Annotated in this window: 50 protein-coding genes (2 of these 50 cut by a window edge); 32 read left to right on the plus strand and 18 right to left on the minus strand. The window is 45.2% G+C overall.

The features are described 5' to 3' along the window. The 3 genes in view from tilS to E4N66_RS04850 are tightly spaced (at most 14 nt apart) and all read left to right on the plus strand, a layout consistent with a single transcriptional unit that may run on beyond the window. A protein-coding gene (gene tilS, locus E4N66_RS04840; RefSeq protein ID WP_253729172.1) for a tRNA lysidine(34) synthetase TilS crosses the window boundary here: on the plus strand, positions 1–1,482 show its 3' portion. It extends 84 nt beyond the left edge of the window; 1,482 of the gene's 1,566 nt are visible here — the last part of the coding sequence; the start codon falls outside the window, past its left edge; it ends in the stop codon at positions 1,480–1,482. A gap of 1 nt (position 1,483) precedes the next feature. Further along, positions 1,484–3,568, plus strand: coding sequence for a tetratricopeptide repeat protein (locus E4N66_RS04845; RefSeq protein ID WP_253729173.1), 2,085 nt, complete (start codon positions 1,484–1,486; stop codon positions 3,566–3,568). Between the two features lie 14 nt (positions 3,569–3,582). Further along, positions 3,583–5,415, plus strand: coding sequence for a S1C family serine protease (locus E4N66_RS04850; RefSeq protein WP_253729174.1), 1,833 nt, complete (start codon positions 3,583–3,585; stop codon positions 5,413–5,415). A gap of 241 nt (positions 5,416–5,656) precedes the next feature. On the opposite strand, the gene msrB is transcribed toward E4N66_RS04850, so the two are convergent. The 3 genes from msrB to E4N66_RS04865 form a co-directional block, all read right to left on the minus strand. Then, a complete protein-coding gene (msrB, locus tag E4N66_RS04855; protein ID WP_253729428.1) occupies positions 5,657–6,754 on the minus strand; it encodes a peptide-methionine (R)-S-oxide reductase MsrB in 1,098 nt (365 codons plus the stop codon). A 137-nt stretch (positions 6,755–6,891) separates the two neighbouring features. Next, on the minus strand, positions 6,892–7,749 hold the full coding sequence (locus E4N66_RS04860; RefSeq protein WP_253729175.1) for an SPFH domain-containing protein: 858 nt from the start codon (positions 7,747–7,749) through the stop codon (positions 6,892–6,894). Between the two features lie 22 nt (positions 7,750–7,771). Further along, positions 7,772–9,874, minus strand: coding sequence for a methyl-accepting chemotaxis protein (locus tag E4N66_RS04865; protein WP_253729176.1), 2,103 nt, complete (start codon positions 9,872–9,874; stop codon positions 7,772–7,774). A 417-nt stretch (positions 9,875–10,291) separates the two neighbouring features. On the opposite strand from E4N66_RS04865, the gene E4N66_RS04870 reads away from it, so the two are divergent. The 16 genes from E4N66_RS04870 to E4N66_RS04945 all read left to right on the plus strand — a co-directional run bounded on the left by E4N66_RS04870 (position 10,292) and on the right by E4N66_RS04945 (position 26,344). Next, positions 10,292–11,287: a 2-hydroxyacid dehydrogenase gene (locus E4N66_RS04870; protein WP_253729177.1), complete on the plus strand. Its 996-nt coding sequence runs from the start codon at positions 10,292–10,294 to the stop codon at positions 11,285–11,287. Positions 11,288–11,341: 54 nt separating this feature from the next. Further along, entirely contained in the window at positions 11,342–12,550 is a 1,209-nt protein-coding gene (gene gltS, locus E4N66_RS04875) for a sodium/glutamate symporter (RefSeq protein ID WP_044015821.1), read from the plus strand. A gap of 179 nt (positions 12,551–12,729) precedes the next feature. Then, a complete protein-coding gene (locus E4N66_RS04880) occupies positions 12,730–13,041 on the plus strand; it encodes an OadG family transporter subunit (protein WP_253729178.1) in 312 nt (103 codons plus the stop codon). A 22-nt stretch (positions 13,042–13,063) separates the two neighbouring features. After that, the gene (locus E4N66_RS04885; protein ID WP_253729179.1) at positions 13,064–13,471 is read left to right on the plus strand and encodes a biotin/lipoyl-containing protein; all 408 of its coding nucleotides are present in this window, start codon (positions 13,064–13,066) and stop codon (positions 13,469–13,471) included. Between the two features lie 10 nt (positions 13,472–13,481). Then, positions 13,482–14,624 carry a sodium ion-translocating decarboxylase subunit beta gene (locus tag E4N66_RS04890; protein WP_253729180.1) on the plus strand — a complete coding sequence of 381 codons (1,143 nt, stop codon included), beginning with the start codon at positions 13,482–13,484 and terminating at the stop codon, positions 14,622–14,624. Between the two features lie 125 nt (positions 14,625–14,749). Continuing rightward, complete coding sequence (gene gctA / locus E4N66_RS04895; RefSeq protein WP_253729181.1) at positions 14,750–15,715, plus strand: glutaconate CoA-transferase subunit A; 966 nt, start codon at positions 14,750–14,752, stop codon at positions 15,713–15,715. A gap of 1 nt (position 15,716) precedes the next feature. Continuing rightward, positions 15,717–16,514 (plus strand): glutaconate CoA-transferase subunit B, encoded by a 798-nt coding sequence (gene gctB, locus E4N66_RS04900; RefSeq protein WP_253729182.1) that lies wholly within the window; start codon positions 15,717–15,719, stop codon positions 16,512–16,514. Between the two features lie 108 nt (positions 16,515–16,622). Further along, positions 16,623–18,380 (plus strand): acyl-CoA carboxylase subunit beta, encoded by a 1,758-nt coding sequence (locus E4N66_RS04905; protein WP_253729183.1) that lies wholly within the window; start codon positions 16,623–16,625, stop codon positions 18,378–18,380. Between the two features lie 169 nt (positions 18,381–18,549). Continuing rightward, entirely contained in the window at positions 18,550–19,800 is a 1,251-nt protein-coding gene (locus E4N66_RS04910) for a sodium/glutamate symporter (protein WP_253729184.1), read from the plus strand. A gap of 120 nt (positions 19,801–19,920) precedes the next feature. Continuing rightward, positions 19,921–20,715, plus strand: coding sequence for an acyl-CoA dehydratase activase (locus tag E4N66_RS04915; protein ID WP_044015835.1), 795 nt, complete (start codon positions 19,921–19,923; stop codon positions 20,713–20,715). 108 nt (positions 20,716–20,823) lie between these two features. Beyond that, a complete protein-coding gene (locus tag E4N66_RS04920; RefSeq protein WP_253729185.1) occupies positions 20,824–22,149 on the plus strand; it encodes a 2-hydroxyacyl-CoA dehydratase subunit D in 1,326 nt (441 codons plus the stop codon). An 11-nt stretch (positions 22,150–22,160) separates the two neighbouring features. Next, a complete protein-coding gene (locus E4N66_RS04925) occupies positions 22,161–23,309 on the plus strand; it encodes a 2-hydroxyacyl-CoA dehydratase subunit D (protein ID WP_253729186.1) in 1,149 nt (382 codons plus the stop codon). Between the two features lie 12 nt (positions 23,310–23,321). Beyond that, on the plus strand, positions 23,322–23,915 hold the full coding sequence (locus E4N66_RS04930) for a leucine-rich repeat domain-containing protein (protein WP_253729187.1): 594 nt from the start codon (positions 23,322–23,324) through the stop codon (positions 23,913–23,915). A gap of 235 nt (positions 23,916–24,150) precedes the next feature. Next, positions 24,151–24,555, plus strand: coding sequence for a Fur family transcriptional regulator (locus tag E4N66_RS04935; protein WP_044015842.1), 405 nt, complete (start codon positions 24,151–24,153; stop codon positions 24,553–24,555). A gap of 109 nt (positions 24,556–24,664) precedes the next feature. Continuing rightward, on the plus strand, positions 24,665–25,624 hold the full coding sequence (locus tag E4N66_RS04940; protein ID WP_253729188.1) for a hypothetical protein: 960 nt from the start codon (positions 24,665–24,667) through the stop codon (positions 25,622–25,624). A 3-nt stretch (positions 25,625–25,627) separates the two neighbouring features. Then, entirely contained in the window at positions 25,628–26,344 is a 717-nt protein-coding gene (locus E4N66_RS04945) for a LysM peptidoglycan-binding domain-containing protein (protein WP_044015847.1), read from the plus strand. A gap of 64 nt (positions 26,345–26,408) precedes the next feature. On the opposite strand, the gene E4N66_RS04950 is transcribed toward E4N66_RS04945, so the two are convergent. Beyond that, entirely contained in the window at positions 26,409–26,975 is a 567-nt protein-coding gene (locus E4N66_RS04950) for an NUDIX hydrolase (protein ID WP_253729189.1), read from the minus strand. 63 nt (positions 26,976–27,038) lie between these two features. Here E4N66_RS04950 and E4N66_RS04955 point away from each other — a divergent pair, with 63 nt between their 5' ends. The 8 genes from E4N66_RS04955 to radC all read left to right on the plus strand — a co-directional run bounded on the left by E4N66_RS04955 (position 27,039) and on the right by radC (position 36,286). Next, the gene (locus E4N66_RS04955; protein ID WP_253672550.1) at positions 27,039–27,860 is read left to right on the plus strand and encodes a cytidylate kinase-like family protein; all 822 of its coding nucleotides are present in this window, start codon (positions 27,039–27,041) and stop codon (positions 27,858–27,860) included. Positions 27,861–27,982: 122 nt separating this feature from the next. After that, a complete protein-coding gene (locus E4N66_RS04960; RefSeq protein WP_144389683.1) occupies positions 27,983–28,471 on the plus strand; it encodes a ferritin in 489 nt (162 codons plus the stop codon). 53 nt (positions 28,472–28,524) lie between these two features. After that, positions 28,525–29,463 carry a PhoH family protein gene (locus tag E4N66_RS04965; RefSeq protein WP_044015852.1) on the plus strand — a complete coding sequence of 313 codons (939 nt, stop codon included), beginning with the start codon at positions 28,525–28,527 and terminating at the stop codon, positions 29,461–29,463. Between the two features lie 54 nt (positions 29,464–29,517). Further along, positions 29,518–32,040 (plus strand): HD family phosphohydrolase, encoded by a 2,523-nt coding sequence (locus E4N66_RS04970; protein ID WP_253729190.1) that lies wholly within the window; start codon positions 29,518–29,520, stop codon positions 32,038–32,040. A gap of 1 nt (position 32,041) precedes the next feature. Beyond that, the gene (ybeY, locus tag E4N66_RS04975) at positions 32,042–32,503 is read left to right on the plus strand and encodes an rRNA maturation RNase YbeY (protein ID WP_253729191.1); all 462 of its coding nucleotides are present in this window, start codon (positions 32,042–32,044) and stop codon (positions 32,501–32,503) included. 2 nt (positions 32,504–32,505) lie between these two features. Continuing rightward, complete coding sequence (locus E4N66_RS04980; RefSeq protein WP_253729192.1) at positions 32,506–33,276, plus strand: hemolysin family protein; 771 nt, start codon at positions 32,506–32,508, stop codon at positions 33,274–33,276. A 10-nt stretch (positions 33,277–33,286) separates the two neighbouring features. Beyond that, positions 33,287–35,281 (plus strand): tetratricopeptide repeat protein, encoded by a 1,995-nt coding sequence (locus tag E4N66_RS04985; RefSeq protein WP_044015861.1) that lies wholly within the window; start codon positions 33,287–33,289, stop codon positions 35,279–35,281. A 336-nt stretch (positions 35,282–35,617) separates the two neighbouring features. Beyond that, entirely contained in the window at positions 35,618–36,286 is a 669-nt protein-coding gene (gene radC, locus E4N66_RS04990; protein ID WP_253729193.1) for a RadC family protein, read from the plus strand. A 15-nt stretch (positions 36,287–36,301) separates the two neighbouring features. Here the strand turns inward: radC and E4N66_RS04995 are convergent, their stop codons facing one another. From E4N66_RS04995 to metG, 4 genes are read right to left on the minus strand one after another with little or no spacing between them, the layout of a single operon-like run. Next, the gene (locus E4N66_RS04995) at positions 36,302–37,330 is read right to left on the minus strand and encodes an alpha/beta hydrolase family protein (protein WP_253729194.1); all 1,029 of its coding nucleotides are present in this window, start codon (positions 37,328–37,330) and stop codon (positions 36,302–36,304) included. Continuing rightward, complete coding sequence (locus E4N66_RS05000) at positions 37,327–37,920, minus strand: CYTH domain-containing protein (protein WP_253729195.1); 594 nt, start codon at positions 37,918–37,920, stop codon at positions 37,327–37,329. The genes E4N66_RS04995 and E4N66_RS05000 overlap by 4 nt, the downstream gene beginning before the upstream one ends. Before the next feature lie 36 nt (positions 37,921–37,956). Next, positions 37,957–39,186 (minus strand): FprA family A-type flavoprotein, encoded by a 1,230-nt coding sequence (locus E4N66_RS05005; protein WP_253729196.1) that lies wholly within the window; start codon positions 39,184–39,186, stop codon positions 37,957–37,959. Between the two features lie 57 nt (positions 39,187–39,243). Next, positions 39,244–39,594: a methionine--tRNA ligase subunit beta gene (gene metG, locus E4N66_RS05010; protein ID WP_253729197.1), complete on the minus strand. Its 351-nt coding sequence runs from the start codon at positions 39,592–39,594 to the stop codon at positions 39,244–39,246. A gap of 211 nt (positions 39,595–39,805) precedes the next feature. Here metG and E4N66_RS05015 point away from each other — a divergent pair, with 211 nt between their 5' ends. After that, positions 39,806–40,186 (plus strand): hypothetical protein, encoded by a 381-nt coding sequence (locus E4N66_RS05015; protein ID WP_253729198.1) that lies wholly within the window; start codon positions 39,806–39,808, stop codon positions 40,184–40,186. A 124-nt stretch (positions 40,187–40,310) separates the two neighbouring features. Here E4N66_RS05015 and E4N66_RS05020 read toward each other — a convergent pair whose 3' ends face one another. Together E4N66_RS05020 and E4N66_RS05025 are read right to left on the minus strand one after the other, a co-directional pair. Then, positions 40,311–41,735 carry an AMP-binding protein gene (locus tag E4N66_RS05020; protein WP_253729199.1) on the minus strand — a complete coding sequence of 475 codons (1,425 nt, stop codon included), beginning with the start codon at positions 41,733–41,735 and terminating at the stop codon, positions 40,311–40,313. A 55-nt stretch (positions 41,736–41,790) separates the two neighbouring features. Further along, positions 41,791–43,455: a Na/Pi cotransporter family protein gene (locus tag E4N66_RS05025; protein ID WP_253672542.1), complete on the minus strand. Its 1,665-nt coding sequence runs from the start codon at positions 43,453–43,455 to the stop codon at positions 41,791–41,793. A 204-nt stretch (positions 43,456–43,659) separates the two neighbouring features. Here E4N66_RS05025 and ppdK point away from each other — a divergent pair, with 204 nt between their 5' ends. From ppdK to E4N66_RS05040, 3 genes are all read left to right on the plus strand, one after another. Then, positions 43,660–46,422: a pyruvate, phosphate dikinase gene (ppdK, locus tag E4N66_RS05030; RefSeq protein ID WP_253729200.1), complete on the plus strand. Its 2,763-nt coding sequence runs from the start codon at positions 43,660–43,662 to the stop codon at positions 46,420–46,422. A gap of 148 nt (positions 46,423–46,570) precedes the next feature. Further along, the gene (locus E4N66_RS05035) at positions 46,571–48,361 is read left to right on the plus strand and encodes a DUF262 domain-containing protein (RefSeq protein ID WP_253729201.1); all 1,791 of its coding nucleotides are present in this window, start codon (positions 46,571–46,573) and stop codon (positions 48,359–48,361) included. Next, on the plus strand, positions 48,351–50,573 hold the full coding sequence (locus E4N66_RS05040) for a DUF262 domain-containing protein (RefSeq protein ID WP_253729202.1): 2,223 nt from the start codon (positions 48,351–48,353) through the stop codon (positions 50,571–50,573). Before E4N66_RS05035 ends, E4N66_RS05040 begins: the two co-directional genes overlap by 11 nt. Before the next feature lie 127 nt (positions 50,574–50,700). Here E4N66_RS05040 and E4N66_RS05045 read toward each other — a convergent pair whose 3' ends face one another. The 8 genes from E4N66_RS05045 to E4N66_RS05080 form a co-directional block, all read right to left on the minus strand. Beyond that, on the minus strand, positions 50,701–51,735 hold the full coding sequence (locus E4N66_RS05045) for a S66 family peptidase (protein WP_253729203.1): 1,035 nt from the start codon (positions 51,733–51,735) through the stop codon (positions 50,701–50,703). Between the two features lie 292 nt (positions 51,736–52,027). Beyond that, complete coding sequence (locus tag E4N66_RS05050; RefSeq protein WP_253672533.1) at positions 52,028–52,603, minus strand: histidine phosphatase family protein; 576 nt, start codon at positions 52,601–52,603, stop codon at positions 52,028–52,030. A 14-nt stretch (positions 52,604–52,617) separates the two neighbouring features. Next, the gene (locus E4N66_RS05055; protein WP_253729204.1) at positions 52,618–53,652 is read right to left on the minus strand and encodes a S66 family peptidase; all 1,035 of its coding nucleotides are present in this window, start codon (positions 53,650–53,652) and stop codon (positions 52,618–52,620) included. A gap of 32 nt (positions 53,653–53,684) precedes the next feature. Then, a complete protein-coding gene (locus E4N66_RS05060) occupies positions 53,685–54,149 on the minus strand; it encodes a hypothetical protein (RefSeq protein ID WP_253729205.1) in 465 nt (154 codons plus the stop codon). After that, entirely contained in the window at positions 54,133–54,783 is a 651-nt protein-coding gene (locus E4N66_RS05065) for a sister chromatid cohesion protein PDS5 (RefSeq protein ID WP_253729206.1), read from the minus strand. Before E4N66_RS05065 ends, E4N66_RS05060 begins: the two co-directional genes overlap by 17 nt. Continuing rightward, on the minus strand, positions 54,773–55,066 hold the full coding sequence (locus tag E4N66_RS05070; RefSeq protein ID WP_253729207.1) for an antitoxin: 294 nt from the start codon (positions 55,064–55,066) through the stop codon (positions 54,773–54,775). The genes E4N66_RS05065 and E4N66_RS05070 overlap by 11 nt, the downstream gene beginning before the upstream one ends. Positions 55,067–55,113: 47 nt before the next feature. Beyond that, the gene (locus E4N66_RS05075; RefSeq protein WP_253729208.1) at positions 55,114–56,028 is read right to left on the minus strand and encodes a DUF4349 domain-containing protein; all 915 of its coding nucleotides are present in this window, start codon (positions 56,026–56,028) and stop codon (positions 55,114–55,116) included. 91 nt (positions 56,029–56,119) lie between these two features. Further along, a complete protein-coding gene (locus E4N66_RS05080; RefSeq protein ID WP_253729209.1) occupies positions 56,120–57,163 on the minus strand; it encodes a threonine aldolase family protein in 1,044 nt (347 codons plus the stop codon). 143 nt (positions 57,164–57,306) lie between these two features. Here E4N66_RS05080 and thrS point away from each other — a divergent pair, with 143 nt between their 5' ends. Then, positions 57,307–57,671, plus strand: partial view of a threonine--tRNA ligase gene (thrS, locus tag E4N66_RS05085; RefSeq protein WP_253729210.1) — the 5' portion only. It continues 1,396 nt past the right edge of the window; 365 of the gene's 1,761 nt are visible here — the first part of the coding sequence; the start codon lies at positions 57,307–57,309; its stop codon lies beyond the right edge, outside the window.

Consider the following 57,671-nt stretch of genomic DNA (forward strand, 5'->3'; position numbering starts at 1 on the left):
TGTTCGGGCGGTGCTGATTCTACGGCATTACTGTTAGCCTTTCATCGATTACAGACGCGGCTTCGCTGCCGATTAACCGTAGTTACGGTTAACCATAATATCCGCGGTGCGGAAGAAAGCGCCGCCGATTCAGCCTTTGTCGCCGAGCTATGCAGCCGTCTGGATCCGCCGGTATCCTGTGTAGTCGCGGAAATCCCCGCTGGAGAAGTTGCGCGTTATGCAAAGGAACGAAACAGGGGAACCGAAGATGCCGCACGTACGCTGAGATACCGGCTTTTTGAAGAAACCGCCGCTTCCGTTGGTGCCGACTATATTGTAACGGCGCATAACCGTAGTGATGTATATGAAACGGCGCTGATGCGGCTCTTCCAAGGCGGCAGTACGGCAAGTTTATCCATGATGCCGGTACGGCGCGGACGGTATTTACGCCCGCTTATCACGGTAGAACGGAGCGATATAGAAGCCTTTTTACGGCAGCAGGGTATCAAATGGCGCGAGGATTCCACCAATGCGGAAGATACGTATCTGCGCAACCGAATCCGGCACCATCTAGTACCGGCATTGGCTGCGGCCTTCGGCGGGTGGCGCACCGGGCTGGATAAAACGTTGCAGCGGATTAGTCTGGATCGTTCGTTCTGTGAAGAAGCATTGATAACTGCGCGCAAAACCTTTATCGGCATAGCCGGTGCAACCAACGCGGGCGCCACGGCTGATTGGGAGCAATGCAAACACGGTGCGCTTGCAATCGCGGCGGATTTCTTCGATTCGCTCCATTCTGCGCTGCGGCTTAGGGTACTTGAACAAGGGTGCCGCCGGCTCGGTATCGGGACACGGGTTCCGCTGGGCATACTCCTTAGGCTTTCGTCCGAACATACGGAAGCGCCGGAAATATTGAAGGGAGCGAGGCAAGAAACAGCGGCAGCTTTGGATGTATCAGACTCACCGGCAGTATCGGAGGAATCTACGTCTGAAGCATCGACACTGCCGGATGCATTGATTGTTCAGGAAAAGCAACCGGATACTCGCTCAAAGATTGCTGCTGCCGGCGCTCTTCGGGTGGAACGCCGCGGTGATCGTATCCTTCTTTTTGACAGTACTGCCTATCTTACGCTGTATAGTCAAAAGTCATATAGTTTGACCATTCCGCAATGCGGCATATATGCGTATCCTCTGGGGCAGTTGGAGGTTTATCAAGCTGACAACGGTATCTTTGTGCGGGATAGTACGGAGAAAAGCAGCGGAATAGGCCCTTTTACGCTCCCCATTTTCGTCAGATCTAGGCGTGGCGGCGATCGGATTCAAATGAAATCCGGAAATGTAAAAGAAGTAAAAAAAATTTTAAATGAATGGCAGGTTGATTCACTTGCCCGCGAACTTTTGCCGATTATCATAGAAGATACTTGTATTCGGAGGCGTACTCGTATACGCGCCTTGTATGGCAGCTTCCTTGGATATAAAAACTGGTTTGTGGAGGAACAATAGAATGCTCAAGCATATAAAACGGATGATTCCGCTTACAGAAGCGTTGTTTATGCTATTACTACCTGTTACTGCGGCTTATTCGCAAACAGTAAACCGTGAACTGCAGCAGATTAATACCTCGTATGCACTGCAATATTTACAAAAAGCCGCGGCGCTCTATACCGATGCAAACTATGCGGAAGCTCTTGAATACACCGAAAAAGGCATGACTTTTGACGATTCCTTTGCGGACTTTTTTTATTTAAAGGCTCAATGTCTTCTTCAGTTGAACGGTACTCGTGCACAATGCCTTGATGCCGCGGAAACGGCATTGACTTCGGGATTAAAGTTGCGTATCTATAACCGTGATAATCTCGTTCTCCTGCTTGCCCGCCTTTATACTGAAACGGGACGCTACAACGAAGCAATTCAAGTGTTGGATTCGCTTTCCTTTGATTCCGCCGACCGTGACTTTTACCGCGCTTCTGCGCTCTATGGGGTAGGACGTGACGGGCAGGCGCGGGATGTAATCGAAACTGCGTTAAACCGTTGGAGTTTTGATGTTCGGTTCCCTCGGCTGTTCTTTTTACAAGAGCGGGATAAAGTGATGACCCGCGCGGGGAAAAAACTTGCCGACTCTCTTTTGCAGCAACTTTATGTCTGGATTGAACAGGAGCCGTCTCTGGCAGTGTATGCCGCTCCCTTTGATCCTAACCCGCAAGAAAACAGCCGCCGTTTAAAAGTGTATCGTAATATGCACGCAGTAGTCAATCAAAACCTTGATGCACGGACGCAGCTTGCCGCGGTGCTTGCGGAGCTTCGGTATGGCGTTATCGAAGAAAAGACCGCTGTCGAAGAATTTTTTGCCGTAACCGTTGCCGCTCATTTGCCGCAAAGGGAAAATGGTAAAGCGCCCGTGTCCGCCTTGTATTCCGATCAGCTGATTGAGTTGTGCCGGCTGACCGGTACGGACGCTATGCGGAAAGAGATTGGCAACCGCCTTAAAAGTTTTAGCGGCGTGCTCTTAGAGGACGATAACCGTGACGGCATCTCCAACGCGGCTGTTTTTTTTGAACAGGGACGCCCCGTATCGGCTTTTTTCGATCTCAATCAGGATGAGGTGTATGAATATCAGATACAGTGCAATTTCGGCGCCCCTGATCGTATCGTTACGCCGAAGAACGGTTATGCCGTTCAATATGACAGCTATCCGGCAGTGCATTCGATTGTGCAAAAGACGGAAAAGCGGGAATATATCATGCGTCCGCTTGCACTTCGATGGGAGCCGGTTGTTCAGACCGAACTTGATTTAAGACTGCGCGATACCGATGCAGAGGCTCCGGCTTTCTTTACGCTGCGGTTACGCAACAATGCCCGCCTCCTGCAAGAACATGATTTTATCTTTTCGGTATTATATAGCGAAGAACCTTCACCGTTGGATACAAATGCAGTTATGCGGATGCACTTTGAAGACGGCCGGATTATTTCGGCTGAAATCAAGACGGGAACACAAACGCTTGCTCTTGCTCGGTATCGGAACGGCGTACTTGCACAAAAAGAGTATGACTATGACGGCGACGGATTTTTTGAGGTGCTGGAACAATACGGCAAACAGGGAAAGCTCGATAAAATTTCGGTTGATATCAATAAAAATAAGTTGTTTGAATATTATGAACTTTACAAGACGGACGGAACGGTCATAAAAAATTGGGATGAAAATGAAGACGGAACACCGGAAATTCAGTATACGCAGTTTCCGTCGGGAAATGCTCAGACGGTGTGGAAGCACCGGTATTCGGGGTTACCGGTTTCGGTATACTATAAAAAAGGAACACCGGAACGCTTGACTATCGGCAAAACAAGTATGCCGCTGATAAAAGATCCTTCATATAATGTATACTGGCTCGAAATGCGCCCCGCTTTTTCCGATAAGGTAGCCGAAAAACTGATAGAGTTGTTTAAGAATACCGATTCCAATGTAGAAGGGCGGACGGTGATAATCGGAAGTTATGAGCTTTATGCCGTCCGCTCCGAAGGCGTCGTGTTCGTTCAAATGTTGCGCGTTCCCGTTCGGGCCGCTCCTGTGAAAGCTGAGGGGCAAAAGTGAGATTGAGCCGGTTTTTGTATAACATATCCGCGCTGATTGTACTTTTGGTTACTTTCGGCGCCTGTACCTCCGTTACTCCCTCTTTTTCTCAAAGCGTCAATTACACGGACGGCCGCAGTGTGATACGGGAGATTGAAGCTGTCCGCGGTCTTATTGCAGAAAAACCGCTCGATGCCCTATTGCGGGCAAAGCGTTTAACACTGTATACCGAACGTACCGATGAAATAAACACATTGTATCAAGACTCCAAGAGTGCTGTTGAAGAATTGTTTTTTAGGGCTGTCGAAAACGGTACATGGGATGAAGCGCTCAAAATATTCCGATCACTCACTGCATTAGGACATACGCCTGCACAGTGGAGTGAGGAAAAACTTGTGTCAGCGCAGCGGAATAAATGGAAAGAAAAGAAATTTGATGCGCTGATTCAGGATAGTGCCCGATTATCAGACGGAGTACATGATGCGCCGTCGTTGGAAACGGTTCGAAAGATGATGAAAGGAACCGTAACGGTGTGGGTAGACCGCGGTATGACGATCGAAAAAGGGTTGGGGAGAGCCGACCGGATGATCGGTTCGGGCTTTTTTATCGACGCTAACGGCTATCTCATTACAAACTATCATGTTATTCAAAGCGAAGTTGATCCCGAATACGAAGGATTTTCCCGTGTGTACATCAAGCGTGCGGAAAATCCTACGGTGCGGATACCGGCAAAGGTAGTCGGCTGGGATACGACATTCGACCTTGCGCTTCTTAAAACGGAGATTAATCCCGAAGTGTATTTTCAGCTCGGCTCTTCGGAAGACTTAAACATCGGCAGTAGAATCTATGCGATCGGCTCGCCCGCCGGATTGGAGCAGACGCTTACTTCCGGTATCGTGTCGGCGCAAAACCGGCGTCTTCTGTCTTTAGGCAGCGTATTGCAGATTGATGCGCCTGTTAATCACGGCAGCTCAGGCGGGCCGATTATCGACGAGGCGGGCAGGGTACAGGCAATTGTGTTTGCCGGTCTTGAACGCAACGAGGGCTTAAACTTTGCGATACCGGTGGAACTGCTGCGGCTTATCCTCCCACAGCTCTATGCGGGCGGTGAAATCGTCCATGCTTGGATGTCTTGCTATGGCGTTTCCGTGAAGGAATCGCCGCAGCAGGCGGCAGGAACGGAACTGGTCTATGCAGTGCCGGGTTCCTCCGCGTCTGTTATTCCCGCCGGCGCCGTTATTACTCATCTGAATGGGCGGGCGGTTCCCAGCTTGGAAGCACTGCAGGCCGAGCTGATGCGGTTGAGCGCCGGTACTATCATTAAGGTTTCAGGCTATGCGCCCCTGCATACTCCTGCCGCGAATGCCGCTCGTACTACCGGCTCAGATATCGCTGCAAACGTCAGTATCGCCCCCGATGCAATCGCCAGCTCAACAGGCAATACCGAAAATGCAAATGCCAGCACTATGCCTGATGCAATCGGCAATATGGGCGGGGCGGAACAAGGCGAGCACCGTTGGGAAAAAACGCGGCAGGATTGGTACGTACAGCTGGAAGCCCGTCCCAAACAGCCTGCCGAGCTGGTGTATCGTAAGGATAGCCGTGCGCGGGCTATGCTGCCGGTGTATGGTATGTATCTTGAAAGTGCCGGCGGAAGAAAGGCTTTCCGGATAACGGAAGTTATTCCCGGCAGCTACGCCGATGAAACAGGCTTTTCCGCCGGAGATTATCTTGAAATCCGTGATATGGAAGTACAAAAAGCCGAGGATGCGCTGTTCACCCGGATTTATACCAAACGCCGGAAATCCGCTTATCTCGATACCTTTATGAACATCTGGGCATACCTAGACAATCCGTCATATTTTTAGAAATAAAAGCAACCGCATGAGAAATATTTAAAGCGATTGCTTTCTTCTTATGCCTTATGCGAAATTTTATCCAAAATTTCGCATTTTTTTCAACAGATGGGAAAACACATCAGGCAGAGTAAATCGGAATCGCAGAAGAATTGAGGCTGTGAGACCATTTGAACCGCGAAGAGGTTCAACTCTGGTTGAACAGCCTCAATTCTTCTGCGGGGTTGCTAAAAAACAGCCTGATGTGTTTTCCTTAGTCGGTTACGTATTGTTTATAGTCTCCGTAGCCGGCGGCATCCATTTCTTCGTAGGGAACAAATCGTAACGAAGCTCCGTTGATACAATAGCGCAAGCCTGTTTTATCCTGCGGGCCGTCGTCAAAAACGTGGCCTAAATGTGCGCCGCCGGTTTTTGAGGTAACTTCAATCCGTTCCATACCGTGGCTACTGTCGTGCGTAAAATCAACCGCCTGCGAGGTAATCGGTTTGGTAAAGCTCGGCCATCCGCAGCCTGCATCGTATTTATCGCTCGAAGAAAAAAGCGGTTTTCCCGTAACAACATCAACGTAAATTCCCTTTCCTTCAAACTTATCATACTCGCTGGTAAAGGGACGTTCGGTTGCTTTCTCCTGTGTTACACTGTATTGCAGCGGTGTCAGCCGTTCCTTAATCTGTTTGACATCCGGCATTTTGAACTTCGTTTCGTCATGCAGGGGTAGGGATGCAAGGCTTAAATTGATATGACAGTACCCGTTGGGATTTTTTTCAAGATAATCTTGATGATAGTCTTCCGCCAATACGAAATTCCTCAGCGGTTGCGTTTCTACTGCAAGCGGGCGTGCATATTGTGTCTGCATCCGTTTTAAAAAAGCGTGAATAACCGGCACATCTTTCTTATCGGTGTAGTAAATGCCGGTACGGTATTGCCTGCCGACATCATTTCCCTGCTTATTTACGGAAAGCGGGTCAATGATGCGGAAATAGTGTTCCAATAGTTCTTCGAGTGCGATAACGCCGGTATTATAGGTTATCTTGACGGTTTCGGCATGATCGGTCCCATGTATGTGCTGATAATCGGTTGTATCGGTTGTGCCGTTCGCATATCCCGTATCGGTTTCAACGACACCGGCAATCCGGCGGAAGTATCCTTCAACACCCCAAAAGCAGCCTCCCGCCAAATAAATCTCTTTTATATTCCCCGCTGTTACCATAGGTGTTCCTCCGTTTTTGTTTTCATTCTGCGGTCTATGTCTTTCCCCTGCTTGTGCTTTCATACAGCTGCAGAGAGTTAGAGCAATGCAGAGCGGCACCGCTAAATGAATACGTTTATAAATTATCATCTTGCTTTTCAGCTCCTTGTTATACCCAAGAGGGGGTATCCGATCGAAGAATGGTATGCCTTGGGGATGTCTTAAAAGTTGGTTACTTTTTCGATATCCCCAAAAGACAAACTAATTTTTTATAGTAGATAAAAAGCTGTAATACCGGGTTATTCTTGTTTTTTCTCCAGCGACTTTAAAGCATTGAGCGCCGCTTTGGAATCCTGCTGTGCAACAGCAATCAGTTCAATGATGTGCGGGTATTTTGCCAAAAAGTCTCCCCATTTTGTCAGCCGGTCTATCTGGAATTGTTCCGAAGCTGCGTATTGTGCTTCTTTTGCCGCAGTTTCTGCCAAAAGCATTTCGCGCTTCTGTTCATACGTGTTATAAGCCTGTTCTGCAATCTTATAAGTATGAATATCGGGGATGGTGAGTTTGGTTAAGGTAACGGCTTCGGTAGAAAAGTCTTCACCGGTTGTTTTTATGAGTTCGTTTTTGAGCTTTTCCGAAAGTGTATGATAATCGGTTTTTACTTGCTGATATTCGTAGGGATTGTCGATCAGTTCCGAAACATACCGGTACATAATTGTCTGCAACGCCGCGCGTATATGCGAATCGATATACGAGTCAAGGGCTTCTTGCGTCTGTATGGTGTTTTTTTCGATAATTGATACCAACTTTTCAGGTTTCAGCGTAACGAGGGCATCGATACCGAATGCCCACGAAAAATTATCTTTTGTATTCAATATTTTAGCGTATCGGTCTGCCGACGGGAGCGAACCGTCCGCCGCGTAATTTACTTGCCGGGGCGTTAGGTCAAATACCAGTATCCGTGCATTCGTAGGAACAATCCGCTCCCATCGCCAGGTAAAATTTCCGGGCATAATCGCTTGGGGGTAATAGCCTCCCGACTTTGACAGCATGACACCGTATTTTCCTGCAGGAACTGAGAATTGCGTCCATCCGAAAAAGAACACTGCTCCTGCACACGCGAGTACAATTACTGTAATAATACTTACCTTTTTCATAGTCATCATCCTCTACAGCCGGCTAGACTTTAAACTTGCCGACTTCATCCGTTAAGTTTTCGATACTTCGTTTATTCTTCTGCGTTATGTTATTGACTTCTTGAACGGCGTTATTGATCTGCGCCGCTCCTATCGCCATTTCGTTCATGCCGTCGGTAATGATGCGGGTAAGATCATCCAGTTTTCGCATTTCTTCAGCAACGCTTTCTCCGCCTGTTAGCATCTCCTCGGAGCCTGCCTGTACCTCTATCGTTACCGTATTGATATTCTTGATAGCGGTTAATACTTCTTTGCTGCCGTTTTCCTGTTCGCGCATTGCCTGGGTCAGGCTATCGCTCATGTCCTTCACTTGTCCCGCTAGGTTAAATATGGCATTGAATTTCCCTTCTACGGTCTTGGAAGATGCTGAAAGTGTTTCGATTTCTCCGCTGAGCATTTTAAGGGTCTTTGTAATATTTTTGCCTTGAGCCGCGGAATCTTCTGCCAATTTGCGGATTTCATCTGCGACGACGGCAAATCCTTTTCCTGCTTCTCCTGCATGAGCGGCTTCGATGGCGGCATTCATTGCGAGCAAGTTCGTTTGGGATGCAATATGCTGAATAACGCTCGATGCTTCCATCAGCGAGCCGGATTCTTCGGCTATTTTTTGTGTTACGGTATTCGAGGTTACAAGCGTTGCTTTACCGTCGTCGGTTGCGGTTGTCAGGCTTTTTACTGCACCGTTTGCCTTTTCGAGCGTACCGGTAATGGAGGCGATGTTGGCCACCATCTGCTCAATCGAAGATGAAGACTGTGCAACGCTTGCCGCTTGCGTTTGGATACTGGTGTTCAGCTGCTTAATAGTACGGACAATTTCCTCGACGGTTGCTGCCGTTTCGTTCACACTTGCCGCTTGGGTTAAAGTCTGCCGCTTTACACCTTCGATATTGGCACTGATTTGATTCACTGCACTTGCGGTTTCTACCATATTATCTGCAAGTTCATTGCCGATAGTTTGCATCTCAGCGCTATTTGTCCCGATCGATTTTATTGCATGAGCGATCTTTTCAATGGTTTGGTTAAAAAATTCGGATAAATCGGTAATTTCATCATTCCCCGTAACCGGCAGCCTAACTGTCAAATTACCTTCGCCTTGTGAAATATCCTTTAATGCATATACCGCTGTTTGAATAGGTTTGACCAGCTTCGCAGCCACGAGATACACGATAAGCAGCGCCCCGATCAGTATGAAGAATCCGATAGTGAGCATAGAACCGGTGAGTGAATCGACCGTTCCCATAAATTCGTGATAGGGTGCATTAACAACGATCGTCCAGCCTGAGATATTGCTTTTTGCGTATGCAGCTATTTTTGAAATGCCTGCATATTTATAGTACCCGACAGCGGGCTTTTGTGCTTTTAAGGCGATTTGTTCGAATGCCCCAAGGCTTACTAAGTCCGGATCGGTTTTAGCCAATTCGGAGGCATTAAAAAGCGCTTCTACTAAGGGAAAGTCCCTGTCGGCAATGGTAGTCCCCGTTAAGCCCATTATGTAGCAGAAGCCGCTTTCACCGACAACGATATCTGCGATATTTTGTGCAAGCAATAATCCCTTGACATCGGCTGAAAGGACACTATGAATATGGTGATTTTCATCGAATATCGGTACAGCGAGGGTGATGACGAGTGTTTCCTTTATTCGCTCTCTATACGGTTCCGAAATAAAAGGAGTGCCTGAAAGGGCTGCCTGAAACCATGCTCTGTCACCTACTTGGGTTGTATTTCCGGGATAATAGAATGTACCGTTCGGATCGGTTACATGCAGTTCAATAATTTTACTGTTTGTCTGGGTTTCTGCTTGTAAGAGTACAGCCCGTTCTTGATATGAATATGCAGGATCGGTTAAAAAAGGCATACGTGCAATACCGTTAAGGAATTGATAGAGTGCGCTTATTCTTCCGTCGATGATGTTTGCAACATCTACTGCTTTGTCCGTTAAATGCGTTTCGACTTTTTCGGTTACCGCTTTGCGTGCAATCAAGTTTGCCAGCACTGCTTCGGTAATGCCGGCAAACAGCACAAGAAGGCCGAAAACAAGGATGAGTTTATAGCGGATTGAAAACCGTTTCGGTGTTGTTTTTGCCATAGTGCTAAGACTCCTTTCCAAACATGGATTTTATTTTTTAACCGATTACAAATTAACGGGGTCTTACGGTAAAATTATTATCCGCCCGGCTCTATAATAGTAGATGTATTCTATTCCTTTTGCGTATCACTGTCTATGCTCAGAATGGTAATGTTCCGCGTAAAGGCCTAAAATATGCATGATTTATGTACCCGTTGTCCTGTAAAAATAAAAATAAATTTATTTATTTATTTTCTTGACAACACGGTAGAGGCATTGTAGGATTAAATAATACTGGAATGAGTATGAGCGTTATAGGCCAATATATCAATTATACAAGCAGTTATTATGTATACTTAGATAAGTGCTTGTATTGTTGGTTTGGTGCTGTTTTCGACTCTATTTTCAGGTTTATGTAATTTAAGGAGGCACTGTAGAATGAAAATTATTTTTTACGGCGTGCGCGATGTCGAAGTTCCTATCTTTGAAGCGGTAAATAAGAAATTCGGGTACGAAATGACCTTAATCCCCGAATATCTGACCGATGAGGCGACCGCAAAGAAGGCGGCAGGGCATGACGTAGTCGTATTGCGCGGAAACTGCTTTGCGACAAAAGAGCGGCTGGATATTTATAAGGAACTCGGTGTTAAATATGTATTAACCCGAACGGTAGGGGTTAATCACATCGATATCCCGTATGCAAAAGAATTAGGATTTAAAATGGCATATGTGCCGTTTTATTCTCCGAATGCGATTGCGGAATTGGCGCTGACGTTAGCGATGACTTTGTTGCGCAATGTTACGTATACCGGCAACAAAACAAAAGATAAGAATTTTATCGTTGATAAGCAAATGTTCTCGCGTGAAGTACGGAATTGTACGGTCGGCGTACTCGGTCTGGGACGAATCGGTATGACAGCCGCTAAACTGTTTAAAGGTTTAGGCGCGAATGTTATCGGATTTGATATTTTCCCGAAAACCGGTGTAGAAGACATCGTTACGCAGGTGCCGATGGATGAGGTGCTTGCAAAATCAGATATTATCACGCTCCATGCTCCGTATATCAAAGAAAACGGTAAGATTATCACCAAAGAGGCAATTGCAAAGATGAAGGATAATGTTATCCTCATCAATACGGGACGAGGTGAATTGGTCGATACCGATGCGTTGGTTGAAGGGCTGGAAAGCGGAAAGATCTACGGTGCGGGTATCGATACCTTGGATAACGAGGTAGAAATCTTCTTTAAAGATTTTAAAGGAAAGACCTTGCCTGTTCCTGCATTTGAGAAGCTGATCAATATGTATCCGAAAGTCATTATTACGCCGCACGTCGGTTCCTATACCGATGAAGCCGCTCTTAATATGATCGAAACAACCTTCGATAATGTAAAAGAATATCTCGACACCGGAGATTGCAAAAATAAAATTCAGTAATTGACTGCTAGTGGTGTGCAACAGTAAATGCATCTTATGAGGAGGTAATGAAAGATGTTTACATTTACGTTTGATATGTATCTAACGTTGGGGCTTGCTATTATACTGTACCTGTTGGGAAGCGGTATTAAAGCAAAAGTCGGGCTTTTTCAGAAGTACTACATTCCTGCGCCGGTTATCGGAGGAACACTGTTCTCAATTGTAATGTTAGTAGGCCATAATATGGGGCTGTTTACATTTACATTTGACGGAAATTTGAAGAATTTCTTCATGGTTGTGTTCTTTACCAGTGTCGGTTTCTTGGCAAGTGTTTCTGCATTGAAAAAGGGTGGTATTGCAACACTTCTGTTTTTGGCCGCAGCAGCGGTACTCTGTGTTGTACAAGACGGTGTCGGTATTGCCTTGGCAAAGGTGTTCGGGCTTAACCCCGGTATCGGTTTGGCAGCAGGTTCTATCCCGTTGACCGGCGGACACGGAACGTCGGGTGCCTTCGGTCCTTATTTGGAAGAACGGGGAGTTTCAGGTGCTACGGTTGTTGCAATTGCTTCGGCAACCTACGGCTTGGTAGCGGGCTGTTTGCTCGGAGGTCCGATTGCAAAGCGTTTAAAGGATAAGCACAACCTCGTGTGCAAAGAAGTCAACGCAAAAGATGCTCAACAGCAAGCTGAAAATGAAGAGACCCTTGCTCAAAAAGCTACCATGACTGAGAAATCCTTCTTTAAAGCAGCCTGTATGATCGGTATTTCAATGGGTGTCGGCGGCCTTATCACTCCGCTTATTAAAAAAGCAGGACTGTCTTTACCGGCATACCTCATCCCGATGCTCATTGCCGCTATTATGCGTAACGTTGTCGATAAGACTGAAAGCAAAACACCTATCGATGAAATCGGTATTATCGGAAGCGTATGTCTTTCCTTCTTCTTGGCCATCGCATTAATGTCGATGAAGCTGTGGGAATTGGCAGACTTGGCGATTCCGCTTATCGTAATCCTGTTGGTACAGACCGTCGTTATGGGATTGTTTGCCTATTTTGTAACCTTCAATATTATGGGACGGGACTACGATGCTGCGGTTATGGCGACCGGTCACTGCGGCTTCGGTATGGGCGCTACCCCGAACGCTATCGCAAACATGGAAGCGTTCACCTCGGTAAATGGTTTCTCGACAAAGGCTTTCTTAGCTGTTCCGCTCGTAGGTTCACTGTTTATCGACTTTGTTAATGCGTTTATCATTCAGACCTTTACCAGTATCTTTGTCGGGTAACGTTGAAAAGAACATATCTATTGTGAGGTATCTTCTAAAGATATAACCAAGTTTTTAGAGATACCCTAGAACAGTCAAAAAGTGCTTTGCTGTCTCGACAGTAAAGCACTTTTTGTATTATGATAGGGCTATTATCCAGGATGCTTTTTCAAGCTATTTATTCCTTATAGGAGGTATGAATGATTACAACAGAGTACATAAGCTTTGTTACAAGCTTGTTGTCATCTCTGCTTGGGCTTGGCATTGTGTTTTTATCTCTAATCTTCTTAGCGATTTACGTTATGATCGTTTCGAAAGTTATTTCGGGCTTAGAGAAAAACTTACCGGCCAAAGCTCAAGCAGCCCCTGCGGCAGCGGCATCTACAGCCGTCAATGCGAAGCCTGCAGCGGGTGCCGAAGCGGTAAAGGTTGCGGTTATTGCGGCCGCAATCAGCGAAGAAAGGCGCGAGCCTTTAAATTCATTCGTAATTACGAATATTAAGAAACTATAAATCACATAAAGGAGTGTTTAGTATGAACTATGTAGTCACTGTGAATGGTGAAAAATATGAAGTTGAAGTCGAGAGAGTCGGCGGCGGCTCTTCCTCTTTGTCCAGACGCCCCCCTGAGCGGGTATCCCACGCTGTTCAAGCTGCTCCCGCAGCTCAACCTGTCGCCGCCCCGCAGCCTGTTGCTCCGGCACCTGCTGCTCCCGCAGCTTCCGGTTCTGCCGGTTCCGTAGTCAGCCCGATGCCCGGTACCGTTCTTGATGTAAAAGTGAAAGAGGGCGATGCTGTTTCCGTCGGTCAAGTGGTCGTTATTTTGGAAGCCATGAAGATGGAAACCGAAATCGTATCCGAAGTTGCCGGTTCCGTAGCTGCTGTCAGGGTAAAGAAAGGAGATGCCGTCGATACTGATACCGTACTGGTAGAGGTTAAATAAGGGGCACCGCATGGAATTCATTAAGGTTATAGGGACGATGATGCAACAATCAGGCTTTGCTGCGTTGACATGGCAGCAGCTTGTGATGTTTGTCATCTCGTTCGTTTTAATTTATTTAGCAATCGTCAAACAGTTTGAACCGTTGCTGCTGTTGCCGATTGCTTTCGGTATGTTTTTGACGAATTTACCGTTAGCGGATTTGATGAAGGAAGCGGATCCTTGGTATACGTCCGGTGTACTGCGGATTATCTATAGTGGTATCAAAAGTAACCTCTTCCCGTGCTTAATATTCATGGGAATAGGCGCAATGACTGATTTCGGGCCGCTTATCGCCAACCCCATCAGCTTGCTGCTCGGAGCGGCAGCGCAGTTCGGTATCTATATTACCTTTATGGCTGCCAGCGCCTTACCGATTTTTACGGCAAAGCAGGCTGCCGCTATCGCTATCATCGGCGGAGCTGACGGTCCTACCTCTATTTATATTGCAAACAACTTGGCGCCCGAACTGCTGGCACCGATTGCCGTTGCAGCGTATTCGTACATGGCGCTGATTCCGTTGATTCAGCCGCCGATTATGAAGCTGTTAACCACCAAAAAAGAGCGGGCGGTTAAGATGAAGCAGTTGCGGAAGGTGAGTAAGACCGAAAAGATCGTATTCCCGATCGGAACCGTTCTATTTACTGCGCTGTTGCTGCCGTCGGTTGCTCCGTTGCTCGGTATGCTGATGTTGGGCAATATTTTTAGAGAGTCCGGTGTTGTACAGCGCTTGTCCGATACGGCACAAAACGCTTTGATTAACATCGTTACGATTATGCTCGGCGTTACGGTTGGTGCTACCGCTAACGGAGAGCTGTTCCTGCGGGTGCAAACGATTACCATTATCTTTATGGGCTTGTTTGCGTTCTGTATGTCTACCGTCGGCGGTGTTCTGCTCGGAAAGGTGTTGTATGTCGTTACCGGCGGGAAAATCAACCCGTTAATCGGGTCTGCGGGTGTTTCAGCAGTACCGATGGCTGCGCGCGTTTCGCAAACGGTCGGTGCGTCCGAAAATCCGACGAACTTCCTGTTGATGCACGCAATGGGGCCGAATGTGGCCGGTGTTATCGGATCTGCGGTTGCAGCCGGTTATTTTATGCTGATTTTCGGCAAGTAATAATGCAGAGGGAATACCGATGTTATCGGCGTTCCCTCTTTGTATCATAGAATGTATCGCTGAAGAGTGATTTCTGCGATACATTCTATCTCATTAAAGTACATATAGTTGGAAGGAGATGTATTATGAGTAAGGTTATGTCATTGCATGATGCAATCAAAACGTACGTAAAATCGGGCGATGTTCTTTGTTTCGGCGGTTTTACGACAAACCGCAAGCCTTATGCGGCGGTAAATGAGATCTTGCGTCAAGGTTTAGGTGATTTTATCGGTTATTCCGGCCCTGCCGGCGGCGACTGGGATATGTTGATCGGTGAAGGAAGGGTAAAGGCCTTTATTAACTGCTATATTGCAAATTCCGGTTATACGAACGTAGCGCGCCGTTTCCGTCACGAAATTGAAAAAAACAAAAAAATGCAGCTGGAAGACTATTCGCAGGATGTTTTGATGCTGATGCTTCACGCCTCTTCTCTCGGCCTTCCGTATCTTCCGGTACGGCTGATGCAGGGTTCCGACTTGGTAAACAAATGGGGAATCAGTAAAGAAGAGCGGGCAAAAGATCCGCGGCTCCCCAATGATAAATTGATAGAGATGGAAAACCCCTTTAACCCCGGTGAAAAGGTTGTTGCCGTTCCGGTGCCGCGCTTGGATACCGCAATCATCCACGTGCAGAAGGCTTCTATTGATGGAACCTGTTCCATCGAAGGTGATGAATTCCACGATATCGACATCGCAATTGCGGCAAAAAAATGTATCGTAACCTGCGAAGAGCTCGTAACCGAAGAAGAAATCAGAAAAGACCCGAGTAAAAACTCAATTCCGCAGTTCTGCGTTGATGCGGTTGTTCACACTCCCTACGGCGCTCATCCCGCTCAGTGCTATAACTATTATGACTACGATGCGAATTTCTTCAAAATGTATGACAGTGTTACCAAAACCGAAGAAGATTTTAAAGCCTACTTGCAGGAATGGGTATACGGCGTGAAAGATCATACCGAATATATCGATAAACTGGGGGCAAGCAGATTGGCAAACCTGAAGGTCGTGCAGGGATTCGGTTATGCGGCAAAGCTTGTAAAGGAGGAAAAGTAAGATGGCAAATTATAAGAACTATACCAATAAAGAAATGCAGGCGATTACAATCGCGAAGACTATTAAAGACGGTCAGATCGTTATTGTAGGAACAGGTCTTCCTTTAATCGGAGCATCGTTGGCAAAACGGATCTTTGCTCCGAATTGTAGGCTGATTGTAGAAAGCGGTTTGATGGACTGCGCGCCCATTGAAGTACCGCGCAGCGTCGGTGATAACCGGTTGATGGCTCACTGCGGTGTACAATGGCCGAACGTCCGCTTTATCGGTTTTGAAGCAAACGAGTGGCTGAATGATAAAGAGCGCATGATCGCCTTTATCGGCGGTGCACAGATTGACCCCTACGGAAACGTAAACTCAACCTGTATCGGCGATTATCATAATCCTATTACCCGGTTTACCGGTTCGGGCGGTGCAAACGGTATCGCAACATATTCCAATACCGTTATTATGATGCAGCATGAAAAACGCCGCTTTATCGACAAAATTGACTACATCACCAGCGCCGGATGGGGAGACGGCCCCGGCGGACGTGAAAGACTCGGTCTTCCGGGAAACAGAGGCCCGATCGCCGTTGTTACCGACCGCGGTATCCTCAAATTTGACGAGAAGACCAAGCGGATGTACTTAGCGGGATATTATCCGACTTCTTCCCCCGAGGACGTACTGGAAAATACCGGTTTTGATATCGATGTTTCTAAGGCTGTTCTGCTTGATGCGCCGAGCGAAGATGTCATTAAGATGATTCGCGAGGAAATCGATCCCGGACAGGCATTTATCAAGGTTCCTGTCGAAGAATAAACGATTGCGCTCCTCACCGGCTTACCGATGTATGAGGAGCGTTCATAAAAGGTCTCGCGTACAAGGTAATGCTGAAATACGCGGGGCTGTATAACCGGAGGAATAGACATGGGTGATTATTCGATGCCAAACTATTTCCAGAATATGGAACAAGTTGGAAAAGCATTGGCACATATTGATGAAGAAAATGAGAAGCTGATTAAAGATGTTGAAGAAGAAATCGGCAGACTTGTAGATGAGATTCATGAAGCAGGAACACCGACGGAGGCTATCAACGAAAAAGGGCAAATGACCGCGCTGCAGCGGATCGCCGACCTGATTGACGAAGGTACATGGTGTCCTTTAAACAGCCTCTATAATCCGCAGGACTTTGAAACCGCGACCGGTATCGTCAAAGGCTTGGGACGGATTAACGGAAAATGGGCGGTTATCGTTGCATCCGATAATAAGAAGATTGTCGGTGCGTGGGTTCCCGGGCAAGCGGAAAACTTACTGCGGGCTTCCGATACGGCAAAATGTCTCCGCATTCCGCTGGTCTATGTATTGAATTGTAGCGGTGTTAAACTTGACGAACAGGAAAAAGTCTATGCAAATCGGCGCGGCGGCGGTACTCCGTTCTATCGGAACGTAGAGCTGCAGCAGCTCGGTGTTCCCGTTATCGTCGGTATCTATGGCACGAACCCTGCGGGCGGCGGTTACCACAGTATCAGCCCGACCATCCTTATCGCGCATGAAAAAGCGAATATGGCAGTCGGTGGTGCCGGTATCGTCGGCGGTATGAACCCGAAAGGCTATATCGACCAAGAGGGCGCCGAGCAGATTATCGAGGCAAGCAAAAAATCCAAGGGCGTTGACGTTCCCGGCACCGTATCCATTCACTACAACGAAACGGGCTTCTTCCGCGAAGTGTACAGCGATGAAATCGGCGTATTGGACGGTATCAAAAAGTACATGGACTACCTGCCTGCCTACGATTTGGAATTTTTCCGCGTAGACGAACCGAGAGAGCCTGCGCTTGACCCGAATGATCTTTATTCCATTTTGCCGATGAACCAGAAGAAGATATATAATATCTACGATATTATCGGACGGCTGGTAGATAACAGCGAATTCAGCGAATACAAAAAAGGCTACGGCCCCGAAATGGTAACCGGTATTGCGAAGGTAGACGGCTTGTTAGTCGGTATTGTGGCAAACTTCCAAGGCTTGCTGCTGAAATATCCCGAATACAAGGAAGGTGCTGTCGGTATCGGCGGTAAGCTCTATCGGCAGGGACTTATGAAGATGAATGAGTTCGTAACGCTCTGTGCACGCGATAAGATTCCGATTGTCTGGCTGCAGGATACTACCGGTATCGACGTCGGAAATGATGCGGAAAAAGCGGAGCTGCTCGGTTTGGGACAGTCTCTTATCTACTCCATCCAGAATTCCAATATTCCGCAGATGGAGGTTACGTTGCGTAAGGGTACCGCTGCGGCTCACTACGTATTGGGCGGGCCTCAGGGCAACGATACCAATGCGTTCTCACTCGGAACCGCGGCAACCGAAATCAACGTTATGAACGGTGAAACTGCCGCAACCGCGATGTATTCACGCCGCTTGGTTAAGGATAAGGATGCGGGAAAAGATTTAACACCGACCATTGAAAAGATGAACAAACTGATCAATGAGTATAAGGAAAAATCCATTCCGCAGTATTGTGCCAAGACCGGTATGGTCGACGAAATCGTCAATCTGTATGATATACGGGCGTATATGATCGCGTTTGCAAACTCGGTCTATCAGAATCCGAAAGCGATGTGCGCATTCCATCAAATGCTGCTGCCGCGGGCAATTCGAGAATATAATACCTTTGTAAAGAAATAGAACTATAAAACGGCACCGGTACACTGTTTTGAACGGTGAAGCCGGTGTTGTTTCGTTTGGGAACCGCTCAAACGGATAACAACCGCGTCAGACGGTTCTCTTATTTATGCACTGTTAAATTCCGTAATTTTTATACGGAAATACAAGCATTATCAGGAGTTATCGGTTTATGGAAAGAATTGTTTTAAAATTAGGTATGTTTGAAACACTCATGGTTGCCGTTATTGCAATCTATGTAGGGGAGTTCTTGCGTAACAAGATTCCCGTTCTCAAAAAATATTGTTTGCCCGCTGCCGTTGTGGGCGGTACCTTATTTGCGCTCCTTTCGTTATTGCTCTATTCGGTCAATATTTTTGAACTCAATTTTGATTATAAAACGGTCAATCAGCTGTTCTATTGTCTTTTCTTTGCCGCAAGCGGCGCTGCTGCGAGTTTGGCATTGTTGAAAAAAGGCGGCAAGCTGGTAATTATTTTTACCGTACTGGCAGCTTTGCTTGCCGCGTTGCAAAACGCCGCCGCTATTTCGGTAGGAAGCCTTTTTAACATCAGTCCGCTTATTTCGTTGATGACTGGCAGTATTCCGATGACCGGCGGTCATGGAAATGCGGCTTCGTTTGCTCCGATTGCCGTAGAAGCGGGTGCAACCGCGGCTATGGAAGTTGCGATTGCCGCTGCAACCTTCGGATTGATTTCAGGTTGTATCTTGGGCGGTCCGTTCGGTAACTTTATGGTAAAGCGTTTCCACCTTGAAAACCCTGAATTGGACGGCAAGGAAGAAGCGGCGGAATTAAAGGCTGAAGGTTCTGGCGGTACAGCCGGCGCTTTGGTAGATAAAGCCAATGTACTGCAGGCAGTGTTTATGCTCTGTATTGCGTGCGGTATCGGACAAGTTTTATTTTTAGCCTTGAAGTATTTCAAGATCAACTTCCCCATTCACGTATGCTGTATGTTCGGCGGAATCGCTATGCGCCTTTTGTTGGATTTAACTTCAAAAACTAATCCCGCAAAGCACAATGTATTATATGATGCATTCGATATCGTCGGTGAGTTTTCGCTCGCGTTATTTGTTTCGATGTCGATTGTTTCAATGAAACTCTGGCAACTCGCAGGCTTAGGCTCCGCACTGGTTGTATTGCTGCTCGTACAAGTTGTATTAATTCTTATCTTCTGTTACTTCCTTACGTTTAATCTTTTGGGAAGAAACTATGACGCGGCGGTTATGGCAGTCGGACATATCGGGTTCGGTCTAGGGGCAGTGCCTGTTTCGATGACGACAATGCAGACGGTATGCCGCAAATACCGCTACTCAAAGTTGGCATTCTTTGTCGTGCCGGTTATCGGAGGATTTATCAGTAATATTACCAATGCAATTATCATTACAAAGTTCTTGGATTTGGCTAAGCACATGCTTGGACTGTAATGTGTAAGCGGTTTTTGCCGCAAGTAACGGTAACCGCTGACTGAAAAGCGGTTGCCTGAAAATTGCCCGTGATCGGGAATTTTTGTATATTTTTATCGGCAAGGGAGTGGATATATCGTTATGAGTATATTTACTATGGGCGTAGACGTCGGTTCTACAGCTTCCAAGTGTGTTATTATCAAGGACGGGAAGGAAATCGTCGCAACGGCTGTCGTTCCGGTGGGGACGGGAACAAGCGGGCCGGCACGGGTAATGAAGCAGGCGCTTGATCAGCTGGGGTTTACCTCGATGGAGCAGCTTGACGGAGCTATCGCAACTGGCTATGGGCGTAATTCGTTAAAGGAAGTACCGGCACAGATGTCTGAACTGTCCTGCCATGCAAAAGGCGCTTATTTCTTGTTCCCGCGTGTTCGTACTATTATCGATATCGGTGGGCAGGATTCTAAGGCGTTAAAGCTTAGCGATAACGGTATGCTTGAAAACTTTGTTATGAACGATAAGTGCGCTGCCGGTACGGGACGCTTCCTCGATGTTATCGCAAAGGTTTTGGAAATCAATTTGGAGGATCTCGAAAAACTTGACGAACAGTCCACCAAAGAGCTGACAATCAGTTCAACCTGTACCGTTTTTGCCGAATCGGAAGTTATCTCTCAGTTGGCGAGCGGTGCAAAAATTCCCGATATTGTAAAAGGAATCCACACTGCAATAGCGAGCCGTGTCGGCAGTTTGGCCAAGCGGGTCGGTATTCAGGATGACGTCATAATGACCGGAGGAGTAGCCCTGAATAAGGGAATGGTACGGGCATTAGAAAAGAATATAGGATTTAAAATTCACACGAGTGAGTATTGCCAGTTAAATGGCGCAATTGGAGCCGCTCTGTTTGCACATCAAAAGTGTATGCAGGCGGGAAAATAAGTAAGGCTCTACGCCGGTTAATGCAAGGCCGGTGCAGGCCTGAATGGCATCTTTTAAAGAACCTGCCGGTTTTTTTTAAGATAACCTTGAGGACATAGGAGGAAACAAATGGCCCAAAAAATGGAAAAGTTACCCAACAAAACGCCGCGGCCGATTGAAGGTCATAAGCCCGCAGCAGCTATTTTACGCGATGTCGTAGATAAGGTCTATGCGAACGCGTGGGAAGCAAAGCGGCGCGGTGAATTAGTCGGATGGAGTTCTTCTAAATTTCCAATTGAATTAGCGAAAGCTTTTGATCTTAATGTTGTTTATCCCGAAAACCATGCAGCATCGACGGCTGCTAAGAAAGACGGATTGCGCCTCTGCCAAGCTGCGGAAGATATGGGATACGATAACGATATTTGCGGTTATGCGCGCATCAGCCTTGCGTATGCCGCAGGAGAGCCTACCGATTCGCGCAGAATGCCGCAGCCCGACTTTTTGTTGTGCTGTAACAATATCTGCAATATGATGACCAAATGGTACGAAAATATTGCACGTATGCATAATATTCCGCTCATCATGGTCGACATCCCGTTCTCCAACACGGTGGATGTTCCCGAAGAAAAAGTGGATTATCTTATCGGACAGTTTGATTATGCCATCAAGCAGCTGGAACAATTGACCGGTAAAAAATTCGACGAAAAGAAATTTGAGGATGCCTGTGCGCGTGCAAACAGAACCGCCGCGGCATGGTTGAAATCCTGTTCATTTATGTCATATAAGCCGTCTCCGTTAAGCGGGTTTGACCTGTTTAACCACATGGCAGACATTGTCGCCGCCCGCTGTGAGGAAGACGCCGCTGTCGGTTTTGAACTCTTGGCACAGGAATTTGAACAATCGGTAAAAGAAAATACCTCTACGTGGGAATATCCCGAAGAGCATCGTATCTTGTTTGAAGGTATTCCGTGCTGGCCGGCGCTTCGTCCCTTGTTTGATCCCTTAAAGGATAGCGGCGTTAACGTAACCGCTGTCGTATATGCTCCGGCATTCGGCTTCCGTTATGAGAATATCCGTGAAATGGCCGCCGCATACTGCAAGGCGCCGTGTTCCGTCTGTATCGAAACCGGTGTTGAATGGCGCGAAACTATGGCAAAAGAAAACGGTATCAGCGGCGCGTTGGTCAACTACAACCGTAGCTGTAAACCGTGGAGCGGCGCGATGCCCGAAATTGAGCGGCGCTGGAAGGAAGACCTCGGTATTCCGGTCGTCCACTTCGACGGCGATCAAGCTGACGAACGCAACTTCTCTACGGAACAGTACAAAACACGTGTACAGGGCTTGGTAGAAATTATGGACGATCGCAAGCAGGATAAACTGGCGAAGGGCGAGGACGTCTATACCAACTTTAAAAACACCAAAGAGACCGATTGGTCGAAGCCGACGCTGGAGTAGGGGAGGATAGTATGGAAACAATCAAAGAATTATTGGAACAATTTAAATATTTGGCGAACAATCCGCGGAAGCAGCTGGATAAATACCTTGCGGCAGGGAAAAAAGCCGTCGGTATTTTCCCGTACTACGCGCCCGAAGAAATTGTCTATGCGGCAGGCATCGCACCGTTCGGCGTATGGGGCGGTCAAGGCCCCATCGAGCGGGCAAAGGAATACTTCCCGACATTCTATTACTCGTTGGCATTGCGCTGTTTGGAGATGGCCTTGGACGGTACCCTCGACGGGCTTTCCGCTTCGATGCTGACAACGCTGGACGATACACTGCGTCCGCTCTCCCAGAACTACAAGGTGAGCGCCGGACGGAAAATTCCGATGATCTTCATCAATCACGGTCAGCACCGTAAGGAAGATTTCGGCAAGAAGTACAACGCACGTATCTTTACCAAGGCGAAGGAAGAGCTGGAAAAAATCTGCGGCGTTAAAGTAACCGATGAAAACTTAAAGAAAGCGTTCAAAGTGTATAACGAAAACAGGGCTGAAAAGCGCCGGTTTATCAAGCTCGCTGCGGTTCATCCGCAGAGCATAAAGGCTTCCGACCGCTGCTATGTGCTGAAAAGCTCATACTTTATGCTGAAAGACGAACACACAGAATTGCTCAAAAAGCTGAACGCCTTGCTCGAAGCCTTGCCGGAAGAAAAATGGGACGGCGTTCGGGTGGTTACCAGCGGTGTTATTGCCGATAACCCCGGTTTGCTGGATATCTTAGATTCCTACAATGTCTGTGTTGTTGCCGATGACGTTGCGCATGAATCTCGCGCGTTGAAGGTTGATATCGATCTTTCCATCGACGATCCGATGCTGGCGCTTGCCGATCAATTTGCCCGCATGGATGAGGATCCGCTGCTCTATGATCCGGATTTGACAAAGCGTCCTGCGTATGTGGTGAAACTGGCAAAGGACAACAAGGCTGACGGATGCCTCCTCTTTATGCTCAACTTTGATGATACGGAAGAGATGGAATATCCTTCGCTTAAGCAGGCATTCAGTGAAGCAAAAATCCCGTTGATTAAAGTCGGTTATGATCAGCAGATGTCGGACTTCGGGCAGGTAAAAACACAGCTTGAAACATTCAACGAGATTGTACAGCTCAATCGGATGTAAGGGGGTAGCAGTATGAGTGAAAATGTATGGGAAAATGATGATTTTATTTTTAAAGGCGCCGAATTAAAGGGCATGACGCAGAAGGGAAAGGATAAGGTAAAAACACAAGGGCTTACCGATTTGACCATTCCGGCGACAGCTCCTGACGGGACTCCTATTACGCGGATCGGCGACAATGCATTTTACCGCAGGGGCTTAACCTCCGTTGTTATCCCCGACACGGTAGAGAGCATCGGCTATGATGCATTCGGTGTGTGTAAATTGACTTCGGTTAAACTGCCGAGCGCGTTGAAGGACATTGAAGGCTTTGCTTTTTACCGGAACGGTCTTAAAGAAGTTACCTTCGGGGGTAAGGAAACAAAGATTGAGCCGAGCGCCTTTGCATTAAATGCGTTGACGGAACTCAACTTGCCTGCAACCCTTGAGCTGATTGATACTTCATCCTTCTACAAGAATGAGCTGACGGCGGTCAAGATTCCTGCATCGGTGAAGAAAATCAATATGTATGCTTTTTTGAAGAACAACATCAAAGAAGTGGAAATCCCCAAATCCGTGGAATTTGTGCATGCACACGCATTTGAACCGACTACCGAAGTAAAAAAATAAAAGCTCTTCTATGAAAATGAAAAAATAGAGGAAAATCTATGCCTTCAGTATATGTAAGTTTCTGTGCATATACTGAAGGTGTCTAGTGTATTATCAGTTATCCCCTTACAAATTATCGAATAATCATATTTTAGTATTGATTTTGCCGAATGTGAATATTGACAGTACCGCTTCTGAAATTGTAGTATTCATTATGAATTTAGGCGTTGCGCTTTGATACGAGGAGTTATTGTATATGAAAAAAGCTGTGTCATACAAGTATTCAAAACAGCGGGAGGCATTGTTTAACCTATTATGTTCTACTCATACGCATCCTACGGCTGCGTGGTTGTATGATAAACTTCGGAAAGACTTTCCTCACTTGAGTCAGGGAACCGTTTACCGTAACTTAAATATTCTTGCCGAGCAAAAACGAATCAAGGTTATTAATGTTGACGGTACCTTTGCTCATTTCGATGCGGATATGAGCGCTCATAATCACGTCATCTGTACCCGGTGCGGCAAGGTAGAAGATGCGTTTATGCCGTCTGATGAAGATTGTGAGAAAAAGGCTGCGGAGATGAGCGGCTATCGCATTGATTCACATCGGTTTGATTTTTTTGGACTCTGTCCTGAGTGTCAGTGTCTTGAAAAGGATTGAGTTCTATAGTAATTTATTCATGCGAAAAACTTTCGCACTAGACAAACTTCTTTAAGAGCTCTATGAGTTTTTTAGATGTCTGGATATCCGTTTAGAAATGGAGGTTGTGATGAATAAAACACTGAAAACATTGTTTTATATTCTCTGTGTTTGTGTTCTGTTATTCGGTTTCGGTGCTTGCGCATCTAATAAACCTAAGCCGGAGCAAAAACCTGAATCGGTAAAGCCTGCTGATTCGGAGAAAAGCGAAGAACAGGTAAAGACAGCTCGTCTACTGGATGAGATGGCAAAGGCTCGTACCGAAGCAGTTAACGTCAAGGCAGATACGACTTATCCTGCGCAGTTTAAATCAGCCGACGATACGGCGGCCGAAGCAAGAAAGAGTTATGAATCAAATAACCTTGCTGAAGCACAGGAAAAGGCTCAAAGAGCTACCGCTCAGTATCGTACTCTGGCTAACCGAATGAAGATCGCCGAGTTAAAAGCAAAGATCGACAAAAATAAATTTGCAGAATATGATGCGGAAAGCTATAAAAAGGCTCAAGATTTATCTGCAAAGATACCCGCTCTTTATGAACCTGATCCGGCAAAAGCTTTTGAAACCTCTGAAGAGGCACTGAATTTCTATGAGAAGGTAAAAGAAGCCGGTTTTGCTTCGATGATGGGTGATGCAAAAAAGAAGGCCGATGAAGCACGTTCCCGCGCAGATTCGGTTAAAGCGGCTACGGCGATGAAAGACCCGTATACAAAAACGGTGAATCGTTACCGCACAGCAGGAATTGCTGCCGGTAATAAGAAGTATGAACAAGCGTATACGGGCTATATGACTGCTTCCGATGAGTTTAACGATATCTACGAAAAGGTAAAAGTTAAACGGGCACAGGCAAATGATGCAATGGAACGGGCAAAAGCTCGTCAGGATGCCAGCAGCAAGCTTGCAAAAGAAGCCGACCGCGAAGCGCCGTTGCCGGAAAATGCGGAAGGTTTTTCCGAAGAGCCGGTTAATCTTGATGAATTACAGCGTTCTACAAATACCGGCAATATAACGTCATCCGGTAACGGGAGGTAACCCATGAAAAAAACAGCGATTCTCTGTACCGTATTCTTCGTCTTAGGGGCTGCGTTACTATTTGCCGTATCCTATGATAATAATGAGTATCAGCGGAAGAGCCGCGCTTATTCCGAATTGGCACGGCGAGCATATAGCGAAGGTGATTATGACGCTTCTATAGAGTATTCACGGCTTGCCGAAGAGAATGCTCAAAAATCGGCTGATTATATTCAATATATGCTTGCGCGTGTTGAAGCTGAACAAGCAATGAATAGAGCGCGCACCCGCTATACATGGGCGAAAAACAACAAGGCTGAAGAGAAATATCCTGAAGCATTTAAGACAGCAACTGAGGCTTTAAAGGCAGGAAATACCGCATTTGGAAATAAAGACTTTGACGTTGCGGTTGTCTGCGCAAAAAAAGTTTTGGATGCACTTGCTGTCGTTACCGGTGATGAATCCGGTTTCACAACGCTCCCGGCTCAATACCGTATCCGCACATGGCGCGGTGAACGGGACTGTTTATGGAATATCGCAAAGGATAAGGCTATTTATGATAATCCGTATCTGTGGCGGAAGCTGTATGAAGCGAACAAGAATAAGTTGCCCGATCCTAACAACCCTGATCTGGTTGAACCCGGTATTATCTTGACAATTCCGAGCCTCCGCGGCGAAAAACGCAGCGGTATGTACGATCCTGCGGTAACCTACGAAAAATTACCGCCGGCTAAAAAGTAAGAAATAATCATCTGCGAACCTCTAAAAACAAAAGTTTTTAGAGGTTCTTTTATATTCCCGTCCATCAGCGGCAAGGATAAGCTCGCTGATAAAAGAAAAGTGCCGTGCACATAAGCGCGTGGTCGTAGGATCCCGTTCCCATTTTGTTCAATACCTCTTCTACGGGAACCGCCTCGGCTTCTAAAAACTCATCTTCATCCAAATGCTGTGCCTGCGTATCCGATTCACAGTCTGCAAAGTAGATATGGCTTTTATTTCCCATAATTGCAGGGTTGGGATACACTTCACCGAGCAGCGTTAAGTTGCGTCCTGTTTTTCCCGTTTCTTCCAGCAATTCGCGCCGTGCTGCCTGCTCCGGCGTTTCTCCTTCATCGACTACACCACCGGGAAATTCGATCGATAAGTGCGCTGAACCGTGCCTCCACTGCTTTACCATCAAAAAATACTGTTGCCCTTTGGTATCGGTGATACGGGGAATAACGATAACCCATTCCGGTGCGGACAATGTCGAAAACGTCTTTGTTTCGTTGTCGGGCGAAAGACTGGTAATTTCGTTGACGGTAAATACCCGTGTGGTGCATATTTCTTTTGTAGAAACGGGTTTCCATGAAAGACTAGGATTTTTTTGCATAAAAATAGAACCTTCCTTTGACATAATGAGCATTTAGCCTTATTCTATAGAAGAGGAGGCTTTATGGCAATTATCACAATTTCACGGCAAATAGCTTCTTACGGCGATGAAACGGCTTTAGAGTTGGCAAAATCGCTTGGCTACGAGTTTATCGACAAAAAAGACTTGGAGAAAGATCTGATTGACAGGGGTGTTTCAAAAGAGTGTCTTGCTCATTATGACGAGCGGAAACCCGGCTTTTGGGCATCGCTTTCCCGTAACCGCGACGCCTATTTCGATTATTTACGGGAAATCGTGTACGGATATGCGCTGAAAGGAAATAGTATCTTTATCGGCCGCGGCGGTTTTGCGTTATTACGCGGTATCCCCGGTTGCTATGCAGTACGGCTGGTAGCCTCTGATGAGGTTCGGATTGCGCGGTTGATGAAAGAGTTCGATTGGTCCGAAAAAAAAGCCCGTGCTTTGATGGCAGAAAGCGATGCCAACCGCGAAGGATTCCATAAATGTTTTTTTGACATGAAGCCGGAAGACCCTACCCATTACCGCCTTGTTATTAATACTGATTTTGCTACCGCACCGCTTGCCGCAAGTATTATTACTCATGCATGCAAGGATGCTATTTCTCCTGAAGAAGAGCAGGAAGGGCTCAAGCGTATTTCGGAACTGTTACTGGGACAGCGGATTGTCAATTTGATTGCATTTAAGGAAGAACTCCCGATTTATTTTTTGGATGCGGAAGTGTCCGATACACAGATTGTGCTGCATGGAGTTGCGGACTCTGTTGCCTGTATCGACAAAGCGCTTAAAATAGCCGAAGACTTAGCTCAGGGGCGTTCGGTATCAACACAGATCAGCATTGTTAACGAATATAAGCCCTATCCATAGCTGATGCGGTTGCTCCGGGAGTTTCCGTTCTCTTGACTATCCCTTATCTTCATTGTAGACTTATTCCGTTATATCCGGTGGGCGGTCGTTTGATCTAAACATCGGATAGAAGGAGATACACTATGATCAGTAAGAAATTGGAAGACGCTTTGAACGACCAAATCAACAAAGAGTTCTATTCGGCGTATTTATACCTTGGGATGGCAGTGCATTTTGAAGCGGAAGGTCTTAAAGGCTTTGCCAAGTGGATGAGGGTTCAGGCAGGCGAAGAGCAAGGCCATGCGATGAAGATATACGACTATCTCTTTTCGGTCGATGCAAAGCCCGTGTTAAAGGCGATTAAGGAAGTGCCGGTGCATTATGCCAAGCCTCCGGTAGAAGTTATTCAGGAAGTGCTCAAGCACGAACAGTTTGTAACCGCTTCCATTAACAGTCTGTACGAACTCGCCCTTGCGGAGAAAGACTACAAAACGCAAACTTTCCTGCAGTGGTTTATCAACGAGCAGGTGGAAGAAGAAGAAAACGACCGGGATATCCTCGATACCTTTAAATATATCGACGGGAATGCCGGTTTGCTTATTCTGGATAGAGAGCTCGGCAAACGGGAATAAGTCCGTCCAGGATGTAGACGGTCGTTATGTTTAAAAGTTAGAGAGTAGTGTTGTTGGATACCTCATATACAATCGTGTTGGAAGATCAAACCGTATTGTCTTCCTTATGCGGCGCAAATGATGAGAATTTACAGGTTTTTGAAACCTATTTAGGTGTTCCCGTTATCTGTCGGGGAAATGAAGTAACGGTGTTAACTTCCGACCAAGCGGTTTGCAATAGGTTTCAAAAACTCATCGACACTCTTTTGAAAAGCCCAGAAATTACCTCGGAAAGTTCTGCCGAGTTTATCGCCTCCTGCGTTGCTAATAGTGTGCCGCAGGGGGGGGCTTTTTGTCCGCAGTGTATTCATATTCCGCGTGGTATAAAATCCGTTTATCCTAAAAATAGAAAACAGGCAGCGTTGATCGATTCGATCTATACTAATGATATAACGTTCGGACTCGGCCCCGCCGGTACGGGAAAAACCTATATTGCAGTTGCGCTTGCATTAAAACTGTTGCTGTCGCACAAGATGCGCAAGCTTATTTTAACCCGCCCTGTCGTAGAAGCCGGCGAAAGCCTCGGGTTTTTACCCGGCGACCTTGTTCAGAAAATAAACCCGTATTTGCGTCCGCTCTTCGATATTATGGAAACACTGTTGCCTGCCGATGTGCTGCGTAGCATGGAAGAGTCCAATACCATCGAGGTGGCGCCGCTTGCCTATATGCGCGGGCGGACACTGCACAATGCCGTTGTCATTTTGGACGAAGCACAGAATACCACGAAAGAACAAATGAAGATGTTTTTGACGCGGATGGGCGAGGGTTCAAAGCTGATTATTACCGGCGATCCATCCCAATCGGATATCCGCGGAAGATCGGAGTCGGGGCTTGTTCACGCCGTTTCTTTAATCCGCACCATTGACGGAATTGGAATCGTTGAATTTTCTGCGGATGACGTAGTCCGTCATTCGCTGGTACAAAAGATAATTAATGCGTATGAAAAACAATAACACCGTATTTTTAAGGGATAATCCAACTCTTGCGGACTATAGCGGAGTCATCGAATGAAAGACGAAAACAATTCCGGATATATTAAAGCAGTAGTATTGCCGTCTATCACGGGTTTTTTCTGCAAAATTAAAGACGGTTTTCGAACGGAAAAAGTTTTTTCCATTCTGTTTATTGTAAGTTTTTTTGTTGTTATTGCAGCGATGCTGTTTACGACGCTTGACCGCGGCGGGCTTGCCTACCTAAACCTTGATGAATTTGCCGTAGGAAGAGTGGCTGAACGCGATGTTATTGCAGGCAGGGATATTTCCTACACGGATCAGTCTGCGACGGAGATAAGAAAAGCTGCCCGATTACAGACAGTTACACCTATTTTTAGGCAGGATGCCGAGCTGGTATCCGAAACGCTCAAAAAATATGATGAGTTTGTTTCCTTTATGCTTGCCTTACACAATGATACCGAAGCGATCTTTGAAGCGCGGATACAGGAAGAATATCCGGGCTTTTTTGACGCGCAGGTTTTGAAAGATTTACAAAAGGTAAAGCAATTTGAAGGGATCTTATCCGCCGCGCAAGCTGTCGTCAAACAAGTGATGGCAGTCGGTATTGCCGAATTTCCCGAAAAAGGACTCGAAGGGTTTAATCAAACGGAAATGACGCTATTGGTACAGCGCGGAAATAACCGCGAGTACATCAACATTCAGACAAGTTCTGTTATTAAAAAAGAGAATCTCGATGCATATATCAAAAATGCAATACGCTCCTTGAGTGCACGATTTGATGCTAACATCATAACAGCGCTCATTAAGCCGTTTTTGCAGCCGACCATCATTTACGATGAAAAAGAAACCAACCTGCGGGTACAGGAAGCGCTCAAACAGGTTCAGCCGGTGATTGTAACCATCCAGAAAAGTCAAAAGATTATTAAACGGGGATTTATTATTACCACGGAAAACTACCGGCAGCTGCAGGCCTATGCAGATGCGGGAAATTATATTGATATCAATAAATTTTTAGGGCTTTCGGCCTTTATTCTGTGCCTCTATATCATCGGTAGCTTTATGTTTTCGGCACAAGCAATAGGGGATCGGTTAAAAGAAAGCCGAAAAATCTTTTTATTGCTGATTTCGCTTGCCGTGTATCTTATCGTCCTCTTTACGGCAAAGGCGCTATCCCTTGTACAGGCACTTGATATTATTCCATTTATTCCCGCAGCACTGACCGCTATGCTGGTAGCGACGCTTGTTTCCTCACAGATTGCGATACGGATAGTGTTTTTGATCATGCTGATTGTGCTGACGGCAACCGGTTTTAAACTTGAACCGGCGCTCTTTGCGCTGTTCTCCGGCTTGTCGGCTGTCTCATTGATGAATTTAACCGGACGGCGGATGGATTTAATTAAAACAGCCTGCCAACTTGCGGTCATTCACCCGATTATTACCTTTGTACTGTGCGCGGTATTTCCGGACTCATACAGTGACTTTGTCTTTGTGCTGCTCGGCTCGGTCATAAACGGCTTTATCAGCGGCATCTTTGTACTCGGCTTCCTGCCTATTTTGGAAGACCGGCTGAATACGCCGACCTGCTTCCGCTTGATGGAACTTTCCGACCTTAACTCTCCGACGATGAAGCAGATGCTGTTGACGGCTTCCGGTACCTATAACCACACGATGATGGTGGCAACATTGGCGGAAGCAGCCTGCCGCGAAATCGGGGCAGACGCGCTGTTGGCGCGGGTCGGCGCGTATTACCACGACATCGGCAAGATGGCAAACAGCGAATACTTTGTCGAAAACCAGACATCATATAATAAGCACTTGGATTTAAATCCGCGGCTGTCGGCGGCTATCATCCGCAGTCATGTAAAAATCGGGGTGGAAAAAGCGGAAAGTATGAGGCTGCCCCGGGAAGTTATCGACATTATCGGGCAGCACCACGGTAATTCTTTGGTGCAGTATTTTTATGCTAAGGCAAAAGAGCTCGACCCCAATGTCAGCCCCAAGGATTTTTCGTATCCGGGGCAGCCGCCGCGTACCAAAGAGGCCGCCGTAGTGATGCTTGCCGACGTGAGCGAAGCCGCTTGCCGGACGTTAGACCATCCGTCGGTGCCTCGGCTCGAAAAGTTTATTGCGAAACTCGTTAAAGGTAAAATGGAATCGGGGCAGCTTGATAACTGCGATTTAACACTGCGGGAATTGCGCATTATTCAAGAATCTTTTGTAACGACGCTTGCAGGGTATTACCATTCCCGTATTAAGTATCCGAATCAAAAAGATCCTGATGAAAAAGAAGGTGCCGGCGGCAAAATTCCCGATGAAAAGGCAGCACCGCAGGATAGTGCGGCTGACAAGACTGCCGATGACAAATCGATACAACAGGGAACTCCGGCGGTAAAAGAAATTTCGCCGGGAGTAAAAAATTACCTGCAGATAGACCTCGGATTAGCAGCATCTGAAAACACAGTCGATACACCGGCAGCAGAACCACTGGCAACAACGCAGTCATCAACCGTGACATCGGAACAAACTACGGGAGTAAAGCAGGGGCTGCCGGATGGGAAGAACAACAAGGAAGAATAACATGAATACTATTGCGATTACGTGGCAGGATATCCCCGAACCGAAATGGGGTGCGCAGATTTTGCCTTTTTTAGAGGCGGTACTTACACAGCTTGAACACACGAATTGGGATTTATCCGTTGTATTTTGCCGAGATACGTTTATCCATGAGCTGAATAAAACCTACCGGCATATCGACTCGCCGACTGACGTACTTTCTTTTGAGCAGGGCGACGAATACGATGATGAAGACGGGAGTTTGCGTTTTAATGCAGGAGATATTGTAATTAGCCTCGATAGTTTGCGCTCAAATGCCGAAACTTTTAATGTAACGATGAATGAAGAATTAAAACGGTTGCTGATACACGGTATTTTGCATCTGAGCGGTATGGATCACAGTGATAACGATCCGCAGCAGGAAATGCTGCAATTACAGGAAAAAATACTCAAGGAATATAGTAATACGGTAATCTATCAGGAATAAGTATGGGGATATTTGATAAACTGAAAAAAAAGCGGGCGGTATCCGAGATTTTGCAGGATTCGCTCAATGAAGAAAAAGAAGATATGATACGCGGTGTGGTAGACCTTTCCGACACCGCAGTAAAAGAAGTGATGATACCGCGCATCGATGTCGATTTTATTCCGTTGGATATGGAAACGGAGGAATTGCTCAAGCGGGTTGCGGAAAGCGGGCATTCACGGTTTCCCGTCTATAACGAATCCATCGATAATGTGGTAGGCATCCTGTATGTGAAGGATTTAATCAATTCATTCGCAAAAAAAGAACCGATCGATTTGGAAAAAATTATCAGAAAGCCGTTTTTTGTACCCGAATCCAAGCGTATCGACGGCCTATTACGGGAATTTAAACGCCGACACGTGCATATTGCAATTGCAGTTGATGAATACGGCGGTATTTCGGGTATTGTCTGTATGGAAGATATTATCGAAGAGATTGTCGGTGATATTCAGGATGAATTCGATAATGAAGGTGAAGATATTTCTTCTATCGGCGAGGGGCTCTGGCTCTGTGATGCCCGTGTCGATATGGACGATTTAGCGGAATGTCTACATACGGAACTGCCGTCCGATGAATTTGAGACGCTCGGCGGTTTTGTTTTTGACTTATTTGGAAAAATTCCCGTGCGTTACGAAAAAGTACGGTGGAAGAACTTTGATTTTATCGTTCAGGATATGGACGGGCATAAAATCAATACCGTGAAAATTGCTGCGGTCAAAGATGAGGATCAATAAAGGAAGATTTATGCGTAAAAATAGTCTGTTTAGTGTATTTCTGCTCTGCGTTGCGCTGCCTCTTTTGGCTTCTCCTATTCAACTCTTTGAGAAAGGAAAGGAGCTGCAATACCATGAAAACTGGTACGGCGCTATAGAACTCTATCAACAGGCGTTAAAAGAAAATCCCGCTTATAATGCCGTGTATCGAGGCTTGGCCGAATGTTTTTACGCACTGGGCGAATATGATCAGGCTATTGTCTACGCGGAAAAGGCACGCCGCTACTCTCCGCAGGATGTCGATATCGAAAACCTCTATGCATTTATTCTGATCGGTATCGGGCGTATCGAAGACGCGCAAAAGATTTTTTCGAGTATTCTGAACCGTTACCCGAACAACCTTGACGCACGCTTCGGCATGGCTGAAATCGAGGTAACGGGCGGCCGTTTAACCAATGCTTCGGAACTGTACACCGCCGCGCTCCGCCGCCAAAGCGAAAACCGCAAAGCGCTTCTGTCGCTTGCGCTGCTCAGCCACGAAACGGGTAATAACAAAGCGGCTGAGAGTTACATCAGCCGCGCCCTGCAATACCACGGGGATAACGCGCAAGTGCATTACTTTGCCGGTTACCTTTCCGCCCTTGCAGGAAACCTGAACGAAGCGGAAGGACGTATCCGTGCGGCGCTGACCATCGACGAAGACTATGATAAGGCGCGGGCGCTGCTCTGCTCGCTTTTATACAGCTCCGGCCGTTACCGCGAGGCGATGTCCGTAGCCGATTTGCGCATTGCGGGCGACCGTAAGCGTGCCGATGCCTGGTATGTAAAAGCGCTCTGTTTAATGAAGCTGACGCAAAAAAAGCAAGCATTTGAAGCCGCGCAAATCGGGCTTTCCGTCGATACCGAAAACGAACTGATGCGTACCCTGCTTGAGGATATCGCCGTTCAAACCTTTGAGTTTGAAGATACGCAGCGGAAGGAGCTCGCCGGCGCACACCGCATAAAGGGCGATGCCTTTTTAAACCGCAACATGACCGACCAAGCCTTATATGAATATCGGCGCGCCCTCAAGGTGTATCCGTATGACACGGAAAGCCGGCAAGCGTATGCCAATATCCTGATGCGGCAAGGCTTTTACGAACGTGCCATACAGCAGCTTGAATTTATTCAGTCCATCGAAAAAAGTACCGCCCGAATCAATGACACGGTAGAGGCTTACAGCAAGATGCTCGACCACTCGGTGCGGAACCGCTGGAAGATCGATCCGCTGTATTTGAATAAGGCGCACCTTTCTATCGGGCTTTTTTATCAGGTAAATGCAGCCAATGTGTTTCACCCCGAAGCGGAAAAACTCACCGCAGCGCTGATAAATGATATTCTTTCTTACAACCGCCGTTTTGCGGTTTCCGCCCATCTGGATAGTCCGAGCTCGTATATGGAAGCGTTCAGACAGGCGCGCACTGCCGGAAACGATTATTTCGGTATCATCAATTTGCAGGAAAACGAGCGGGATATACAGATTACGCTCGACCTCTATGTCGGACGTACCGGTTCAAAAGCAGAAACCTTAACGGTGTACCGGTCGGGTAATGATCGGTTCGGTAACGCAGTCCGTCGTATCATCGGTCTATTTAATCAAGCAATGCCGGTTATCGGTAGTATTGCCGGACGCTCCCAAGCGGAAGCGGTTATCGATATCGGTTCGGGCGACTGCGATTTTACCGATTATACTATCGAAATCGTCAAAAAGGGAACGCTCACGATTGCGAATGAAGGCATCGGACTCTTGTACAATGAAAAAGATGTACTCGGTACATTCACGATAGGGCGTATTTCGGAAGATCTTACTGAAGGAACACTTACGCGGAAGGGGTACTACGATAGAATGACGAAAGGCGATATGGCGGTGCTTATTTACACCGATCCGGCAAAGACCGGCGGGAAAGCCGAAAAAACCGTCGATGGTACCGACCCGCGCGGACAGCAGATGTCGCAGCTGTTGTCGCTTTTACGGAGCATCCGCTAACCTTTTGAAAATATACGGCGCATCTGCGTTGTCGCTTAACAAAAAACAGTCCTCGACGTACAACAAGTACGCCTGCGGTACTTTTTTACCGTATTCCTTGTATCTGTATCGTCTATTTCAAAAGGCGCTGGCGAGGCATTTTTACTAAACCGCTACTGAAAATCCTCGACGTACAACAAGTACGCCTGCGGGTGTTTTTTGTACGCTCCTAGCATCTACACCGCCTATTTCAAAAGGCGCTGGCGAGGCGTTTTTACTCAACCGCTATTGAAAATCCTCAATGTATTTTTCTTATTTTCCTTGCCAAAATGATTACTCGTGCGCTATATATCGGGTATGACTATACGTTCAAATGTACGGGAAAAACCGGATATACGGGAGCGCCTTTTGGCGCATGGAGCGGAACAGCTGAGTGATGTTGATTTGCTTGCAGTTCTTTTACACACCGGTATTGTGAATAAGCCGGTAACAAAACTTGCCGAAGAGATTATCCGGCATATCGATACACGTAAAACGGAAAGTATCGAAGCGGCGTTAAAGACTATTAACGGGATAGGAGCTGCGAAGTTATCGACGATACTTGCAGCGTTTGAGCTTGGCAGGAGATATTACGGTGTCGGAGGTGAGAAAGTCCGGCATCCGAGTGATATTGTTCCATTCTTACGGCATTATTCGGTGCGTAAGCAAGAGCAGTTTATCTGTGTATCGCTGAACGGGGCGCACGAAATTTTGGCAATCCGTGTGGTTTCGGTTGGGACGCTGACTCATACGCTCGTGCATCCTCGTGAGGTATTCGCTGATTCGCTTGCAGACAGAGCTGCCGCAGTTATTCTCGCTCACAACCATCCGTCAGGTGCTTTAACGCCCTCTGCTGAGGATTTAAACTTGACAAAGCGACTCTGTGAGGCCGGACGGCTCTTAGGAATTGAGGTGTTGGATCACATCATTCTGTCGCCGAACGGCGAGTACATGAGCTTTATCGAGGCTGGTTTCCCTCTTATTTAGGGTTATGTTTGGCCCTTACCGGCGCAAAAAGTTGCGGAAGGCGTAAGCAGGATAACGTTTTGTGTTACCGGAATAAAACCAGCCTTTTATTGCTTCAAACGCGCCAGGGTATAAGTAGGGCATAGAAGCTTCTGATATTTTCTGCTTTAAAAACAGATCGAGCCATCCGAGTATTAACAGTCTGTAGCGCATATAAAGTTCGATATCGAACCAACCTGAAAGCATATTGCCTTTGCTATCGAGTCCGCTGCTATGAACACCGTTCTTAACGGCAAAAAAAGCCGTGGGCGCAGATGTATTGCAGTGTTCGTAAAATTTAAAGGTTTTTTCGGGATATGCAACATTATCCTTGTTGCCGGTAATAATAAGAACGGGAATGTGCAGAGCTGTTAGATCGGTACCGAGAACCTCATTTTTGCCTCCGACTCGTTCTACCAAAGAAGATGCTCCGTTATACGGATTCAATGCAATCACGGCACCGATATCGGGGATTGATTTTGAAAAGTGCAGCGCCGCTGTTCCTCCCATAGAGTGACCGATTATTGCTATTTTTTGCATATCCATCCGCTTAAATAAACGGCTTTCGGTATTTTCGTTTGCCGTTTTTAAAAGTGTATATGCCGATTCAAATGCAGCGATAAACTCTTCGGGGTAACTTTTCTCTTTTGCCGACAGAATCGCTGCGACATATCCTTGAGAAGCAAGATAACGGGCAAGGCTTGCATTCGGCTTTTTTGAAACATGCCAGCCATGGCTGATAATAACGAGCGGGTAGGTTCCCTCAAGTACCGGATAAAAAACCGTGAGCGGAGTATCTAAAACACCTTCATCGGTTAATTCAGGCGCTGAAAAAGCATGATTGAGTTCATAGTTATAGATGCGGTTATATTTTTTGAAGGACTCAGGGTTTAATACGGCAACTTCATATTCGAGCTGTGCGTCACCGGTTTGTGCATACAGCACTGCTCTTCCGTTCACCGGAAGCAGTAAGACAAAAAAGAAAAATATACGCGGTAAAAAAAATATTGTTTTATATGTTTTCATAACATCTGAAGAGCCAGCAGCTTATCGTACGGGCGTATTTCGATAGCCGATTGCGGAATTGCTAAAGCATCAAGCAGCGTGTCGAAAATAATCTGTGCATTACGTATATGCCGTTCGTAAGCGGCAGTATCGGAACCTTCATCGGGGTAGAGAACCTCGATTTCTAAAAAATACCCGATCGGATGTATGAAGGATAGCTCCGCCGACACCGATCGAGTATCTTCAAGTATGTCTGCGGAAAACAAGTTTGAGTGTGGAACAAAAACTTTTGTCTCCTTTTGTTTCTTTGTGGTACAGGTCATACCGAGGCTTTCGAGCATTTCGGTAAATACCGGTACGGACACAGCTGCAAGCTCAAATTCGAGTTCGCGGTTGGTTTCTATCGTATCGGTATAGTGTTTCTGCTTATGCGTTACGAAAACCGTTTCTTTGTCCCTAATCAGTTCCCGCCGTACCCGTACCGTTTTTTCTCCGAGTGTCCAGTACCGGTCGGTCTTGGTGCAGCGGAGTGAAAAATCTGCGATACGGGATAACAGCGCCTCGGTTTTTTCAGGATGCTCAAGATGCGCTTTTAATTCGATTTCGTGCATACGCTCATCTGTGCCAATATGGAAAGCGGGTTGACGTTACGCTTGAGTACCTGTTTTAACCGCACGAGCAAGTTCGGCGCCTCGTTCTTCAAGCAGCCGAATATCTGCGTCGAGCAGCTTGCCCTGCCATTCATATTGCTCCAGCTGATTCCATTTCAGAGCGGCTATTTTTTGCTCGTATTCTTTCTTTGCGCCGCCCGACCATCCCCAGTTTCCGATACGCAGTACCGTTTTATCGGTAATATGCTTGCGTTCAAATAAATCCAATACATACGCCATCGGCGGGAACATCTTGTATTCATAGGTAGGCATCGCAAGCACCAAGCCTGCCGCCTTGTACGCATTACCGAGTATGTAGGATACGTCCGTGTCGGGTATGTCGTGGATGGTGTAGGGGACTTGTTCGGCTTCAATTCCTTTGATGACGGCATCGAGCCCTTGTTTGGTATATCCATACATGGAACCCCAAATAATACAGATTTCTTTTTCGCATTCGCCACCGGTGTTGTAACCTGCAAACCGTTTGTAAAGGGAAAAAATACGATCGGGATGGGAACGCCAAATAAGACCGTGACTCGGCGCAATACATTTGATATCCAGCGCTGCAAGTTTGTCCAACGCCTTTAAGACGAATGTACTGAAACTTGCGACGATATTCGAATAATAGCGCAGCGCTTCGGATTCGTAAAACTTCAGTTCTTCCTCCGAATGCTGATCGTCAAAGATCTTTTCGCCGATAGCGCCGTACGAGCCGAATGCATCGCAGGAAAAGAGGATTTTAGCGACAGGCTCATAGGTCATCATTGTTTCAGGCCAGTGCACATTCGGTGTTTCGTAGAATTGGAGAACTTTTCCGCCGCCAAGGTCAAGACTATCTCCCGTTTTAACCGCACGGAGGTTTCCCTGTACCTTAAAAAACTTTTCGACTATCGCCAGCCCCTTTGACGTACTGATAACTTCCGCCTGCGGATTACAGGAATGGACATATTCAATCAGATCGCAATGGTCGGGTTCCAGGTGATTCAGAATAAGGTAATCGATGTCCTTGAACGAAAGCCCGATGGATTCCAGTTGTTCCGTATAGCTTTTTAACGAGCCGTCCCAATCACGAACAATGTCGATCAATGCGGTCTTTTCGCCTTTTACAATATATGAATTGATACTTACTCCTTGAGGAAGCATCCATAACCCTTCAAAACGGCTCGTGCGTGCACAAATATCCGCATGGATACAATATATGCCTGCACTTATTTCTTGCGCTTTCATAGTGTCCTCCATAACGTCTAAGGAAAAACTCTCATTTGAATTGAGGCTCGGTGAGCGTTAGGTGATATCGGCGCCTACAGGTACCGGTGCTTCAGGTTTGAGCAGAACGCAGACCGAAGAATCCGTAGTTTCCGCGCAGAGCAGCATACCTTCGGAAATATGCCCGCGCATTTTAGCAGGCTTGAGGTTTGCAAGCACGATAATCTCTTTGCCGACCAATTCTTCGGCAGTGTAGTAGTCTACTAAGCTCGAAACGATTTGGCGCGGCTTTTCTTCGCCAATGTCTACCTGTAAAATGTAGAGTTTTTCCGCATTTTCAGCTTTTACACATTCCAAAACCTTGCCGGCTTTCATCTGAAGCTTTGCAAAATCATCATAGGTAATTATTTCAGTTGTTTTCTCACTCATGCTGTCCAGTATATGAGAAAGAGCTGAAAATTGCAAGCCGAGGAGAGAGTAATTGCATCGGACTTTTTTTTCATTTTTTTTAATATTTGTGCTTGACTTTAGGGGATAATATAGAAGAGAAGTTATGCGCAATGTGTAACTTACGTTCGCCGTATGGCGAACGTATTTTCAGAAACGTAATGTAATATTGCATTATGTAAAGGAACGAAAGATGAAAAAACTTTCATTACTTGTAGCACTCACCGTGCTTATCGGGAGCGCCCTGTTTGTTACCAGCTGCGGTGCAAAGTTCCAGACTGATACTGTTTGGCAAAATAAAGCCGCAACCAATATGTATTTTTGTTTTTGTGCCGACGGAAAAGTAATTGTTGCTACAGAAACTGCTTTGGGATTATATCAAGTTCCCGGTTTTCAGGGAGATTACACTGCAACGGGTGGAAAAATTAAAGCCGCGTTTACGGGCAATATGGAGTGGGACTATAAAATCAGCGGCAGTACAATGACAATATCAAAAGCTGGTGTAACTGCGTATGAATTAACGAAGGTTAGTAAGCCTACCGTAGCAGAGATGAAGGCTGCTAAGAGTCTGTAATCACCCTTTCTTAGAAAAATACGCTTAGCGATCTTACGGCTGCTTACCGTTCAGGCAGGCGGCCGTTTTTTCCCGCATCCTGCAAGTACTATAACAAATAAAACTAGAAAGAAAAGAATCTTTTTCATATTATCTCCAGCTGCGAATACAGCGTTTTACCCGCGGGATTCTTAGGGATAGCCTCAATAAAAAAGACATGGAAGACCTTTGCAGGGAGCCGTGTCGTTTGGGCGAGGTATTCCGATACTGCACGATGCTGTTCTTCGGTTTTAAGCGTTGTATATACGCAGAGAAGGTCGTCTTGTCCGATACAAGCGAATTCGGCATCGGCAAAGGCGGCAGACAGCAGCCGTTCGGTATCGTCTAAATTAACCCGATTACCGAATACCTTGATGAACCGCTTTTTCCTCCCGACGATAAAAAAATACCCGTCTGAATCCCGTTTTGCCATATCACCGGTATGCAGCGTTCCCTGCCATTCGTCGCCTTTCGCTAAATCGGCAGCGCATTCCGCATAGCCCATCGAAACATTCGGCCCGCGGTACACCAATTCGCCGACAGTATCGGACGCAGTGATTTCCGCACCGGTTTCGTCGATCAACTTTAGTTTACCGCCGGGGATTGCAATACCCATACTACCGCATTTTTCCATTGTCTTATCAGGCGGCAGATATGCCATGCGCGGTGCGGCTTCGGTTTGTCCATACATCACAAAAAAGCGCCGTCCGGTGTTCAGGCTCCATTCACCGAATTTTTGATGCAGCTCATACGGGAGTTTACCTCCCGCCTGCGTCAGTGTTTTGAGCGCCGGCAGCTCCATTTCGGTCAGCCGTAGACGGGAGAACATTTGATAGGTATAGGGGATTCCCACAAGCGAACTGACGTTCTCTTGCTTAACCCGTTCCCAGAACGCAGCGGTTAAGATATCATGCCCGGTCAATATGACGGTTGCACCCATAAGAACATGGCTGTTAATAATGGACATTCCGTATGAACAGCTCATCGGCAACATGGTTACCGGGCGTTCTTTGTCGGTAATGTGCAGGTATTCTGCAATTGACCACGCGTTTTCACAGATATTACGGTATGTCAGACGTACGAGCTTGGGGCTGCCGGTACTGCCCGATGTGGTGAGGAGCAGCGCTAAATCTTGAAAAAGCTCCGGCCCTTTTTTGTCCGAACGGAGCAGCACACTGTCTGCTATCGTTGTAACGGGCTTATTCATCGGAAGTATTTTTTTTGTCTCTTCCGGTAAGTCTTGCGGGATATAATAAAAGGCGGGATGGTAGGTTTGAATTAAATGGTGCAAAAGATCCGGTGCAATATGTGCGTCCAGCAAGAGCGGTACGACGCCTGCTTTTAAGCAACCAAGGTAGCCGAGCAGCGTTCCGTGCGAATTTCTACAGAGCAGGAATACCAGTTGATGGGCTGCTTCTTTCGGGAGCGCTGCTGCAGCTGTATTGATTTCGCTGTAATGTAATGTTTCGCCGCTATCGGTTATCGCCAATACCCGATGCGGATCTTCTTCGGCATATCTCAATAGTTCCATATTTCACCTCATTACCCATAGGATAACTGTATTGGAGTACCTTGCCGGTAAACTGTTACATCGTTTTGCTGAGTGTTTCGGAAATACTGAACGCGCAGTCTCCGACCTTTTCAATTGTCCGTACCATATCGATATACAAAAGCTCTGCCTTAACATTACCGCCTTCTTCCAGACGGTTCCGTGCGAGCTTTTTCAGATTACTGCGCATTGCATCGATTGTTTGTTCCATTTCATCGGCAAGCGCGAGTTGATCCTGTGCCAGCGGTTTATTTAAGTGATCGTGTACAAAGTGAATAAATTGATTGACGACGCCGAGATAGGGCAAGAGCTTATCCATATCCTCTTTCGGAATATCGAGCTTCTTCTTCTTGCTTTTTTCGATATGCAGACCCAATTCATAGATATGATCGGTCATGTTTTCGAGGTTATCGACAATAGTCAGCATCAGCCGTACGTTATGTTCCGCTTTAGTGCTGAGGGATAGACGGGATGTTGCAATCAAGAAACGGGATAATTCTTCCTGCATTTGGTCTGCATAGTCCTCTTGCTGTACGAGCTGTTCAATAACGGCTTCAACAGAGCCTTTGTGTTCATCCTCCAACAGGGGGCGGATTGTGTCGAACATCCTGCGCACAACCATAGACATCATGCTGATTTCCCGCTCAGCTTGCAGAATGTACGCTTCAATATTTTCTTTAATTGCCGTTTCGTTCGGCATAACCAGCTGATACCGTTCCGGCGATTCGTCTCCTTTGTCTTTTACAAGCCATTCTACGAATCGTGCAATGTACGAAACAAACGGAAGTGCAATCAACGTATTGATGATATTGAATAACGAGTGGAAGAGTGCAAGACGAATAGTGATGTCTGCAAGTTTTCCGCCGTCGGGGGTTAATCGGTATAGTAATACAAGTGAGGGCTTAAAAAAGATTAAGAATAACAGTGCCCCGCAGACATTAAAAAGGACGTGTACCGTAGCGGTTCTGCGTGCGTTGAGTTTGCTGCCGATTGCCGCGATAACCGCATCGATTGTGGAACCGACGTTACTGCCGAGTACGCTTGCCGCAGCAAATTCCATACCGATTACTTTGCCGTATGCCATGGTCAAAATAATAGCAGTAGTTGCCGACGAAGAGTGCAAAATGACCGTTAAAAGAAAGCCTGCAACAAAACCGACTATAATGCTGTAGATACTGCCATCCGCTGCAAATGATAAGAACGAAAGGTTGTCGGCGGAAAGATCCGGCATAAGCGAAGAGAGGATTCCGAGTCCTGTGAAAAGGAGTCCGAAGCCCATAATACCTTCGCCCAAACTTTCCTTACGGAACTTTTTGAAGAAGGTAAGAAAAAAGCCGATGCCGAATGCCGGTATCGCAATTTCGGCAAGTTTAAGTTGAAAGCCGATCAGTGCAACAATCCATGCGGTAACCGTAGTACCGATATTAGCGCCGAAGATGACGCCGATTGCTTGTGTTAGTGAAAGGAGTCCTGCATTGACAAAGGAAACGGTCATAACCGTGGTTGCGCCTGATGATTGGACAATAGCGGTAACTGCAAAACCGGTGATTACAGCAAGAACTCGATTACCGGTCATCATGTTGAGGATTCGGTGAAGACTCCCTCCCGCACTTTTTTGAATACCTTCGCTCATCAATTTCATGCCGTACAGAATGAATCCGAGGCTCCCCAATGCTTGCAGCAATATTACAACTATTTTCATGCCGACAGCATAGCAAAAGGTCATGTATTTTGCAATGATATCCACGGTTTTTATCAAACCGGTTTGATGATGTTGCCCGCAGCTCTGCTCGAGCCTCTGATCGAACCGTTGACATAAACTATCGTACATTATACAATAATTGCATTATTCATACGATAGGTATCTAATCTATTTTTATCTACTTTATTTAAAAGGAAGGAAATCATGGCAGAAGAAAAATATGTCTATTTTTTCGGGAACGGCAAAGCTGAAGGCAACGGCGAAATGAAGCAGCTGCTGGGCGGTAAAGGTGCCGGCTTAGCCGAAATGACTCGTGCAAAGTTACCTGTTCCCGCTGGTTTTACAATTACCACTGAAGTTTGTCAATTGTATTATTCAAATAATAAAAAATATCCTGCCGGCTTGGAGCAGTCTGTAAAAGAAAACTTGCAGAAGCTGGAAAAAAGCGCCGGTAAGAAGCTTGGCGATCCCAATGATCCGCTTTTGGTTTCCGTCCGTTCAGGTGCTCCCGTTTCGATGCCCGGTATGATGGAAACGATTTTGAACCTCGGTTTAACCGATAAATCGGTCGAAGGTTTGGCAAAAAAGACTTCAAACCGCCGTTTTGCGTTGGATGCATACCGCCGTTTTATTATGATGTACGGTTCGACGGCAATGGGTATCGACCGTATTAAGTTTGATGACCTTTTTGATGAGGTAAAAGAAAAGCATACCCGCGGACGCTTGAATATTGCCGCGAGCAAGAAAGTCGGCGATACCGATGTAAATGAAGACGAGCTCGCAGAAGTTATCACAAAATTTAAGGCACTGTATAAAAAAGAAATTAAAAAAGACTTCCCGCAGGATCCGATCGAACAGCTTTGGGGTGCTATCGGAGCGGTATTCAATTCTTGGATGGCCGAAAAAGCTGTTACCTACCGCCGCGTAGAAAATCTCGTCGGAATTAAGGGCACTGCGGTCAACGTTATGCAGATGGTATTCGGTAACAAGGGGAATACCTCCGGTACTGGCGTTTGCTTTACGCGCGATCCCAACAGCGGCGAAAACATATTCTACGGTGATTACCTCTTTAATGCACAGGGTGAAGACGTTGTTGCAGGTATCCGTACGCCGATTAAACTTTCCGAGTTTGAAAAAGAAGATAAAAAAGCGTATGATCAGCTCTGCAAAGTCCGCGCTCTTTTGGAAGAACATTACAAAGATATGCAGGATATGGAGTTCACCGTAGAAGAAGGTACGCTCTATATGCTCCAGTGCCGTACCGGTAAGCGCTCTCCCGCCGCTGCGTTTAGAATGGCTGTCGATATGGTAAATGAAAAGCTCATTACAAAAGAAGAAGCTATCATGCGTATTAAGGCAAGCGATATTGAAGGTATTTTCTATCCTGCCATCGACTATAAGCAGCCAAACTTAAAATCCGCGCTATTCGTCAGCGGAATTGCCGCAGTTCCGGGTGCTGCCGCAGGAAAAATCTGTTTCTCCGCAGCTAAGGCAGAGGCTCTCGCTGCAAATAAAGAAAAAGCAATTCTGGTGCGTAAGGAAACCAGCCCCGAAGATGTCGGCGGTATGCACGCTGCACAGGGTATTTTGACTGCGACCGGTGGAAAGACAAGCCACGCAGCTGTTGTTGCTCGCGGTTGGGGTAAATGCTGTATCGTCGGATGCGAAAAACTTGTCATCGATTACGAAAAAGGCGAATGCAGCTATAACGGTAAAGTTCTCAAAGAAGGTGATTTTATTACCCTTGACGGAACAAAAGGCGATGTATATATCGGTGAATTAAAATTGGTACAGGCAAAACAGCCTGAATCATATAAGACATTAATGAAGTGGGTTGATGAAATCCGCACTATCAAAGTACGCACCAATGCCGATCAGCCAGAAGATGCAAAGGTTGCACTCGAACACGGTGCCGAAGGTATCGGTTTGTGCCGCACCGAACACATGTTCTTTAATGATGAAAAACGCATCCTCGCAATTCGTGAGATGATTGTTGCGGACAGTACTGAAGGACGCAAAAAGGCCTTGGCGAAGTTGCTCCCGATTCAGACAAAAGACTTTGAAGGTATCTTTAAGGCCATGGACGGAAAGGGCGTTACCATTCGCTTAATCGACCCGCCGCTGCACGAGTTTGTACCGCACGATAAAGAAGGTCAGCAAAAATTGGCTGAGGCGCTCAATATCAGTTTTGGAAGCGTAAAAGAACGGGTCGAACAGCTCCATGAAGCAAACCCGATGCTCGGTCACCGTGGCTGCCGCTTGGCAATTACCTATCCTGAAATCCTCGAAATGCAGGTAACCGCTATTATTACTGCGGCATGCAATGTACATAAAAAAGGTATTACGGTACTGCCGGAAATTATGATTCCGCTTACCATCGATCCTAAAGAGTTTGCGATTCTTGAAGCGAGAGTCCGTAGCGTTGCCGATGCAATTCTGAAAAAGCATGATGCTAAGATTAAATACTTGGTCGGTACGATGATCGAAACCCCGCGTGCTGCTTTGTTAGCCGATAAAATCGCTGAACGGGCAGAGTTCTTCTCATTCGGAACCAACGACTTAACGCAGATGACGCTCGGTATCAGCCGCGACGATGCTGCAAAGTTCTTGCCTGCGTATGTCGATGAACAGAAAGCGGGAGTGTTCCCGGCAGATCCGTTCCAGTCTTTGGATCAGGCCGGTGTCGGGCTGCTCGTAAAAGAAGGTATTGCAAAAGGCCGTTCGACCCGCCCCGAATTAAAGGTCGGTATCTGCGGTGAACACGGCGGTGATTTGGAATCCGTCAAGTTCTGCTGCCGCGCCGGTATGTCGTATGTTTCGGCATCCCCCTTCCGTGTTCCGATTGCCCGCCTCGCTGCTGCACAGGCTGCAATAGAGGATAAAAAGGCCGGAGCTAAAAAAACGGCAAAAACTGCAAAGACAGCTAAAACGGCAAAATCTGCTAAAACCGCAACGAAAAAAAAGTAAATAATCGTTAGTTGATATATAACTTGCGACTAGAAGGCTGTCCGAAAATCTGAGTTTTTGGGCAGCCTTTTTATTTTATAGTTTGATACCGAATGCTTGACGCCACTATATTTTTAAACTATCCTATTATATAGGATTGGAGCAAAAAGTGAAAAATTTAGATAAAACAGGATTACAGTTAATTTCTATCGGTGATATTCTTACGGAATCTTTTTTTATTCCGTCTTATCAGCGTGGATATCGATGGGAAAAACGCCAAGTAATTGACTTGTTGAATGACCTTCTTGAATTTATGAACAAAGAGCCGAAGCATACCGGCGAATTTTATTGTTTACAGCCCATCGTTGTTACAAAGAAAGGTTCTCAATGGTATGTGATTGACGGACAGCAGCGGCTTACTACTATTTATATTATATTAAAATTTCTTGAAGATGTAAAAAAAGTGCTGTTTCCAAAGCGACCTACCTTCTCCCTTTTCTATGAAACAAGAAAGAATAGCAGAGAGTTTTTAGAAAAAATACAGCAAACAATTAATATAGATTGCACGAATGCAGATTATTATCATGCAAGTAATGCATACCTTGCTATCAAAGAATGGTTTGACGAAAAAGAAGAACAGCAGAGTATAAACCGCAGCGATTTTCTCAATACTCTAATAAAAGCAGATTATCAAAACAACAGTGAGATTGATAGCGCGAACAATGTTCGTTTTATTTGGTATAATGTTTCTTCTCACGATGAAACCAACGATAAAAAAATTTTTAGAAAAATCAATATGGGGAAAATACCACTTACCAATGCTGAATTGATCAAAGCACTCTTTTTTACTACTGCTATAGATGATGTAGAAAAAGAGAAACAGCAGAATAGATTTGCATACGAGTGGAATGCTATTGAAGATGCTTTGCAGGATAATGATTTTTGGTTTTTTCTTAATAATAAGCAAAATCAAAAAAATACGCGGATAGAATTTCTCTTTGATTTATTTGCTGAAAATAGTAAAAATATACTCAGTAATTCCTATGGCAAAAATGATGATTATTATACGTTTTATATTTTTAATGATCTCATACATCAGCAAAAGAAATCGATTGACGATTTGTGGCAAGACATAAAAAAGTATTTTAGAACGTTTAAAGAATGGTTTGATGATAATGAATATTATCACTTGATAGGTTATTGCATTCATAGCGGTATATCGATCAATACTATTTTACTATTAGCAGATGGCGTAACAAAATCAAAGTTTAAACAAAAACTTGAGAAACTGATAAAATCGACTGTGCAGGTAACGGAAGAAAATATCATGGATTTAACCTATTATGATAATAGAAAGGACATTGAAAATATTTTATTTCTCTTTAATATTCTTTCGACAATGGCTGAACAAAAGAGCCGTTTCCACTTTGAAAGATACATTGATGAAAAATGGAGCTTAGAGCATATCCATGCACAAAACTCTGAAGACCTAAAAACAGATAAACAAAGAAGATTGTTACTTGAGGAACAACGCGCGTATTATAATAAAATAAATAATGACTGTTTTATCGCTAAAATAGATGAGCTATTACAGGCAAAAGAAATCAATGAGGAGCAATTTATCGGTTTACAAACAGATATTTTTTCTCAATTTTCTACGGATGAGGATGGAGGCGAGCAGTTATCCAACGATACACTGGATAATTTAGCCCTTTTATCTTCCGGTGATAATTCGGCTTTAAGTAATAATATTTTTCCTATCAAACGGGATAAAATAATCGAGCTTGATTCTAAAGGCTCATTTATACCACTTTGCACCAAAAATGTATTTTTAAAATATTACAGCAAGGATGTTACACAGAATGTCATCTGGACAGTGAAAGATAGGGCTGCATATCTTGCGGCAATAAAAGAAACGCTCAAAGACTACATAGGAAGAGGCTCAGAAAATGGACAATAAAAAAAGTTTTTGGAATGTATTGACACAGTATAAAATCGAAATACCGAAAATTCAACGGGATTATGCACAAGGGCGGACAGATGAAAAGACCAAGACCTTAGTAAATATTTTTTTAACCGATATAAGAAAGGCGCTCAATGAAGGTGTCCCGATAAATCTTGATTTTGTATACGGCAAGGTCACTGATAGTACGCTTATTCCAATTGATGGGCAGCAGCGCCTGACGACATTGTTCTTATTGCATTGGTATTTTGCTGTTAAAGAAAACAAGCTGAGTGAAGAAGTAAAAGGTGTATTACGCAAGTTTACCTATGAAACAAGATTGAGTTCGAGAGATTTTTGTGCAGGCCTTGTTGAGCATGGCGGGGACTATCAAAATCTTTTTGATAATAAGGGCACCAATGATATACAAAGTGCAATAATAGATAGCGTATGGTATTTTCTCTCATGGAAATATGATCCCACTATCGTATCAATGTTGAATATGATAGATACTATACATAGTATTTTTGCAGGTCTACCGAATCATATTTTTGAAAAATTGATAAGCGATAGTGCTCCAATCACTTTCTATTTTTTGCCAATGGAAGATTTTAAATTAACTGATGAGTTATATATAAAAATGAATGCACGGGGTAAGCAGCTTACAAATTTTGAAAATTTTAAAACACTCTTTTCAGAGTATTTTGATATAGAAAATAAAGCAAAACTGGATAATGAATGGCTTGATATATTCTGGAAAATAGAAGTAAAAAATGCTGAAAAAGATAAAAGAGAACTGTATACTCAGAATGTTGATCGATTTTATTATCGATTTTTGCAAAATATGACCGCATTGTTTTATACGGAAAATAATGCGGCGCAAAAAGACTATATCGATAATTATCCGCTTTTTAAAGAATACAAAGCAGTGTATGATCAAAATGAGTATATTCAGCAGATAGTTAGCATTCTCAATGCACTCATTATATATCACGATAATGAAAATCTATTGAGAAAATTCATATCGGATAATCCGAACTATTGGGAAAGAATTCGGTTTTATGCTTTAGCACGATATTTTATTTGGCAACAAAATAACTCCAGTGCTAAGCAAGTAGAAAAAGAGTATGTCTATCAGTGCTGGATGCGTATAACGAAAAATCTTATCAATAATACTCCGATTGAAGGACCTGAAGATTATAAGAAGGCAATAGAATCTATAAAAGAATTAAGTATTCATATTGAAGATATGTATGAATATGTGAGTAAGTCCGGCAACCAAATATCGTTTTTTGCCAGGATCCAGAAAGATGAGGAAATGCTAAAAGCGCAACTCATACTGAAAGATGCAAAGTGGCTTCCGCTGTTGGAAAGGATAGAAAACCATTTTTATTTTGACGGTCAAATCGGATTTATGTTGGCGTATGCACGGGATAAAAAGGGAGAATACAGCCAAAAGGATTTTGAACGGTATGCAAACAAATTAGAGAAGCTCTTTAGCGCTGAATTTCAAGAAAATCATAATTTCCTTTTTCAAAGAGCGCTGCTATCAAAAGGGAATTATCTTATTCAACCCGACTGGCATCATTCTTTTTGTAATTTTGATGCATCTCTTAGAGCAAAAAGAGATAACTGGCGAAAAGTATTTAATGATCCTAAAAGAACTCTGATTATAAAAACATTACTTGATGATATAACAAGTGATGATATTTTAGATGAGTTGAATCGGATTATTAAAACAAGCAGCGTAAATGATTGGAGAAAACTCATCATAGACAATGGTGAAAATATTGCGTATTGCAAGAATAGATACCTCTATTTTGACAGCGATAAAGTCTACTTAATATCAAAGGTGAGGATGAGCAGTCGGCATCGTGAACTCTTTTCATACAGTCTTTATCTGAGATTTTCTAAAGGTAATAACTATCCTCCATTTTCTTCGGTGCGGTATTATGAATCAACGTCTTATGACGAGCCTTGCACTGTATTGGATGGCTTTATATATGCTGCATATACTTTTTATATGAATATTCAGCATACAGGAAAGAAAAACTATACAATCATTTTTGGCAATAAAGAGGACACCGGTATTCCCGATGAAGTTATCAATCTCTTGAAAGACTTGGACTTTACTATATATGCAGCATCTTGTAAATTGAGCAATATACCGGAAACTAAGGTAACAGAAACTGTAAAGAAAATATGTACGAGTCTTCAACAATTAAGCTGATGGAGAAGGATTATTTTGAAGTTTAAGGAACAAATCGTCCAACCGGTACGGCTTGCCGTTTAATCAGTATGCTGGAAAATCACACATTTGAAGCATTGCCTTTTGTAAAATGTTTATCTTAGGACTTTTACGCAAACCGTATAACCTGTTCATCCGCATCAACTGTCGCTTCAACGCCGAGCGGAATAATACAGCGCGGTGTTGCGTGTCCGATATTAATGTTGTACACAATCGGTAAATCCGGTTTGTTGATTTCGCTGATTAAAAGGCGTTTGTAGTCTTCGTAATATACTTCGTCCATAGGCTTGCCGACAAGGATACCGTTTATAACTTCAAAAATGCCGGTAGTGTTTAAGGCTTGTAACATCTTTTGATAGAGCTCAGGTTTTGTGCGTTCTTCGCTCGATTCCAAAAGCAGTATTTTACCGTTCCAATCGTCAATGCTCGGGAAAAGATGATACCGGCGGCACAAAGCAGGGCTGTCATTATGGCGGGTGTTGTCAAACATATCATACAGTGTTTCAATACAGCCTCCGAGAATAGCGCCGGAGAATACGGACTTCCCTTGCAACAATTCAAATCCATTGTTCCGGTGCCGCATTCTTTTTACACCGATCTGTGATTCATCAAATGCCGTACGCTCGCCATACCACATATCGCTCGGGCGGATTTCTTTTATTGTGCCGGTTGTAATCAATTCTTCAAAATACTTTTTTGAATACGGCAGCATTTCATCTTCAAGTTCACAGATATCCGCCACAAACGACTGACCGTAAAAAGTGTTCACGCCGATGTTATGCAGCATAAAATGATTCATTGTTGTATCGGAGAATCCGAGAAAAATCTTTTTGCTATGTTGTACCGCCTTCCGTAATTCATCATGTTCAAATAAATACGGCAGCAGCTTGTATGTGTCCTCTCCGCCGATTGCACACAGAATCATATCGATAGACGGATCGGAGAAAGCATCCAATAAATCCTGTGCACGTGCTTCGGGATGACTTTGAAGAAAATCAATTCCTTTACAGGCATTCGCAGTGGTAACGACTTCTATCCCATACGACCGTAAACGCCTAAAGCCCAGTTCTTCCACGTGCTTAATAAACGGCTCGCCGAGTAAGCCCCGCGAAAGACTGATAATCGCTATCTTTTTTACCGTCATAGTTTTTACTCCTCATATCATTTTTTTTCGGTATGTAATGCTTTCGTTTCTTTTATTCATGCGGAGGGTTTAATACCTGCCGTTTCTCGGCAACGCTTTGCGTCGTAACAAAGGGTATGAAAGCCGACTGCAACTACCTTATAGAACACACAGTGCGAAACGTTGAGCACTGTGCCCCGATGCTCGCGTCGGGGGTGTTGATTTGTTTCCAAATCTATTTTACGTTCTGATTACGGTCAGAATATTTTAAATCACTTTTCTGTTTTTATCAATTCCTGTTGTTTAATGTGAGTTATTTATATTCTTTTTTGATAATAAGTTCCTCAGTCATTCCGGCGTACTGCGCTCCGTCAAATTCAATTTTTACAATATACGGCATATAGTCAATTATTCTCATAAAACTATCGCAGCCAAATGCCGGATTATAATAATTGAGAATGGTGCTTAAAGCGGTGCCATGGGGTCCTATTACGATATTTTTATCCCGATAGATTTCTATTATTTCCTTAAGCGCTTCGATATTTCTTTTTTGCACGGAATAAAGCGATTCCCCATCCTCTTCCGCGTAATTTTTATCCGCCCATTGCTTTTTGAACAGTTCAAACGTATTCCCGTTTTTGCCTGATTTTCGTTCCCTCAATCTTTCATCGGTTTTTATTTGTAGATGATAATATTCGGCAGCTTTTGCGATCGTGTCATAGCTTCGTTTATATGGACTTGAAATGAACACATCAATGTTTTTATCTTTAAGATAATGCAACACTGCGTGGGAGTCCTCAAGTCCTTCCTTCGTCAGAGGCCGAAATTGTTCATCGCCGCTTTTCGTATGATCCGATTGGCAATGCCTCACAAAATAAATACATGTCATTTTTAGCTCCTCTTTTACGCAAACCGGATAACCTGCTTTTCTGCATTAACTGTTGCTTGAACGCCAAGCGGGATAATGCACCGCGGTGCTGCGTGTCCGATATTGACGTTGTACACAATCGGCAAATTCGGCTTATTGATTTCGCTGATTAAAAGGTTTTTATAGTCTTCGTAATACGATTCGTCAATCGGTTTTCCGACAAGGATGCCGTTTATGACTTCAAAAATGCCGGTAGTGTTTAATGCTTGCAGCATCTTTTGATAGAGTTCAGGTTTGGTACGATTTTCACTTGATTCCAAAAGCAGTATTTTACCCTTCCAATCATCAAGTGAGGGAAAGAGATTATACCGGCGGCACAGAGCAGGGCTGTCACTATGGCGGGTGTTGTCAAACATATCATACATTGTTTCAATACAGCCTCCGAGTATTTTACCGGAGAATACGGACTTCCCTTGTAATAATTCAAATCCATTGTTCCGGTGCCGCATTCTTTTTACACCGATCTGTGATTCATCAAATTCGGTGCGCTCGCCATACCACATATCGCTCGGGCGGATTTCTTTTATTGTGCCGGTTGTAATCAATTCTTCAAAATACTTTTTTGAATATGGCAGCATTTCATCTTCAAGTTCGCAGATATCCGCCACAAACGACTGACCGTAAAAAGTGTTTACGCCTACGTTATGCAGCATAAAATGATTCATCGTCGTATCGGAGAATCCGAGGAAAATCTTTTTGCTATGCTGTACCGCCTTCCGTAATTCACCGTGTTCAAATAAATACGGCAGCAGCTTGTATGTGTCCTCTCCGCCGATTGCACACAGAATCATATCAATAGACGGATTGGAAAAAGCATCCAATAAATCCTGTGCACGTGCTTCGGGATGACTTTGAAGAAAATCAATTCCTTTACAGGCATTCGCAGTAGTAACAACTTCTATCCCATACGAGCGTAAACGCCTAAAGCCCAATTCTTCCTCGTGCTTAATAAACGGCTCGCCGAGCAAACCCCGTGAAAGACTGATAATCGCTATCTTTTTTACTGTCATGTTTTTTCTCCTATTATCACCATATACAGATATCAAAAAACTTCTATTACCCCTTTGTATGCACACGCTTTTTGTATCAATGACCCCTTTGCACCCATAGTAAAAGCAATATCGCTGCTTCGGATTGCCAACAATTTGTCTCCGGTCTTAATATCCAATGTTTGCATCAAAGATGGCGAAATATGAACTCCGTTATCTTTCAAGGTAAGCCAGCCGTATTTTCTTCCCTTATATGAAATCAACTCTCCCTCTTTTAGTGTCCTATCTGCCAAACGAGGGTTTTCTTTTAGGATGTGATTGAGTTTTGAGCGGGAAAGCAGGGGCTCGCTCATCACACAAAATCCGCCCGTCTGCTTACTGCCGGAAACGATGTAAATATATTGCTCTTGGTGTAATTTATATTCTTCCACTGCCGGTACCGGAAAGATGAGCGCTCCATCTTCCCGTATCTCAGACCAGCCGAAAATATATTTTCCGCCTTTACTCATCTGCGGCATATTTAATCTTCTCCAATGCTTTCTTTGTTATGCGAATTGCACCGCCGCTGTGAATACGGACAACGGGATGCGGATCATGTTGTGCAAACCATTCCAGTTTTTCCAAGTACGGTTCTACAGAATGCGGCAGCCGTTTTCCCATTACCCGAAACATTTCAGGCGCCTCAATTCGTACGCGCTCTCCCTTATCCGATATCAACTCATAGAACAAATCCAATGTGTCGCAAAAAAGTTCCGGTGCGCCTGTTGCAATATTTTCACAAGTCCACACAAACGCAAGCCGTACTGCTTCCGCTGTGTCGGAGCGCATATTCATGATTGTGTCAAAATAAGGAAGAATCAAATCCTTGTTTGCCCTGCCTATTCGTCCCAATGCGTTTACCGAGCGCTCCCGTAACTTCGGATTACCGTCTTTCAAATAGCCAGCAATTTGTTCAATATAAGACTGCACCGATAACGGATACTGTAATCCCATTTCACCGAGAATCCACAACGCTTTTGCTTTTACATCCGCTGAATACTGTTCGCCGAGTTTTGCTGCGACATCATCAATCGCTGTCACCCAATTTGCTTTATTTTTTGTTATTGTTCGTAATTCGTCCAGTATCTCTTTGTCTGTTAGTTTATTTACCACTGTGTATTACACTCCGTAAAAAATCGTTCCCTCTTGCCGAAGTATTTATTCTGGAATTTCTTATTTCGGATACGATTTCTTCTGCGCTTCGATCATCTCCCCAAGAATCATTTAATGCGAGAAAGGCATCAACTGCGTTCGTCGGAGTTTCCTGTGGAGCCGCTGCTTTTTCCTGTAAAATCGTTATAACATGCTGACTTATCGAATGATTTGCTAATTTAGTATTCACACAAAGCCAGTTATACAATTGTGCATCTATATCCCGTACTTGAAGATTTGGCATAGTAGGCCTCCATTCATTCCTCATTATACCTATTCACATAAAATTTTCTATTGTACTTTCTCAGCCTTATCCTTCCGATGCCGTTTTCTCAAACGCAGTATGATAAGCATTGCGGCTATTCCCAACGCGATAAATACCCAGCCGTACAGCAGTGCGATACAGACTGCGGCAAATGCCTGTACTCCGCCTTTTATTGCATCCCATACCGGCATAAAAAACGAACCGGTTTCCGATGCGGCTTCTATCTGCTGGTACATACTGATATGCAGCGTACTGAAATTAACGGAATTTTTCAGATACCGCAGTCTGCCTTCTATCGATTCTATATCCGACCGTATATTCTGCAGTTCATTTTGAATATCGAGGATATCTTTTATTGTTTTTGCTTGGTTGAGCAGCCGCAGGTATCCTTGTTCCGTTTCTTTTTTGACGGCAAGGCGTGCGGTACTATCGATAAACTCTTCCGTTACATCCTGTACGGTAATGGATTTTTCATCGATTTTTTTAACGCCGCCGGAAAGCTCCGTTACGAATACATCAAAATGAGCCCTAGGAATTCTGACGGTCATATTCTGATATATCCGTGAAGAGCTTGCTCGCTCATCTTCTTGACTGATATACGCGCCGTATTTTTGAACGAGTGATTCGATGTGCTGACGGGTTTCCGCTATATCGTGCGTTTCAAAATTGATCGAGCCTTCTTTTATGAGCTGCCGTTCGAGCATTGCAGCGGTATTTGCAGTCTCTGTGCCGTCTAAGGGACGCTGCATATCGGCGGTATCTACATCAGTAGTGGTTGCATCTTTTGCGTATGCCGCATTTTTTACCGCTCCTGCGGGATGTTCAGCTTCGGCATATACCTGTCTAGTTGAAACCGAATCGCTTTTTTTAGCACATGAGCTGAAGACGACCGTTCCTGAAAAGATAATAAAAAAAGATAGAAAAATACAATGACGATTCATATAATGGTACTCCTTACATCAAGTCTGTATTATATCATAATGAGCGCATCTCTAAAAATCCAATTGACTTTTTTATATAGACCTTTGTCGTTTATGCAAGCGCTTGTAAGAGTTTTTCTACGTTTTCGGGCGTGGTTGCCCAGTCGGTTGCGATGCGGACAACAGTGTGCGAACCATCTTTCTTTTCCCAAAAACCGAATGTGATTTTTTTTGAGAGCTCTGCATAGCGTGTATTTTCAAGGACGATAAAAATCTGATTTGTCGGCGCCATAAAATATTGTTCATACCCGTGAGAGTCAAGAAAGGTACGAATGGTATCGGCGGCTCGGATCGCATTTTCCCCGATACGGAGATACAGGTCATCGGTAAAAAGTGTTTCAAACTGAATACCGAGTAAGCGGCCTTTTGCGAGTAACGCGCCGTGTTGTTTCATAATGGTAAAAAAATGTGAGCTACGTTTCGGATCGGGAATAACAACCGCTTCGCCGAAGAGTGTGCCGCATTTCGTGCCGCCGATGTAAAAGACATCGCAGAGTGCTGCAAGGTCGGCAAGCGTTATATCGTTTTCTTTGCAAGCAAGCGCATACGCAAGCCGCGCTCCGTCAACATACAGCGGAATATGATACTCACGGCACACTGTATTGATTGCACTCAGTTCTTGCTTGCTGTAGAGCGTTCCGTATTCAGTCGGCTGCGAGATATACACCATTCCCGGATGAACCATGTGCTCATAGTTTCCGTCAGCATAAAAATCCTGTAGATACTGCTTAACCGATGCAGCGGTGATTTTACCTTTGTCGCAGGTAAGGGTGAGTACTTTATGCCCGCCGAACTCTATCGCTCCCGCTTCGTGTACGGCAACATGCCCGGTCTGTGCCGAGATAACACCCTCATACCGGTTAAGGAGTGCATCGATAACCGTTGCGTTTGTCTGAGTACCGCCGACAAGAAAATGCACCGCCGCCTCAGGGCATTCGCACGCTTTTCTGATAAGGGCACGTGCCCGCTCACAGTATTCGTCGGTACCGTATCCTGCCGTTTGTTCCATATTTGTCTGTACAAGGCGCTGGATAATCGCAGGATGCGCCCCTTCCATATAATCCGAAGCAAAAGAAAGTTTGTGTTGAGTTTCCATGCTGTAAGATTATCGGATAACAGATTTTTCTGCAAGATTTTTTGACTCGCATTTATGCAGACAGTTTTATGGTATCTTGACAGTCTAAAAATTCGGCGATATGCTTTCTTTTATTGTATATATTGGATATCTTGGGAGGTCTTATGAATTATTCATTACCGAAATCGGAAAAATTACCGTTAATACGGCACAGTATTGCACATATAATGGCGGAAGCCGTTATGAATTTATTTCCCGGAACAAAGGTAGCCATTGGCCCTGCTGTTGAACACGGGTTTTATTATGACTTTGACCTCCCGACATCGATTACGCAGGATGATCTTGCTCGTATCGAAAAAGAAATGCGCCGTCTTTTATCAACTCCGCAGAACTTTGTAAAAGAAGTCGTAAGTAGGCAACAAGCACTTGAGCTTTTTAAAGACCAGCCGTATAAATGCGAGCTTATCAATGACCTACCGCAAGATGCGGAAATCTCGATTTATCGATCGGGTAATTTTTTCGATTTATG

The sequence above is a fragment of the Treponema sp. OMZ 857 genome, assembly GCF_024181085.1.
Taxonomy (GTDB): Bacteria; Spirochaetota; Spirochaetia; order Treponematales; family Treponemataceae; genus Treponema.

Coding starts and splice junctions, on each gene's coding strand:
- E4N66_RS04845 (WP_253729173.1), top strand. CDS start 1,484: ATGCTCAAGCATATAAAACGGATGATTCCGCTTACAGAAGCGTTGTTT.
- E4N66_RS04860 (WP_253729175.1), bottom strand. CDS start 7,749: ATGAAAAAGGTAAGTATTATTACAGTAATTGTACTCGCGTGTGCAGGA.
- E4N66_RS04865 (WP_253729176.1), bottom strand. CDS start 9,874: ATGGCAAAAACAACACCGAAACGGTTTTCAATCCGCTATAAACTCATC.
- E4N66_RS04870 (WP_253729177.1), top strand. CDS start 10,292: ATGAAAATTATTTTTTACGGCGTGCGCGATGTCGAAGTTCCTATCTTT.
- gltS (WP_044015821.1), top strand. CDS start 11,342: ATGTTTACATTTACGTTTGATATGTATCTAACGTTGGGGCTTGCTATT.
- E4N66_RS04880 (WP_253729178.1), top strand. CDS start 12,730: ATGATTACAACAGAGTACATAAGCTTTGTTACAAGCTTGTTGTCATCT.
- E4N66_RS04885 (WP_253729179.1), top strand. CDS start 13,064: ATGAACTATGTAGTCACTGTGAATGGTGAAAAATATGAAGTTGAAGTC.
- E4N66_RS04890 (WP_253729180.1), top strand. CDS start 13,482: ATGGAATTCATTAAGGTTATAGGGACGATGATGCAACAATCAGGCTTT.
- gctA (WP_253729181.1), top strand. CDS start 14,750: ATGAGTAAGGTTATGTCATTGCATGATGCAATCAAAACGTACGTAAAA.
- gctB (WP_253729182.1), top strand. CDS start 15,717: ATGGCAAATTATAAGAACTATACCAATAAAGAAATGCAGGCGATTACA.
- E4N66_RS04905 (WP_253729183.1), top strand. CDS start 16,623: ATGGGTGATTATTCGATGCCAAACTATTTCCAGAATATGGAACAAGTT.
- E4N66_RS04910 (WP_253729184.1), top strand. CDS start 18,550: ATGGAAAGAATTGTTTTAAAATTAGGTATGTTTGAAACACTCATGGTT.
- E4N66_RS04915 (WP_044015835.1), top strand. CDS start 19,921: ATGAGTATATTTACTATGGGCGTAGACGTCGGTTCTACAGCTTCCAAG.
- E4N66_RS04920 (WP_253729185.1), top strand. CDS start 20,824: ATGGCCCAAAAAATGGAAAAGTTACCCAACAAAACGCCGCGGCCGATT.
- E4N66_RS04925 (WP_253729186.1), top strand. CDS start 22,161: ATGGAAACAATCAAAGAATTATTGGAACAATTTAAATATTTGGCGAAC.
- E4N66_RS04930 (WP_253729187.1), top strand. CDS start 23,322: ATGAGTGAAAATGTATGGGAAAATGATGATTTTATTTTTAAAGGCGCC.
- E4N66_RS04935 (WP_044015842.1), top strand. CDS start 24,151: ATGAAAAAAGCTGTGTCATACAAGTATTCAAAACAGCGGGAGGCATTG.
- E4N66_RS04940 (WP_253729188.1), top strand. CDS start 24,665: ATGAATAAAACACTGAAAACATTGTTTTATATTCTCTGTGTTTGTGTT.
- E4N66_RS04945 (WP_044015847.1), top strand. CDS start 25,628: ATGAAAAAAACAGCGATTCTCTGTACCGTATTCTTCGTCTTAGGGGCT.
- E4N66_RS04950 (WP_253729189.1), bottom strand. CDS start 26,975: ATGCAAAAAAATCCTAGTCTTTCATGGAAACCCGTTTCTACAAAAGAA.
- E4N66_RS04955 (WP_253672550.1), top strand. CDS start 27,039: ATGGCAATTATCACAATTTCACGGCAAATAGCTTCTTACGGCGATGAA.
- E4N66_RS04960 (WP_144389683.1), top strand. CDS start 27,983: ATGATCAGTAAGAAATTGGAAGACGCTTTGAACGACCAAATCAACAAA.
- E4N66_RS04970 (WP_253729190.1), top strand. CDS start 29,518: ATGAAAGACGAAAACAATTCCGGATATATTAAAGCAGTAGTATTGCCG.
- ybeY (WP_253729191.1), top strand. CDS start 32,042: ATGAATACTATTGCGATTACGTGGCAGGATATCCCCGAACCGAAATGG.
- E4N66_RS04980 (WP_253729192.1), top strand. CDS start 32,506: ATGGGGATATTTGATAAACTGAAAAAAAAGCGGGCGGTATCCGAGATT.
- E4N66_RS04985 (WP_044015861.1), top strand. CDS start 33,287: ATGCGTAAAAATAGTCTGTTTAGTGTATTTCTGCTCTGCGTTGCGCTG.
- radC (WP_253729193.1), top strand. CDS start 35,618: ATGACTATACGTTCAAATGTACGGGAAAAACCGGATATACGGGAGCGC.
- E4N66_RS04995 (WP_253729194.1), bottom strand. CDS start 37,330: ATGAAAACATATAAAACAATATTTTTTTTACCGCGTATATTTTTCTTT.
- E4N66_RS05000 (WP_253729195.1), bottom strand. CDS start 37,920: ATGCACGAAATCGAATTAAAAGCGCATCTTGAGCATCCTGAAAAAACC.
- E4N66_RS05005 (WP_253729196.1), bottom strand. CDS start 39,186: ATGAAAGCGCAAGAAATAAGTGCAGGCATATATTGTATCCATGCGGAT.
- metG (WP_253729197.1), bottom strand. CDS start 39,594: ATGAGTGAGAAAACAACTGAAATAATTACCTATGATGATTTTGCAAAG.
- E4N66_RS05015 (WP_253729198.1), top strand. CDS start 39,806: ATGAAAAAACTTTCATTACTTGTAGCACTCACCGTGCTTATCGGGAGC.
- E4N66_RS05020 (WP_253729199.1), bottom strand. CDS start 41,735: ATGGAACTATTGAGATATGCCGAAGAAGATCCGCATCGGGTATTGGCG.
- E4N66_RS05025 (WP_253672542.1), bottom strand. CDS start 43,455: ATGAAAATAGTTGTAATATTGCTGCAAGCATTGGGGAGCCTCGGATTC.
- ppdK (WP_253729200.1), top strand. CDS start 43,660: ATGGCAGAAGAAAAATATGTCTATTTTTTCGGGAACGGCAAAGCTGAA.
- E4N66_RS05040 (WP_253729202.1), top strand. CDS start 48,351: ATGGACAATAAAAAAAGTTTTTGGAATGTATTGACACAGTATAAAATC.
- E4N66_RS05045 (WP_253729203.1), bottom strand. CDS start 51,735: ATGACGGTAAAAAAGATAGCGATTATCAGTCTTTCGCGGGGCTTACTC.
- E4N66_RS05050 (WP_253672533.1), bottom strand. CDS start 52,603: ATGACATGTATTTATTTTGTGAGGCATTGCCAATCGGATCATACGAAA.
- E4N66_RS05055 (WP_253729204.1), bottom strand. CDS start 53,652: ATGACAGTAAAAAAGATAGCGATTATCAGTCTTTCACGGGGTTTGCTC.
- E4N66_RS05060 (WP_253729205.1), bottom strand. CDS start 54,149: ATGCCGCAGATGAGTAAAGGCGGAAAATATATTTTCGGCTGGTCTGAG.
- E4N66_RS05070 (WP_253729207.1), bottom strand. CDS start 55,066: ATGCCAAATCTTCAAGTACGGGATATAGATGCACAATTGTATAACTGG.
- E4N66_RS05075 (WP_253729208.1), bottom strand. CDS start 56,028: ATGAATCGTCATTGTATTTTTCTATCTTTTTTTATTATCTTTTCAGGA.
- E4N66_RS05080 (WP_253729209.1), bottom strand. CDS start 57,163: ATGGAAACTCAACACAAACTTTCTTTTGCTTCGGATTATATGGAAGGG.